61 protein-coding genes (2 of these 61 cut by a window edge) are annotated in these 57,671 nt (G+C 38.4%); 26 read left to right on the plus strand and 35 right to left on the minus strand.

The window, feature by feature from the left end; translation table 11 throughout:
- The 6 genes from BK581_RS04880 to rpsU form a co-directional block, all read right to left on the minus strand.
- Positions 1-375, minus strand: partial view of a hypothetical protein gene (locus BK581_RS04880; protein ID WP_078577109.1) — the 5' portion only. It extends 183 nt beyond the left edge of the window; the window shows 375 of its 558 coding nt (coding positions 1-375); the start codon lies at positions 373-375; its stop codon lies off the left edge, out of view.
- Between the two features lie 33 nt (positions 376-408).
- Complete coding sequence (gene floA, locus BK581_RS04885; protein WP_078577110.1) at positions 409-1,422, minus strand: flotillin-like protein FloA; 1,014 nt, start codon at positions 1,420-1,422, stop codon at positions 409-411.
- Positions 1,419-2,783: an NfeD family protein gene (locus tag BK581_RS04890; protein ID WP_078577111.1), complete on the minus strand. Its 1,365-nt coding sequence runs from the start codon at positions 2,781-2,783 to the stop codon at positions 1,419-1,421. The genes floA and BK581_RS04890 overlap by 4 nt, the downstream gene beginning before the upstream one ends.
- Before the next feature lie 354 nt (positions 2,784-3,137).
- A complete protein-coding gene (locus tag BK581_RS04895; RefSeq protein ID WP_078577112.1) occupies positions 3,138-3,446 on the minus strand; it encodes a hypothetical protein in 309 nt (102 codons plus the stop codon).
- Between the two features lie 259 nt (positions 3,447-3,705).
- Positions 3,706-4,149, minus strand: a complete 444-nt coding sequence (locus tag BK581_RS04900; protein ID WP_078577113.1) for a GatB/YqeY domain-containing protein — start codon at positions 4,147-4,149, stop codon at positions 3,706-3,708.
- A gap of 19 nt (positions 4,150-4,168) precedes the next feature.
- Positions 4,169-4,342: a 30S ribosomal protein S21 gene (gene rpsU, locus BK581_RS04905; protein WP_078577114.1), complete on the minus strand. Its 174-nt coding sequence runs from the start codon at positions 4,340-4,342 to the stop codon at positions 4,169-4,171.
- Positions 4,343-4,634: 292 nt separating this feature from the next.
- Between rpsU and BK581_RS04910 the strand changes: the two genes are divergently transcribed.
- Positions 4,635-5,555, plus strand: coding sequence for a Na/Pi symporter (locus BK581_RS04910; RefSeq protein WP_078577115.1), 921 nt, complete (start codon positions 4,635-4,637; stop codon positions 5,553-5,555).
- Between the two features lie 108 nt (positions 5,556-5,663).
- Here the strand turns inward: BK581_RS04910 and mtaB are convergent, their stop codons facing one another.
- From mtaB to gpr, 12 genes are all read right to left on the minus strand, one after another.
- Positions 5,664-7,007 (minus strand): tRNA (N(6)-L-threonylcarbamoyladenosine(37)-C(2))-methylthiotransferase MtaB, encoded by a 1,344-nt coding sequence (gene mtaB, locus BK581_RS04915; RefSeq protein ID WP_078577116.1) that lies wholly within the window; start codon positions 7,005-7,007, stop codon positions 5,664-5,666.
- Between the two features lie 5 nt (positions 7,008-7,012).
- A complete protein-coding gene (locus tag BK581_RS04920) occupies positions 7,013-7,765 on the minus strand; it encodes a 16S rRNA (uracil(1498)-N(3))-methyltransferase (RefSeq protein WP_078577117.1) in 753 nt (250 codons plus the stop codon).
- 4 nt (positions 7,766-7,769) lie between these two features.
- A complete protein-coding gene (gene prmA, locus BK581_RS04925; RefSeq protein WP_078577118.1) occupies positions 7,770-8,714 on the minus strand; it encodes a 50S ribosomal protein L11 methyltransferase in 945 nt (314 codons plus the stop codon).
- Between the two features lie 27 nt (positions 8,715-8,741).
- Complete coding sequence (gene dnaJ, locus BK581_RS04930) at positions 8,742-9,863, minus strand: molecular chaperone DnaJ (RefSeq protein ID WP_078577119.1); 1,122 nt, start codon at positions 9,861-9,863, stop codon at positions 8,742-8,744.
- Between the two features lie 181 nt (positions 9,864-10,044).
- Complete coding sequence (gene dnaK / locus BK581_RS04935) at positions 10,045-11,889, minus strand: molecular chaperone DnaK (protein ID WP_078577120.1); 1,845 nt, start codon at positions 11,887-11,889, stop codon at positions 10,045-10,047.
- A 31-nt stretch (positions 11,890-11,920) separates the two neighbouring features.
- On the minus strand, positions 11,921-12,535 hold the full coding sequence (grpE, locus tag BK581_RS04940) for a nucleotide exchange factor GrpE (RefSeq protein WP_078577121.1): 615 nt from the start codon (positions 12,533-12,535) through the stop codon (positions 11,921-11,923).
- Positions 12,536-12,607: 72 nt separating this feature from the next.
- Positions 12,608-13,642 (minus strand): heat-inducible transcriptional repressor HrcA, encoded by a 1,035-nt coding sequence (gene hrcA, locus BK581_RS04945; protein WP_078577122.1) that lies wholly within the window; start codon positions 13,640-13,642, stop codon positions 12,608-12,610.
- Positions 13,643-13,796: 154 nt separating this feature from the next.
- Complete coding sequence (hemW, locus tag BK581_RS04950) at positions 13,797-14,939, minus strand: radical SAM family heme chaperone HemW (protein ID WP_078577123.1); 1,143 nt, start codon at positions 14,937-14,939, stop codon at positions 13,797-13,799.
- A 100-nt stretch (positions 14,940-15,039) separates the two neighbouring features.
- Positions 15,040-16,866 carry a translation elongation factor 4 gene (lepA, locus tag BK581_RS04955; RefSeq protein WP_078577124.1) on the minus strand — a complete coding sequence of 609 codons (1,827 nt, stop codon included), beginning with the start codon at positions 16,864-16,866 and terminating at the stop codon, positions 15,040-15,042.
- 465 nt (positions 16,867-17,331) lie between these two features.
- Positions 17,332-17,733, minus strand: a complete 402-nt coding sequence (locus BK581_RS04960) for a hypothetical protein (RefSeq protein WP_078577125.1) — start codon at positions 17,731-17,733, stop codon at positions 17,332-17,334.
- Positions 17,734-17,754: 21 nt separating this feature from the next.
- A complete protein-coding gene (gene spoIIP, locus BK581_RS04965; protein ID WP_078577126.1) occupies positions 17,755-18,933 on the minus strand; it encodes a stage II sporulation protein P in 1,179 nt (392 codons plus the stop codon).
- A gap of 69 nt (positions 18,934-19,002) precedes the next feature.
- The gene (gene gpr / locus BK581_RS04970) at positions 19,003-20,142 is read right to left on the minus strand and encodes a GPR endopeptidase (protein WP_078577127.1); all 1,140 of its coding nucleotides are present in this window, start codon (positions 20,140-20,142) and stop codon (positions 19,003-19,005) included.
- A 119-nt stretch (positions 20,143-20,261) separates the two neighbouring features.
- Between gpr and rpsT the strand changes: the two genes are divergently transcribed.
- Positions 20,262-20,528 carry a 30S ribosomal protein S20 gene (gene rpsT / locus BK581_RS04975; protein ID WP_078577128.1) on the plus strand — a complete coding sequence of 89 codons (267 nt, stop codon included), beginning with the start codon at positions 20,262-20,264 and terminating at the stop codon, positions 20,526-20,528.
- A 146-nt stretch (positions 20,529-20,674) separates the two neighbouring features.
- Here rpsT and holA read toward each other — a convergent pair whose 3' ends face one another.
- On the minus strand, positions 20,675-21,709 hold the full coding sequence (gene holA / locus BK581_RS04980) for a DNA polymerase III subunit delta (RefSeq protein WP_078577129.1): 1,035 nt from the start codon (positions 21,707-21,709) through the stop codon (positions 20,675-20,677).
- A gap of 418 nt (positions 21,710-22,127) precedes the next feature.
- On the opposite strand from holA, the gene BK581_RS04985 reads away from it, so the two are divergent.
- Positions 22,128-22,259, plus strand: a complete 132-nt coding sequence (locus BK581_RS04985; protein ID WP_078577130.1) for a YqzM family protein — start codon at positions 22,128-22,130, stop codon at positions 22,257-22,259.
- Between the two features lie 70 nt (positions 22,260-22,329).
- Here BK581_RS04985 and BK581_RS04990 read toward each other — a convergent pair whose 3' ends face one another.
- From BK581_RS04990 to BK581_RS05000, 3 genes are all read right to left on the minus strand, one after another.
- The gene (locus BK581_RS04990) at positions 22,330-24,639 is read right to left on the minus strand and encodes a DNA internalization-related competence protein ComEC/Rec2 (protein WP_169837546.1); all 2,310 of its coding nucleotides are present in this window, start codon (positions 24,637-24,639) and stop codon (positions 22,330-22,332) included.
- Positions 24,640-24,816: 177 nt separating this feature from the next.
- Positions 24,817-25,386: a ComE operon protein 2 gene (locus BK581_RS04995; RefSeq protein ID WP_078577132.1), complete on the minus strand. Its 570-nt coding sequence runs from the start codon at positions 25,384-25,386 to the stop codon at positions 24,817-24,819.
- A gap of 138 nt (positions 25,387-25,524) precedes the next feature.
- On the minus strand, positions 25,525-26,154 hold the full coding sequence (locus BK581_RS05000; RefSeq protein ID WP_078577133.1) for a helix-hairpin-helix domain-containing protein: 630 nt from the start codon (positions 26,152-26,154) through the stop codon (positions 25,525-25,527).
- An 82-nt stretch (positions 26,155-26,236) separates the two neighbouring features.
- On the opposite strand from BK581_RS05000, the gene comER reads away from it, so the two are divergent.
- Entirely contained in the window at positions 26,237-27,067 is an 831-nt protein-coding gene (gene comER, locus BK581_RS05005) for a late competence protein ComER (protein ID WP_169837547.1), read from the plus strand.
- A 53-nt stretch (positions 27,068-27,120) separates the two neighbouring features.
- Here the strand turns inward: comER and BK581_RS05010 are convergent, their stop codons facing one another.
- Genes BK581_RS05010 through BK581_RS05045 form a run of 8 tightly spaced genes read right to left on the minus strand, consistent with a single transcriptional unit; the run spans position 27,121 to position 32,184 of the window.
- The gene (locus BK581_RS05010; RefSeq protein WP_078577135.1) at positions 27,121-27,849 is read right to left on the minus strand and encodes a class I SAM-dependent DNA methyltransferase; all 729 of its coding nucleotides are present in this window, start codon (positions 27,847-27,849) and stop codon (positions 27,121-27,123) included.
- Positions 27,850-27,878: 29 nt separating this feature from the next.
- Positions 27,879-28,235, minus strand: a complete 357-nt coding sequence (gene rsfS, locus BK581_RS05015; RefSeq protein ID WP_078577136.1) for a ribosome silencing factor — start codon at positions 28,233-28,235, stop codon at positions 27,879-27,881.
- 1 nt (position 28,236) lies between these two features.
- The gene (gene yqeK, locus BK581_RS05020) at positions 28,237-28,821 is read right to left on the minus strand and encodes a bis(5'-nucleosyl)-tetraphosphatase (symmetrical) YqeK (RefSeq protein WP_078577137.1); all 585 of its coding nucleotides are present in this window, start codon (positions 28,819-28,821) and stop codon (positions 28,237-28,239) included.
- Positions 28,814-29,389: a nicotinate-nucleotide adenylyltransferase gene (nadD, locus tag BK581_RS05025; RefSeq protein WP_078577138.1), complete on the minus strand. Its 576-nt coding sequence runs from the start codon at positions 29,387-29,389 to the stop codon at positions 28,814-28,816. The genes yqeK and nadD overlap by 8 nt, the downstream gene beginning before the upstream one ends.
- A 16-nt stretch (positions 29,390-29,405) precedes the next feature.
- Entirely contained in the window at positions 29,406-29,696 is a 291-nt protein-coding gene (gene yhbY, locus BK581_RS05030; protein ID WP_078577139.1) for a ribosome assembly RNA-binding protein YhbY, read from the minus strand.
- Positions 29,690-30,532: a shikimate dehydrogenase gene (aroE, locus tag BK581_RS05035; RefSeq protein WP_078577140.1), complete on the minus strand. Its 843-nt coding sequence runs from the start codon at positions 30,530-30,532 to the stop codon at positions 29,690-29,692. The genes yhbY and aroE overlap by 7 nt, the downstream gene beginning before the upstream one ends.
- A gap of 30 nt (positions 30,533-30,562) precedes the next feature.
- Positions 30,563-31,681, minus strand: coding sequence for a ribosome biogenesis GTPase YqeH (gene yqeH / locus BK581_RS05040; RefSeq protein ID WP_078577141.1), 1,119 nt, complete (start codon positions 31,679-31,681; stop codon positions 30,563-30,565).
- Entirely contained in the window at positions 31,654-32,184 is a 531-nt protein-coding gene (locus tag BK581_RS05045; RefSeq protein WP_078577142.1) for a YqeG family HAD IIIA-type phosphatase, read from the minus strand. The genes yqeH and BK581_RS05045 overlap by 28 nt, the downstream gene beginning before the upstream one ends.
- Before the next feature lie 497 nt (positions 32,185-32,681).
- On the opposite strand from BK581_RS05045, the gene BK581_RS05050 reads away from it, so the two are divergent.
- On the plus strand, positions 32,682-32,837 hold the full coding sequence (locus tag BK581_RS05050; protein WP_078577143.1) for a sporulation histidine kinase inhibitor Sda: 156 nt from the start codon (positions 32,682-32,684) through the stop codon (positions 32,835-32,837).
- Between the two features lie 11 nt (positions 32,838-32,848).
- On the opposite strand, the gene BK581_RS05055 is transcribed toward BK581_RS05050, so the two are convergent.
- Complete coding sequence (locus BK581_RS05055) at positions 32,849-33,064, minus strand: hypothetical protein (RefSeq protein WP_078577144.1); 216 nt, start codon at positions 33,062-33,064, stop codon at positions 32,849-32,851.
- A gap of 384 nt (positions 33,065-33,448) precedes the next feature.
- On the opposite strand from BK581_RS05055, the gene BK581_RS05060 reads away from it, so the two are divergent.
- From BK581_RS05060 to mnhG, 7 genes are read left to right on the plus strand one after another with little or no spacing between them, the layout of a single operon-like run.
- A complete protein-coding gene (locus BK581_RS05060) occupies positions 33,449-35,872 on the plus strand; it encodes a Na+/H+ antiporter subunit A (RefSeq protein WP_078577145.1) in 2,424 nt (807 codons plus the stop codon).
- On the plus strand, positions 35,872-36,297 hold the full coding sequence (locus BK581_RS05065) for a Na(+)/H(+) antiporter subunit B (RefSeq protein WP_078577146.1): 426 nt from the start codon (positions 35,872-35,874) through the stop codon (positions 36,295-36,297). The genes BK581_RS05060 and BK581_RS05065 overlap by 1 nt, the downstream gene beginning before the upstream one ends.
- Positions 36,297-36,635 carry a Na(+)/H(+) antiporter subunit C gene (locus tag BK581_RS05070; protein ID WP_078577147.1) on the plus strand — a complete coding sequence of 113 codons (339 nt, stop codon included), beginning with the start codon at positions 36,297-36,299 and terminating at the stop codon, positions 36,633-36,635. The genes BK581_RS05065 and BK581_RS05070 overlap by 1 nt, the downstream gene beginning before the upstream one ends.
- The gene (locus BK581_RS05075) at positions 36,628-38,109 is read left to right on the plus strand and encodes a Na+/H+ antiporter subunit D (protein WP_078577148.1); all 1,482 of its coding nucleotides are present in this window, start codon (positions 36,628-36,630) and stop codon (positions 38,107-38,109) included. The genes BK581_RS05070 and BK581_RS05075 overlap by 8 nt, the downstream gene beginning before the upstream one ends.
- A 5-nt stretch (positions 38,110-38,114) precedes the next feature.
- A complete protein-coding gene (locus BK581_RS05080; protein ID WP_078577149.1) occupies positions 38,115-38,591 on the plus strand; it encodes a Na+/H+ antiporter subunit E in 477 nt (158 codons plus the stop codon).
- Positions 38,591-38,872, plus strand: a complete 282-nt coding sequence (locus BK581_RS05085) for a Na(+)/H(+) antiporter subunit F1 (RefSeq protein ID WP_078577150.1) — start codon at positions 38,591-38,593, stop codon at positions 38,870-38,872. Before BK581_RS05080 ends, BK581_RS05085 begins: the two co-directional genes overlap by 1 nt.
- Positions 38,853-39,209, plus strand: coding sequence for a monovalent cation/H(+) antiporter subunit G (gene mnhG, locus BK581_RS05090; protein ID WP_078577151.1), 357 nt, complete (start codon positions 38,853-38,855; stop codon positions 39,207-39,209). The genes BK581_RS05085 and mnhG overlap by 20 nt, the downstream gene beginning before the upstream one ends.
- Positions 39,210-39,306: 97 nt before the next feature.
- On the opposite strand, the gene BK581_RS05095 is transcribed toward mnhG, so the two are convergent.
- Positions 39,307-40,110, minus strand: a complete 804-nt coding sequence (locus BK581_RS05095; protein ID WP_078577152.1) for a phosphatidylserine decarboxylase — start codon at positions 40,108-40,110, stop codon at positions 39,307-39,309.
- 116 nt (positions 40,111-40,226) lie between these two features.
- Between BK581_RS05095 and pssA the strand changes: the two genes are divergently transcribed.
- From pssA to BK581_RS05115, 4 genes are all read left to right on the plus strand, one after another.
- On the plus strand, positions 40,227-40,769 hold the full coding sequence (pssA, locus tag BK581_RS05100; protein WP_078577153.1) for a CDP-diacylglycerol--serine O-phosphatidyltransferase: 543 nt from the start codon (positions 40,227-40,229) through the stop codon (positions 40,767-40,769).
- A gap of 164 nt (positions 40,770-40,933) precedes the next feature.
- Positions 40,934-43,537 carry a CBS domain-containing protein gene (locus tag BK581_RS05105; protein WP_078577154.1) on the plus strand — a complete coding sequence of 868 codons (2,604 nt, stop codon included), beginning with the start codon at positions 40,934-40,936 and terminating at the stop codon, positions 43,535-43,537.
- Between the two features lie 185 nt (positions 43,538-43,722).
- Positions 43,723-44,268, plus strand: coding sequence for a peroxiredoxin (locus BK581_RS05110; RefSeq protein WP_078577155.1), 546 nt, complete (start codon positions 43,723-43,725; stop codon positions 44,266-44,268).
- A 63-nt stretch (positions 44,269-44,331) separates the two neighbouring features.
- Positions 44,332-44,781 (plus strand): TlpA family protein disulfide reductase, encoded by a 450-nt coding sequence (locus tag BK581_RS05115; RefSeq protein WP_078577156.1) that lies wholly within the window; start codon positions 44,332-44,334, stop codon positions 44,779-44,781.
- Between the two features lie 105 nt (positions 44,782-44,886).
- Here the strand turns inward: BK581_RS05115 and BK581_RS05120 are convergent, their stop codons facing one another.
- Positions 44,887-45,993: an HD-GYP domain-containing protein gene (locus tag BK581_RS05120; protein WP_078577157.1), complete on the minus strand. Its 1,107-nt coding sequence runs from the start codon at positions 45,991-45,993 to the stop codon at positions 44,887-44,889.
- A gap of 234 nt (positions 45,994-46,227) precedes the next feature.
- Between BK581_RS05120 and deoD the strand changes: the two genes are divergently transcribed.
- On the plus strand, positions 46,228-46,932 hold the full coding sequence (gene deoD, locus BK581_RS05125) for a purine-nucleoside phosphorylase (RefSeq protein ID WP_078577158.1): 705 nt from the start codon (positions 46,228-46,230) through the stop codon (positions 46,930-46,932).
- A gap of 80 nt (positions 46,933-47,012) precedes the next feature.
- Here deoD and BK581_RS05130 read toward each other — a convergent pair whose 3' ends face one another.
- Positions 47,013-47,999 carry a lipoate--protein ligase gene (locus BK581_RS05130; RefSeq protein ID WP_078577159.1) on the minus strand — a complete coding sequence of 329 codons (987 nt, stop codon included), beginning with the start codon at positions 47,997-47,999 and terminating at the stop codon, positions 47,013-47,015.
- 347 nt (positions 48,000-48,346) lie between these two features.
- On the opposite strand from BK581_RS05130, the gene BK581_RS05135 reads away from it, so the two are divergent.
- Entirely contained in the window at positions 48,347-49,804 is a 1,458-nt protein-coding gene (locus BK581_RS05135) for a spore germination protein (protein ID WP_078577160.1), read from the plus strand.
- A 122-nt stretch (positions 49,805-49,926) separates the two neighbouring features.
- Here BK581_RS05135 and sigK read toward each other — a convergent pair whose 3' ends face one another.
- The gene (gene sigK / locus BK581_RS05140) at positions 49,927-50,649 is read right to left on the minus strand and encodes an RNA polymerase sporulation sigma factor SigK (RefSeq protein WP_078577161.1); all 723 of its coding nucleotides are present in this window, start codon (positions 50,647-50,649) and stop codon (positions 49,927-49,929) included.
- Between the two features lie 315 nt (positions 50,650-50,964).
- On the opposite strand from sigK, the gene BK581_RS05145 reads away from it, so the two are divergent.
- The 8 genes from BK581_RS05145 to cobA form a co-directional block, all read left to right on the plus strand.
- Positions 50,965-51,789, plus strand: coding sequence for an aldo/keto reductase (locus BK581_RS05145; RefSeq protein ID WP_078577162.1), 825 nt, complete (start codon positions 50,965-50,967; stop codon positions 51,787-51,789).
- Between the two features lie 354 nt (positions 51,790-52,143).
- A complete protein-coding gene (locus tag BK581_RS05150) occupies positions 52,144-53,211 on the plus strand; it encodes an inorganic phosphate transporter (RefSeq protein ID WP_078577163.1) in 1,068 nt (355 codons plus the stop codon).
- A gap of 22 nt (positions 53,212-53,233) precedes the next feature.
- A complete protein-coding gene (locus BK581_RS05155) occupies positions 53,234-53,974 on the plus strand; it encodes a phosphoadenylyl-sulfate reductase (RefSeq protein ID WP_078577164.1) in 741 nt (246 codons plus the stop codon).
- A gap of 6 nt (positions 53,975-53,980) precedes the next feature.
- Positions 53,981-55,120, plus strand: coding sequence for a sulfate adenylyltransferase (gene sat / locus BK581_RS05160; RefSeq protein WP_078577165.1), 1,140 nt, complete (start codon positions 53,981-53,983; stop codon positions 55,118-55,120).
- On the plus strand, positions 55,117-55,725 hold the full coding sequence (gene cysC / locus BK581_RS05165; RefSeq protein WP_078577166.1) for an adenylyl-sulfate kinase: 609 nt from the start codon (positions 55,117-55,119) through the stop codon (positions 55,723-55,725). Before sat ends, cysC begins: the two co-directional genes overlap by 4 nt.
- A 48-nt stretch (positions 55,726-55,773) precedes the next feature.
- Entirely contained in the window at positions 55,774-57,390 is a 1,617-nt protein-coding gene (locus BK581_RS05170; protein ID WP_078577167.1) for a nitrite/sulfite reductase, read from the plus strand.
- 52 nt (positions 57,391-57,442) lie between these two features.
- Positions 57,443-57,646 (plus strand): DUF3906 family protein, encoded by a 204-nt coding sequence (locus tag BK581_RS05175; RefSeq protein ID WP_078577168.1) that lies wholly within the window; start codon positions 57,443-57,445, stop codon positions 57,644-57,646.
- A gap of 24 nt (positions 57,647-57,670) precedes the next feature.
- A protein-coding gene (gene cobA / locus BK581_RS05180; protein ID WP_078577169.1) for a uroporphyrinogen-III C-methyltransferase crosses the window boundary here: on the plus strand, position 57,671 shows a 1-nt sliver of it. It continues 794 nt past the right edge of the window; just 1 of its 795 coding nucleotides falls inside the window; the start codon is cut by the window's right edge — 1 of its three bases falls inside, at position 57,671; the stop codon falls past the right edge of the window.

Here is a 57,671-nt window from a genome sequence, read left to right on the forward strand (position 1 = left end):
TCGCTTTTTAATCCTTTCGTAACGTTCATGAAGCTCTCTATTCGTTTTACTCAGTTCATTCTCAGCCTCCTGAGGTAAAGAAGAAACTGTTGGTTCCGTAGATCGTTTATTCTCACTGTTTGTCCTATTAGACCGGCTTTCTGTAGGCTGTGGTTCAGTCGGTCGTTCTTCTTGCCGGAAAATATCACGCCAGTCCACTTCCTGCTCTTCTTCTGACTGGGAAGGGGTCCTTCTTTGTTGTTGATGTCCCTGTGGTCTTTGCCGTTTCGTTTGTTTTTCTTCTTGTTTATTCCCACGCAGGAAACTCATTATTGCAGCAATAATGATGAAGGTAAGGATCGGTGTTTCAAGAAGGAGATTAAATAAGCCTTCCATTTAAGCACACTCCTTTCTTAAAGAGGGTCACGCTTAGCGACGTGCTCCTGGTGGCGTTGTTCCCTCTTCATCTTCCCCATCACTCGTTGCTTTACCAATGGAGTCTCTCATATCTGTATCTGCTTTTACATTATTAAAGTTCATATAATCCATGACACCAAGATTCCCTGAACGCAGGGCTTCAGACATTGCCATTGGCACTTCAGCTTCAGCTTCTACAACTTTTGCACGCATTTCTTCAACACGAGCCTTCATCTCTTGTTCTTGTGCTACTGCCATTGCACGACGCTCTTCCGCTTTCGCTTGAGCAATTTTCTTATCTGCTTCAGCTTGGTCTGTTTGAAGGCCTGCCCCAATGTTTTTGCCGATGTCAATATCCGCAATATCGATGGACAAAATTTCAAATGCTGTTCCTGCATCTAATCCCTTTTTAAGTACCGTTTGGGAAATCATATCAGGGTTTTCTAAAACTTCTTTATGATTTTTAGCCGAACCGATTGTTGATACAATTCCTTCACCTACACGGGCGATAACTGTATCTTCTCCGGCCCCCCCTACAAGACGATCAATGTTTGCACGTACTGTAATTCTAGCTTTAGCCTTAACTTCAATACCATCCATTGCCACACCAGCAATGAAAGGTGTTTCAATCACTTTTGGATTAACGCTCATCTGTACAGCTTCAAGAACGTCACGCCCAGCTAAATCGATAGCGGCACATCTTTCAAAGCTTAAATCAATATTGGCTCGTTGTGCGGCAATCAATGCATTAACAACACGGTCAACGTTTCCTCCTGCAAGGTAATGACCTTCAAGTTTATTTGTGCTAATATCAAGACCTGCTTTTACCGCTTTAATAAGTGGATTTACAACTCTGTGTGGAATAACTCGACGAAGTCTCATCCCTACGAGTTGGAAAATACCAACTTTTACTCCTGCGGCCCACGCTGATATCCAGAGGGCTACTGGTACAAATGTAAATAAAACTGCAAATACTACGACGATAAGGGCTAGCCCTATCCAAATTCCAATTTCTTGTGTAATCATTTGTCTTCCTCCTCAGTCTTTGTTCTCTTTAGATCCTCACCAGCTACTTCCCGTACGACGATTCGGGAGCCAGTTGCAGATATCACCTTAACTTTTCTTCCTTGTTCAATATATCCTCCCTCAGAGACAACGTCAAGTCGTTCGTCATTTAATAACGCAGTTCCTGACGGGCGTAGGATCGTTAATGCCTCTCCAATTTCACCAATAATGTCATGACGATTTTTATTTGACACGTATCCTTGCTCCGTATTTGTCTGGTCAGTTAAAATCACCCGTCTAAACGGCCCCTTGTAGCTCGCATATTTAAAGAAAATAATCGAAGCAATTATTGTCACGATAACGGCAATTACGACAGATAAAAGGATATTCATTAGTGAAAAAGAACTAATGACAAGGCTTGCCAAAATAGCGCCAATCCCCAGCACTCCTAAAATACCAAAGCTTGGCGAGAAAACTTCTAGAACAATTAAAACAACTCCGATACCAAATAGAATGATCGCTTCCCACCCTGCAAAGCCTGCCACTAGATGCCCGAAAAAGTAGAGAAATAGCGCTGAAGCTCCCATAATTCCAGGTACGCCAAAACCAGGTGAATACAGCTCCAAGACAAGCCCAAGGCTACCAATAGATAACAGAATTGGGATAATAATCGGATTAGTAACAAAACGGGCAATTTGCTCAGCAAATGTTATTTCTGTCTCCCTCACTTCAGCTTGTTCCATGTTCAGGTAGTCCAAAAGTTCCTCCCGATTTTCAACAGTCGCTTCTGCATAGCCTACTTCCATAGCCTGACTAGGTGTTAACGTAAGTAAATTACCTTCTCCAGCTCCGTATTCACTTATATCGATTGTTTCATCTGCCATTGCCAAGGCATAGACAGGGTCACGGTCGTTCAACTCTGCCGCTTCACGCATACTCGCAAGCCATGCTGACTGGGCTTTATCTTCAGCCGCATTACCAGAGCCGTCAATAACCGCTGCAGATCCCATTCGTGTACCAGGTGCCATCACAATTTCATTGGCGTTTAAAGAAATATAAGCACCTGCTGATAGAGCATCACCAACAATAAAAGCAGTTGTTGGTACTTCGGTGTTTCTAACTAAAGACGCAATATTACCAGCTGCATCAACGAACCCCCCTGGTGTGTGGACCTCAAATACGATGTGGTCGGCACCTGCTTCTTCAGCTGTTTGAATAGAACGATTTAAAAAAGCTTCTAATCCCCGTTCAACTTCTTTTTCAACTGGAATAACATATACTAAATCGCCCTGTCCTCCACTCTCAGCTTTCGGTGGGGCAACCATTAATACAATAGCTAATAAAAATAACGACGAATAAAATAATAGCTTAAACACTTTCATAATTATTTAAATCCCCCCTTCCTTCCATAACAGTCAATTCTTATAGTTACGAATCATACGTTATAAAAGTTTCATACTTCAACTTCTTATGTAAATTATTTTACCTATTTTAGCGGAAAAATAAAAATAATATGAGTGGTCAATTTTTGAATCCTTTTATTTATATATTTTTATGGTACAATACTCCCTTATCTAACTTAATAAACTATTACTGAAAACTTGTTGTCATACTTGGGCAGAAGTTGTTTCCCTCATTGTATTTTATGTTTTTAATCACATTTTGAAACCTAACAGCATCCCAGTCAAAAATTCCTTAGTAAAAACAGACTACCTCATGAGCAGCCTGTTTTTAAATCATAACTCATCTAAATATCTTTTTGTTTTTTCAGTACCTAGTTTATAAATAACTTGGAAAAGGTCTTTCACGTCTTTTTTTAAAGCTAATTTATCCTTCTCATCTTCATCTTCATCAAAAGGCCTAACAAAGATATGCTCTTCCATCACATCTTTATTATTAATGGTCGTTATTAGCTTCTCCAAATGCTTTAATTCTTCGTCATCAGCTTCTACTTCGTATTGGACGGTTCTCTGGTCAACCTTAACTGGAAGGAGTTCAACATAGCTTCCCGTATGCCATGTAACATAGTATAAGTGCTTAGACATGGTAGCCTCCTTAAAAAACTGTAGTTATCGTTTCCTTACCCGTCTCATGAAGAAATTATGCATAGGATTTTTCGCGTCTCTTCCGCAGCCCATTCTAAAAATTTAGCAATAGACCCCAAGATTTCAGCAATAACTCTTTAAAATTTTTTGCAACGTGGTTAAAAAGAAGATAACTTTATAACCAATCACACTATACTTTTTAAGAAAAAAAACATACCTTAAAAACGTCCTGTCAAGCGACAGGACGTTTAGTATCATTTTATGTGAGTGATTGTTCCACATACTCTTTCACTTTAGAGCCGTCTGCTCGACCTTTAACTTTCGGCATGATAGCTCCCATCACTTTCCCCATGTCAGCCTTAGAAGAAGCACTTGTTTCAGAAACTGTGTCTTCTACAATTTGACGGAGTTCACTGTCAGACAGTTGTGATGGCATATATTCCGTTAATATTTGAATTTCAGCGTTAGTCTTATCAACTAAATCAGTGCGCGCTGCTTGTTCAAATTCGTGGAGGGATTCCTTACGTTGTTTCATTTCTCGAGTCAAAACAGTTAAAACTTCGTCTTCTGACAAGTTTTCGCCTTTGTTAATTACCTCATTTTGAATGGCGGATTTAACAGAGCGAATAACCATCAAACGTTGCTTTTCTTTGTTCCTCATCGCGTCTTTCATATCTTGATTCAACTTATCAAGAATATTCAAAGAACTAACACCCTCTCACTTAAAACTTACGCTTACGAGCTGCTTCAGACTTTTTCTTACGCTTAATGCTCGGTTTTTCATAATGCTTCCGCTTACGAACTTCTGCCATTGTACCTTCTTTAGACATCGTTTTTTTAAAGCGGCGAAGAGCAGCGTCGATAGATTCATTCTTACGTACACGAGTTTCTGCCATTCTGTATCCCTCCCTCCGAACAACCAATCGAACATGCGCTGAAAAAATAGGCTTACTAGGATATCTAATAAAGATAGCCTTTTTCCATACTTTAAGCTTAACATAAAAATAATAACTTAAAATATAAAAAAGCATGTCTTAGTTGATTATATACGAATGGGAAGTTATGGTCAACTTTTGATTTAATAAAATACCTATAAAAAATCCTAGTTACGTAAATGACACTTTAAAATGTTTTTTGTCATCCTTATCTTGCCTTGTCCATATAGTGTTGATGAGGGGGAAGGTAGTGATGAATGAATCAGTCACATTTTTTACAATTTATCTTGCACTCTTTTTATTTGGTATGATCGTTATGAGGCACGGTTTAATGTTAGGTTTTCAAAAAAAATTACCTGCTATTTTACACCGTTTTGCTGATAAGCCTTGGAAAGGTCTTTTGACAGGGGTACTAGCTGCAACAATCACACAAAGTAGCTCCGCTGTCATGGTTATAACAGTGGGATTAGTAGCAGTTAGAGCTATTCCGTTCCATTATTCTATCGGGATTATGCTTGGTGCAAATATCGGAACTGTCGCCACGTTAGAAATTCTTGCCTATGATTTGTCTTCTATTTCAGTACCTCTGTTACTAACCGGTAGTCTATTTTTATTTTCGAAACGTGAGAAGTTTTTTTCGATTGGGTGCGTCTTATTCGGCATAGCCATGATGTTTATTTCCATGCATGGCTTTGAAACACTAGCCTATCCTCTTACATCCATTCCGGCTATACATTATTGGTTTTTGGAGACAAGCCAACGTGTTCAGCTAGGTGTAGTTACAGGGTTACTAATGAGTAGCATCGTCCAATCAAGTTCAGCTGTCACTGCTATAGCCATGAGCTTTATGAATGAGCAGCTGTTAGAATTACCGTCTGCTGTTGCTATTATGCTTGGTGCAAACATTGGAACATGTATTACAGCATGGTTTGCCAGTTTAGGGGCGTCAAAAGAAGCGAAACTGACTGCTTATGCTCATATTTGGGTAAACATAATTGGGGTTATTCTGTGCCTACCGTTTTTAGAAAGTTTTTCTACTTTTATTTCTTTGTTAAGCTTGTCACCAGAACGTCAGTTGGCTCATGCGGCTTTTCTTTTCAATGTCGTGAGTTCACTTCTATTTTTACCTTTCTCTGAACAAATCGCTCGACTTCTCAAATGGGTGCACAAGTAAGCATTAACATTAACTTCGATTTGTCATAAGACATTATTTACAAAGGGAAAATCTCTGTTTTTATAAAAAAAGCTGAACCTTCTGTATAATCTAAGGTTCAGCCTAAAACTATTTTTCCATGACAACTTCTCGTTCCTCTTCTTTTACAACTTCGACAAAGGAACCTATATTGTATGGATAACCAGCCTGTTCAATTTTAACTTTCACAATCTCTCCTATTAGACGCTGATCAAGCGGGACTTTTACTTTCATATAATTATCAGTATACCCAATAAGTAAATCTGACTTATCTTTATCAGGTTCCTCTGGGATCATTTCTAGTATGTCTCCTTCATACATAGACGCATACTCTTTAGCCTGTTGATTAGATAATTCAATCAACTGGTGAACTCGTTTGTTTTTAATTTCATCATCAACTTGATTGTCCATACGTGCTGCTGGTGTCCCTGTTCGTTTTGAATATGGGAAAACGTGAAGTTCAGAAAAGCCAATTTCCCTTATAAAATCATAAGTTTCCTTAAATTCCTCTTCCGTTTCACCAGGGAAGCCCACGATGACATCGGATGTCACAGCCAAGCCGGGTAAAGCTTTTTTAAGACGATTAACCCTCTCTTTATAGAAGCCAGTTGAGTACTTTCTTCGCATCCGTTTTAGAACAGAATCAGCACCAGCCTGAAGAGGGACATGTAAATGACGGACGATTTTCTCAGATTGATCAATGACAGCTATCACTTCATCAGTTATTTGGCTTGCCTCAATCGATGAAATTCTAATCCTTTTAAGCCCAGGAACTTTTTCAAGCTCCGTTAATAAGTCTGCGAGACTGCAATCCTTCATATCTTCTCCGTAACCACCTGTATGGATACCAGTAAGCACAATTTCTTTATAGCCAGCTTCCACGAGCTGCTTAGCTTGTTGTAAAACATCCTCTGGTTTCCGTGAGCGTAATAGGCCTCTTGCCCACGGAATAATACAGAACGTACAGAAGTTATTGCACCCTTCCTGTATTTTTAGTGATGCCCTTGTCCGGTCGGTAAATGAAGGCACATCAAGTTCTTCATACTCACGGGCTTTCATAATATTCCCTACACCATTAATAGGTTCACGGCTCTCCCTGAATTCTTCAATATAACTGATAAGCTTATGACGATCTTGTGTCCCTACGACAATATCCACTCCTGGAATGGCCATGACCTCAGCTGGAGATGTTTGAGCATAACAACCTGTAACACATACAACCGCATCGGGATTCTTTCTGATCGCACGTCGAATAACTTGGCGACTTTTTTTATCACCTGTATTTGTGACTGTACACGTATTGATCACATAAACGTCCGACTTATTTTCGTAATCTGTTTTATTATAGCCTGCACTTTGAAACAGTTGCCAAATAGCTTCTGTTTCGTAATGATTCACTTTACAGCCCAACGTATGAAAAGCGACAGTTGGCATTGTATTCACCCCGATAATTCAAAATAAAATGATATGGCTGACAAACCATATAATGGTGCCGTTTCCGAACGTAAGATTCTAGGCCCTAAAGAACAACTTATAGCACCAGCATTTTGCATCATTGTCACTTCTTTATCTGTAAAGCCACCTTCAGGCCCCACTATGAAAAGAAGATTGTCTTCTGGCTTTAATAAAGAAAGTGATTGATGAAAGGCCTTATTTTTATGTTGTTTCGCGTCTTCTTCATAAGCTAGAATAACACTTGAATACGATGAAAATTGATCGATAAGCGCTGATATTGAGTGGACAGCCTCTATACGTGGCATCAGTTGGCGGTGTGATTGTTCACTTGCCTCTTTCGCTATTCTGCGCCATCGTTCAATTTTTTTTAATTCTTTCTTTTTATCCAATTTCACAACAGATCTTTCCGCTTGAAAAGGGATAAATCCGGACGCTCCAAGCTCTGTCGCTTTTTGAATAACAAGCTCCAGCTTATCCCCCTTAGGCAAACCGTGAGCAATCGTCACCTTTACAGGCAATTCTGTATTATCCGAGAGCTCTTTTGTTATCGTTGCCCTCACATCATCTGCTGACACTTTTTCTAACGTGCAATAGTGGCAAGCCCCTTCTCCGTCACAACATATTATATTATCACCAGGCGCCATTCTCATAACCTTGCTAATATGTCGTGCTGTTTCACCGTCAATTAAAACTTGCTTATCATGAAATTGCACTTTATTTAAAAAATATCGCTGCATACTACTACTCCGGCTTCTTGGCTACAAACGCAAGCCAATCTTCCATTTCAGTAATTTCTTTAATGACAAAACCAGCAGATTTTAAGGCGTTTTTTACCATATCACGTTTTGTTTGTATGATCCCTGATGTAATGAGTATTCCACCCGTTTTCAATGATTGAAACGCCTCATCGGTCATGTTAACAATCACTTCTGCAAGAATATTGGCTACAATTAAATCGGGCGTTTGCAAAGCTTGGTTATCTAATAAATTGTCTTGAGTCACATCTACCATCTCTTGAACTTTATTAAGCTTCACATTTAATTTGGCGGATTTCACAGCCACTTCATCTAAATCTAACGCATGAACCTTAGCAGCGCCTAACTTAGCTGCTGCAATACTTAAAACACCAGTTCCTGTACCTACATCCACCACTGAAGCGCCATCATACAGATGACGCTCCAATGCCTGGATACAGAGTACGGTCGTTGGATGTGTCCCCGTCCCAAATGCCATACCTGGGTCTAGTTCAATCACGACCTCCTCGTCACCGACAGGTTGATAGTCTTCCCATGTAGGGGTTATTGTGATATGGTCCGAGACTTTAACCGGTTTATAATATTTTTTCCATGCGGTGGACCATTCTTCTTCATTAACCTCACTTAATGTCACCTTATTATGACCGAGATCGATATCATAGAGAAGGAGTTGGTTAATGGCTTCTTTAATTTCCTCAACAGCTTCACCTAAGAAACTATTGACAGGGAGATAGGCTTTTAACATAACCCCCTCTTCAGGGTAGTCATCTGAGGATAATTCATACACTTCCCCAAAAACAGATTCCCGTTCTTTGAAAAGATCGTCCGGGTCTTCAATAACAACGCCACTTGCACCAGCTTCATGCAAGATGTTACTGACTGGTTCCACTGCCTCTTGAGTAGTGTGAATGCATATTTCAGACCACTTCATTTGTTTCCCACTCCCTCTACTATCCTTTTATCCAAAATTCTTAAAGGCCCTTTTTACTTTATCGAAGAAATTCTCACTTTGTTCATCAGGCATTTCATTGCCACTTATTTCTGAAAACTCTCGAAGAAGCTCTTTTTGTCGTTCTGTAAGCTTTTTAGGTGTAATGACTTTCATTTGAATATGTTGATCACCTTGACCTCTTCCATGAACGTTCGGAACTCCTTTGCCCCGGAGTCTGAAATGAGTGCCTGTTTGTGTACCTGCTGGAACTTTTAGTTTGACTTTCCCATTTAAAGTCGGAACTTCAATCTCATCACCTAAAGCCGCTTGTACGAAGGTCATCGGCATTTCGCAGAAAATATCATCACCATCTCGTTTAAAAAACTCATGACTCTTCACATTGAAAACAACAAATAGATCCCCTGGAGGCCCCCCGTTTGCTCCAGGTTCACCTTGCCCTGAAACGCGGATCTGTTGGCCACTATCCACACCCGCAGGAATTTTTACATGTATTTTTTTACGTTTTTTTACTTTTCCTTGGCCGCCACACGTGCGACATTTGTTTTTAATAAATTTTCCTGTACCTTCGCAATGATGACACACTCGGCGGTTAACGACACGTCCAAATGGCGTATTTTGTTCCACATTTAATTGACCACTGCCACCGCAATGTTGACACGTCTCTGGTTTTGTTCCTGGCTTAGCCCCGGAACCAAGACATGTGTCACATTCTTCTTCCCGCGGTATCTCAATATCTGTTTCTTTTCCAAACACAGCCTCTTTAAAATCTAAGGTCATTGTATATTGCATATCGGCACCTTGTCTTGGTGCATTAGGGTCTCGTCTACCGCCACCCCCACCAAAGAACATATCAAAGATATCACTGAAACCACCAAAGTCGCCACCGGCTCCTCCACCAAAACCTTGATTCGGATCAGTATGACCGAACTGGTCATAATGCGCACGTTTTTGTGAATCGCTTAACGTATCATAAGCATCCTTTACTTCTTTAAATTTATCCTCCGCATCCGCCTCTTTATTGACGTCCGGGTGGTATTGTCGAGCTAGCTTTCGGTAGGCTTTCTTAATTTCAGCTTCAGAAGCCCCTTTGTCTACACCTAAAACTTCGTAATAATCACGCTTGCTCATCCGTCTCACTCCCGATTTTAATCCATAACGAATATCTTAACATTCACCGTTAAAACAGGCAAGGTTCAACTTGTGCTGCCACCTCACGTTGTCGTGAAAAAAGTCAAAGTCAAGGAGTGCCTGACTTTGACTTTTCACTAATTCGCTACAATTTTTAAGCTTAAATGGTTATTTCATTCATTTATTGCTTCTTGTCTTCATCATTTACTTCTTCGAATTCTGCATCCACAACGTCATCCTCGGATTTCCCTTCTTGACCTTCACTTTGGTCACCTTGCGCCTGTTGTGCTTGTTGTGCTGCTTGTTCGTAAAGCTTAGTAGTGAGTTGTGTGACTACTTCTTGAAGCTCGTCTTTAGCAGAGCGAATCGCTTCAATGTCTTCCCCTTCAAGCGCTTTTTTCACTTTTTCTTTTGCTTCTTCAGCTTTTTCTTTATCTGCCGCATCAACGTTCTCTTCGCCAAGATCTTTTAACGTTTTTTCAGTAGTAAAGACGAGTTGGTCAGCTTCATTACGAAGATCTATTTCTTCACGGCGCTTTTTATCTTCTTCTGCATTCGCTTCCGCATCTTTTACCATCTGTTCAACTTCTTCGTCAGATAAACCAGATGACGATGTAATTGTAATGGATTGTTCTTTATTTGTACCTAAATCTTTCGCACGAACATTCACGATTCCGTTAGCATCAATATCAAACGATACTTCGATTTGTGGAACACCTCGAGGTGCTGGTGGAATGTCTGTTAGTTGGAATCGTCCTAATGTTTTGTTATCAGCGGCCATTTCACGCTCACCTTGAAGAACGTGAATATCCACAGATGGCTGATTATCTGCCGCCGTTGAGAAGACTTGGGACTTACTTGTAGGAATCGTCGTATTCCGTTCAATTAGCTTCGTCATGACAGCACCCATTGTTTCAATTCCTAATGAAAGTGGTGTTACGTCAAGTAAAACAACGTCTTTCACATCACCCGTTAAGACACCAGCTTGAACAGCTGCCCCAAGTGCTACAACTTCATCAGGGTTAACCCCTTTATGAGGGTCTTTTCCAGCCACTTTTTTAATAGCTTCCTGAACCGCTGGAATACGAGTAGAACCACCCACAAGGACAACTTTATCAACTTCTCCAGCTGATAGACCTGCATCTTTCAATGCACGGCGTGTTGGCTCCATTGTTTTTTCAACAAGGTGAGAAGACAAGTCTTCAAATTTTGCACGTGATAAAGAAAGTTCAAGGTGTTTTGGTCCTGATTGATCCGCTGTAATAAATGGCAAACTAATTTGTGTTTGAGCTACACCAGATAAATCTTTTTTAGCTTTTTCAGCAGCATCTTTTAAACGTTGTAACGCCATTTTATCTTGAGATAAGTCAATGCCATTATCCTTTTTAAATTCTTCAACAAGGTAATCAATGATAACTTGGTCAAAGTCATCCCCACCAAGTTTATTATCACCTGATGTTGCTTTTACTTCAAAGAATCCATCCCCTAGTTCTAGGATCGAGACGTCAAATGTACCGCCACCTAAGTCATATACGAGAATCGTTTGATCTTCTTCTTTATCTAAACCATAAGCTAAAGCAGCAGCAGTTGGTTCGTTAACGATTCGTTCAACTTCTAAACCTGCAATTTTCCCAGCATCTTTAGTTGCTTGTCTTTGAGAATCGTTGAAATAAGCTGGAACCGTAATAACAGCTTTTGTTACTGTTTCACCTAAATAAGCTTCTGCATCAGCTTTTAATTTTTGTAAAATAATTGCCGAAATTTCTTGAGGTGTATAGTTTTTCCCCTCAGCTTCCACCTTATAATCTGTTCCCATATGACGTTTAATTGACGTGATCGTATTAGGGTTAGTAATCATTTGACGTTTTGCTACTTCCCCTACTTGTCGCTCTCCATCTTTAAATGAGACAACAGAAGGCGTTGTTCTTGCACCTTCAGCATTAGCAATAACGGTAGGCTCGCCACCTTCCATGACAGCTACACAAGAGTTCGTTGTTCCTAAATCAATTCCAATTACTTTACTCATATTTAACTCCTCCTATTCTTTACATATGTAGTTAGGCGTTAACTTTAACCATTGCCGGTCTAATCACTTTATCTTTTAGTTGGTATCCTTTTTGCATTTCTTCAACCACGACATTTGATTCAAATTCATCAGTTTCAACTTGCATGACAGCCTGATGGTAATGAGGGTCAAATGGCTTCCCCACTGTTTCAATCGGCTCAATACCTTCTTCAGCCAATGCGTCTTTTAGCTGGCGATAGACCATTTCCATACCTTGTAACAAGCTTTTCGTTTCTTCTTCTTGTGGCGTAATCATCATACCTCGCTCGAAATTATCTAGCGCTGGCAACAACTTTTCGGCCAAACTTTGAGATCTATATTTAGCTGCCGATTCCTTTTCTTGCTTAGTTCGGCGTCTGAAATTATCATAATCAGCTTGAATTCGCAGCATACGATTTGTGGCATCTGCAAGCTTTCGTTCTAACTCTTGCATATCATCAGACTCGTCATTTTCACTTTTCTCTTCCTCATCTGACTGTATATCTTCATCAATGTTGTCTGATTCAGTAAATGCCATGTCCTTTTCATGTGAGGACGGTTGTTCTGATGAGTCTGTATTCTCTTCTGACAGAATGTCTTCATGGTTTCTTTTTGCATCGTTTTCCATGTCTTTCACCTCCTTATAAAATTACCATCATGACCTCCTGCTCATTTTACAAGCAGGAGATGAAATAGGCAGTTATCCTTTGTCTTTATACCAAGCTGTTAATAATTTCGTCATGTCTTTAGATAAATAGTCCATAATGCTAACCACTCGCGAGTATTCCATTCGCGTCGGACCTAGCAACCCAACAGTCCCCATATACTTCCCATCAAGCGAATACGTAGCTGTGATAATCGTACAGTCAGCAAACGGAGCAAATCGATTTTCCTCACCAATTTTGATGGTAAGGCCATGGGCTTCTGATCGGAACAACTTGGAAACAAGGGCATCCTCTTCAAAGATATTAAGAATATCTCTCACTCGCTCAACATCATGAAATTCAGGCTGAGCTAAAATGTTTGTTTTCCCTCCGTAGAAGACTTTCTCATTTTGATGATTTTTAAACACATCGTGTAACATAGCGACCATTTCTTCATATTGCTTAACATATTGTTTGAGCAAGCTGGCTATTTCATTGTTAAGCTTTCTTTTCAATTCTACTAAAGGAACCCCACGAAGTCGTTTATTTAATATGTTAACCACTTTCTCTAGCTCATTTCCTTCGAGCTTTCCTGGGAAATGGACAGTCTGATTTTCCACATGACCAGTATCCGTTACGATAATGGCTACTGCTTGATTGTCAGAGATAGGAATAAGCTGAATTTGCTTTAGTGTCGATTCAAACACTTCTGGACCGAGGACAATGGATGTGTAACTCGTCAAATTAGACAATACCTTCGCAGCTTGATCCACAACTTGTTCAAACTCGCTAAATTTATTTGCCAACATACCTTGAATATTTGTGACATCACTTTTCTTAAGCTTGGAGGGCGATAATAAATGATCCACATAATATCGATAACCTTTTTGTGAAGGAATTCTCCCCGCTGAACTGTGTGGCTTCTCTAAAAAACCTAAGTCTTCTAAGTCTGACATTTCATTTCTAATTGTGGCAGGACTATAGTTTATGTCATCCCGTTTTGATACACTTCTCGATCCCACAGGTTCAGCATTTGTAATATAATCATTTACAATCGCTTTAAGGATCATTAACTGACGTTCTGTCAACATAGTAAATCCCCCCTGTTAGCACTCTCCAAGTGCGAGTGCTAAATCTATATTATAAGTTACCAAAGAAGGATTCCAGTTGTCAACGGACATTATTCATCTTATGAAAAAAATTATTCAATTCACTAAAGTTTGTGCGTTTTAACGCTATTAACTCTTAATCAGTCAGTAAAAATTGCTCAAACACTTCATTTCCAAGAAGAAGACCGTCTTTTGACAGTTTTAAATGTGTTTTTGTATCCATGAGTAATCCCCTGTTAATTAAGTCTGTCACTGCTTCTGGAAAAACCTCATAGAGATCTTTTCCAAAGCGCTCCTTAAAAGTATCAAATGAAACACCGGTTAATTTACGAAGGCCCATGAACATTTGTTCTTCCATTTGTTCTTTCAGAGACACATGATTTTCTTCAAAGTAGGGTAATTTCTTTTCTTTAATCGCCTTCATATATTTCGGCAATGGGCCATGATTAGCTCGTCTTACCCCTTTCAAATAGCTATGGGCACCTGCTCCAACCCCATAGTATTCGTGATTATTCCAATAAGTCAGGTTATGGTTACTGTAATAAGATGACTTAGCAAAATTACTTATCTCATAATGATTGAATCCATTTCGATCAAGCATGTCCAGCATATACTCGTACATGTTTGCTTGTATTTCTTCGCCAGGCAAAGACAATTTACCCTTTCTCATTAACTGATAAAACACTGTTTTTTCTTCAATCTTTAATGAATATGCACTAATATGTGTAATAGGCAGCTGGCATACCTCTTCTAACGATTCCTGCCATTGATCGAACGATTGACCGGGTAATCCAAACATCATATCAATCGATAAATTGGTAATGCCAACCTTCTTACTTAATGCTACAGTTTTAGCTACCTCCGACGGTTCGTGATCCCGATTGATCGCTTTTAATAGATGAGGATCGAATGTTTGAGCACCAATACTTAGTCTATTTACACCTAACTCATACATCATTGACAACTTTTCTTCATCGGCACTTCCTGGATTGACTTCCACTGTCCATTCAACCTTTTCACTAATAGAAAAGTGTCTTTTAATTGCCGTAAGTAAATAGCTTAATTGAGTAGTCGTAAGAGCCGTAGGGGTGCCACCACCAATATAGATGGTGGACAATTCCTTCTCAGGAGGAAAAGCTTCAACTGTTTGCAAAATTTCACGCTCACACAGCTCAAGGTATTCTTCAATGGGTTGATTTTTTAAAAAGAATTTATTGAAGTCACAATAATGACAGATTTGTTCGCAAAAAGGAACATGAACATAAAGTGATTGCGGCATGTTCCACACCTCTCTTCGATAGTTTAGCCTCACAATTTTCCTAATCTTATAACGGTTAATGGGAAAAGACCGCAGCATTTCTGCGGTCTGTCACTATACATCACTTATTGTCGTCCATACTTAGTACAGACATAAAGGCTTCTTGCGGTACTTCTACGTTTCCTACGTTTTTCATTCGTTTTTTACCTTCTTTTTGTTTCTCAAGAAGTTTTCGTTTACGTGAAATATCTCCACCGTAACATTTAGCTAAAACATTTTTCCTCATCGCCTTAATGGTTGATCTCGAAATGATTTTTTGACCAATACTCGCTTGAACTGGTACTTCAAATTGCTGACGAGGAATTAGTTCCTTTAGCTTTTCAACGATGCTTTTTCCTCGTTCATAAGCTGAATCACGGTGAACGATGACAGATAAGGCATCAATTTTTTCACTATTAAGAAGAATATCCATCTTAACAAGATTACTTTCTTGATAGCCGATAAGCTCATAATCAAAAGACGCATAGCCTTTTGTACTTGATTTTAACGTGTCGAAGAAATCGTAAACGATTTCTGAAAGTGGCAGTTGATAAACGATGTTCACCCTATTTTCATCCAAATATTTCATATCTACGTAGTCGCCTCGTTTTTTCTGACAAAGCTCCATTACTGCCCCAACATAATCATTCGGCACCATCACTTCGGCTTTGACGTAAGGCTCTTGAACGTGTTCTACTTTTTGAGCCTCAGGCATGTCAGCAGGGTTATCAATTCTCAAGGATGTTCCATCCGTTAATAGCACTTCATAGACAACACTTGGGGCCGTCGTAATAAGGTCAATATTAAATTCTCTTTCAATCCGTTCTTGAATAATTTCCATATGAAGCAGCCCTAAAAACCCGCACCGAAAGCCAAATCCTAAGGCTTGCGACGTCTCCGCCTCAAACTGCAATGAGGCATCGTTTAGTTCCAATTTTTCAAGAGCTTCTCGCAGAGCATTATAATCTGTTGTATCTACTGGATATAAACCACAAAAAACCATCGGATTAAGCTTTCGATATCCTGGCAATGCTTCCGCAGTTGGTCTTTCTGCATGTGTTACTGTGTCCCCCACTCGGCTATCACTGACATTTTTAATCGAGGCAATCATAAATCCAACATCACCCACTGTCAGTTCTTCTTGAGCCACTGGCTTAGGTGTAAAGACGCCAATTTCTTGTACTTCAAATTCCTTACCTGTGGCCATCATTTTCACTTTTTCTCCCGGCTTAACCGTTCCCTCCGTGACTCGTATATATACGATTACACCACGATATGGATCATACAGAGAGTCAAAGATCATCGCCTTTAGTGGTGCTTCAGGATCGCCAGATGGTGCAGGCACATTTTTAACAATGGATTCTAAAATGTCATCAATTCCAATCCCATTTTTAGCAGAGGCTAACAAACAGTCATCCATCGGCAAACCAATCACATCTTCTACTTCTTGCTTAACTCGTTCAGGTTCTGCACTCGGTAAGTCAATCTTGTTAATCACAGGGAGAATTTCCAAGTCGTTATCAAGGGCTAAATACACATTAGCCAGCGTTTGAGCCTCGATACCTTGAGCCGCATCCACAATCAGTAGGGCGCCTTCACAAGCTGCCAGACTTCGAGATACTTCATACGCAAAATCCACGTGTCCCGGCGTATCAATTAAATGAAAAATATACTCTACACCGTCATTCGCTTTATAAGTTAATTGCACAGCATTTAATTTAATTGTAATCCCTCGTTCACGTTCAAGATCCATTGCATCAAGCATTTGATCTTTCATTTCCCGCTGTGTTAGGGCACTCGTTTTCTCTAAAATACGATCGGCCAATGTTGATTTTCCATGGTCGATATGTGCAATTATAGAAAAATTACGGATCTTATCCCGTCTTTTAATACGTTCTTCAGGCTTCATGTCACTATCACTCCCACAATACTCCGTCAAATACACCATTTTATATTATAGCAAGAATAATACGCTGCGTTCAAATATTACTTTCAATATCACTTTATTAGTTAATAACAGATAAAGCAATTACTATATTATGTTCTATAGCAAAAAAATAATTATTTTGAAAGCGAAGCCTTGAAAGACATAAGTGTTTCTAAATCATTTATAACGAGTAAAGCTCTTTATTAATCAATGAGGTATGCATCAAATTTAGCTCAAGCTTAAGAAAATCAATAAATGTTCCAAACTGTCATTAGAGCGAATGCCCTAACGATACTTATGTATTGTCACTAATGGCTTTATTCACGCACTACCAATCAAAGAACGTATCCCCCTGATTGAAGGGTCGTTTTGTTCATTTAATGCAAAAATAAGGCTGTTGAGAAAAAACTTCTTCAACAACCTAGCAACAATGATCTATATCGTTCTTTATTGACCATCAAAGACGGCCAGCATACGACTAAACGCCTGTTCCAAAGCATCAGCTGTTTTTACGCCTAATTCTGTAAATAAAGGAGCCGGCTGATCTTCTTGGAATGTTAGCACCTCATTTTCTTTTAAGGTATAGGTACCACTCTCAGGAAGACTTCCATGTAAATCTTTATCACCTCCATGATAAATGACAAGTCCCTCATCATCTTCCATTCGGATGAAATTGTTATCAGTTTCTTTAAGTCGATAACGAATGTTAGACTCTTCCTCTTCTATTTCCCCCGTATGAAAACGAAGATCCCCTACAGACACACCATTATCTGAATACAAAATGCCTAATATAAATCCAAACATTAGAACAGAAACTAGTAACCCCGCTCTAAAAGTCACGTGCGCCATTGTCTTCCTCACCTCCCATCGTCATTCCTTATCTTGCTGCTCCCAATAAAAGTCACTAAACACTTCAGCAAACACTTCAACAGTACGATAAACTTCCTCAAGAGAATTTTCTATTCCACCAAACTCTACGAGTAGCGCATTTTCTGACAAATCCTGATTGTATACCCCATTTCGACTACCTTCACTAACAGGAGGTGCAAAAATCCCACGGCTTAAACCATAATAGTCTTCCTGAAGCCTTTCATGTAATTTATTCGCAAGCGCTTTATTTTTTTCGTAGTCAGGGTTATTTTCCCCAATGACGAATAAAGCTTGGGCATACGTTTCTCCATTTAGTTCCACAGTGGTATTCTCCCTTGGTTGAGAATCTCGATGAAGATCAAAATAAAATTGGATCTCCTCATTTTCCTGCTTCGCTTCTTCCATAATTTCTCTAGATACTTCGTATGATTGACTGAACCTCCAACTGCGCTCATTTAGCTCTGCCCCGATATCCGTCGTATCAACCTCTGCTCTGATTCCATGTTTAGCTAATTCAATTCCAAGCCGTTCACCCGCTAGTGTAATATTTACACTTTCATGAAAGGGATCCGATGTATTTTGTAATTCCGGTAAATAAGATTCTCTGTTATGCGTATGAATGATATGAACCGTCACTGGTAAATCATCTAAGTTATCAGTTTCAGCGACAGATTCTTTTAAATCGGCTATTTCTTCTAACCGTTCAGTAGACGCCTCTCTCTCTGCCAACAACACTTCCATAGGAGGAGCAGATTCAATAGGCATGGATGTATAATCAACACCTTCCCCTGCAGTTAGAATTCGACCGTCAAATAAAGAGAACCCAGGCAGCTCTCTTCCTAGCAAACTTCGTGGATCTTCAGTATTAATGTTTGTCGTTAATTGCAGCATAAGTGGTGTTAATGAAAATGGTTCGTTCCCTTCTGGTAATGACTGTTTAAAATAACGATTTTCGTTGCCTAAAACATAGACAAGCGTTTCAACTGATAAGTTATTGCTTATATTATTAACAGAGGCTGATGTTAAATGGTAACCAGCCCCGAATGATGTTAAAGTTGCTGCAACAAAAAATATGATAAATGTCCCAGTTAAAGCCACTAACATGAGTTTCTTTGTGCTTATGCTTGTCCTATTTCGGTAAATAGGACGGGATCTTTTTATATATGTATGTTTTTTCATAAAATTCACCCTCTCTTTCAGCTTGTCCATAAGTTATTCTTATGCTGAAAAAGAGGGTTTAGAACTAATCTAATGTGTATATGCTCCTGAGTTTTCATCAGTTACATCAGAATGCAAAGCCGTGTTTATTCCTTGGGCTAACAGATTAGCCATATCTTCAATAAATTCATCTACTTCTTTAGGAGTAACCATTAAGTTGTGGCCGAGTGGTGATAGCACTTCGTGAATTAGTTGGCGTTTTTCATCCTCATCAAGCCCCCCGACGACTCCTAAATACATGCTTCGTTCTTTATCACTTGGCATATCTTCTTCGGTCAGTTTCTTTTTCTCACCGAACGTCATACCGGCTGGGGCTAAAGCACGTTTTGGAGATTGTCCCTCTATGGTTTCTCTGCCAAAGTGTTTTAAAAGATAATCTATCGTATCACTTGTAATTGAAACAGCATCTACTACCGTAGGCACACCAATGGCGATTACCGGTATGCCTAATACCTCTTTTGAGATTTCTTTTCGTTTATTCCCTACCCCTGATCCAGGATGAATACCTGTATCAGATATTTGTATCGTCGTATTCACCCGATCGATAGACCTGGCAGCCAAAGCATCTACAGCAATGATGAAATCAGGCTTTACTTTTTCTACAACACCAAAAATGATGTCACTTGTTTCAATTCCTGTAAGGCCCATTACACCAGGTGAAATAGCACTTACAGCTCTGAATCCATCTTGGACATTTTCTGGTTGAAGTTCAAATAAATGCTTCGTAATAAGAAGGTTCTCCGTCACCAAGGGTCCTAAAGCATCTGGTGTAACATTCCAATTTCCTAAACCTACTACCAAACAAGTGGCTTCGCGATCAATTCCAACAGACGAAAGAAAACGATCGAATTCTTTAGCAAACACTTTTTCTGCTTGTGCTTGTAATGCCGTATCTTTTTGTCTGATTCCATCAATTTGTAATGTTAAATAATGTCCTGCCTTTTTCCCTAACCTTTCCGCTGCCTTGTCATCGATCGTTACATGGGTAATCGCTATCCCGTCATGATCTCTTTCGTCTAAATTGACACCATCCACAACGGAACCGGCCCTTTTCTGCTGGTCTGCTTCTTCCCTTTCACGTGCAAGTGAATGCGCTTCAACTGCTAAATCTGTTCTTACTTGATAATCTGATAAATCAATTTTATCCATCCTACCGCCTCCATTTTTCATTTAATAAAGTATGTCCTACTTGGAAAATGTTATTGCATTTTAAATGGTGTTTTGGTACAATCCTTAGTGTTGCACGCAAAAGGAAAGGTTATTACGATTGCATTGGGGAGGTGAAACAGATGGCAAACATTAAATCTGCTATCAAACGCGGACGGACGAATGAAAAGCGCCGTGCCCAGAATGCTGCATTTAAATCAGATCTACGTAGATCAATCAAAGTCTTTAATGCAAAAGCTGAAGAAAAAGACGTTGAGGGTGCTAAAGAAGCATTCCTTGTTGCTACAAAGAAGCTTGATAAAGCAGCGAATAGAGGTCTTTTCCATAAAAACGCAGCTAACCGTCAAAAATCACGGTTACAACAACGTTTAAACGAAATTTCTGCATAACAAAAAGAGGCATTCACTCATTTTAGTGATATGCCTTTTTATTTTACAAATTTTCAAGGGCATTAACCTACTGACTAATAGTCTGGGGATGCTCCGTATAATATAAAACTCACCTGAATACATGATGAAATATTTTAAAATAAACATTATACGGATAGGTTATGCGGTTGTCTTTTTAGTAAAAAGAGTTCTACTCCTAATTCATCATGCACTTGCCCTGTTTTAATTTGATAATCCAGTTCAGCGAGTTGGTCAATGAGCATGAGTAATTGACTATCGTCAAATTTCTTCACTTGTCTCCCAGCTAATTTAACAACGTACGGGTGTAATTTCAATTGAGAAGCAATCATTTTTTCTCCATACCCTTGACTCACAAGCTGTTTAACTTGATATAAAATACGGAATTGTCGCACCATAAGTGCTACTATTTTTAAAGGGGCTTCCTTTTGTTTTAATAAGTCTTTATATATTTTAAGAGCGCGTGGCACATTAGATTTTACGACACTATCAACAAGTGCAAAAATGTCTTGTTCAAGAGATCTTGCCACAAGACCTTCCACATGATGTTGTTTCACGATCGCCCCTTCCCCCACGTGAAGCGCTAATTTTTTAATTTCCGATGCCATAATCATTAAATTGGCACTTGTTAATGCAAGAAGCGCTCCTTGAGCCTCTGCATCGAAGGTCACGCCAAACTCTTCCCCTCTATTTCCGATCCATTGACGAAGGTCCTTTTCTTCTAAAGGCTTCCCCTCCATAATCACCCCTTGCTTCTTAAGCAATTTGACAAGCTTTTTTCTTTCGTCTAACTTTTCATAAGGGGCTAAAAGAATAAAAATTGTTTCCAACGCTGGGTTATCAATGTACGATTGTAATGCCTTAATATCATGCTCAATTTTTTCTTTCGTTTGTTGTGCTGACAGAAAGTAAGCATTTTTGACAATCACAACACGTTTCCCACCCATAAACGGATACGTATAGGCTTCTTCTATAGCTATTTCTACTGCATGTTCCTGCATATCAAATTTAGATAAATTAAACTCCTGTTCCTCACGCGAGAGGGTGGCAGAAATTATCCGTTGCAAAATATCTTCAATGAGATAGGTTTCAGAACCGTATAATAAATAAAGCGGGGAAAGATTTCCTTTGCTAATTTCTTTTAATACATCCACATATGACATGGTCCAACTCCTTCCCTTATTGTCATGTGTATTTTACCATAAGGGCTTGTAAAGAAAAAAGGAGAATAGTGTGTTAATACAACTATCCTCCATTTATGATAAACGCCGCCAGTCAGCACCTAGGATACTGACTAGCAACGATAATCATATCTAATCCTTATTGAATTGTATTGATATCTTATCCTATGCTCACACATTATATAGGTGACAACTATTAGAAAAAGCAGTTTGCATTTATCAAACAAGCATAAATTAGCTTTTGAGCTCACTTTGAAATAACTAGGAATTGCTAACGATTAAACTTAGTCTACCCTTTGTTAAGAAAGGTTTACAATTATCATTTAACGTAAGTGTTATTCAACTATGGATTTTTTTTAGTAATTGGCCTATACTAGAGAAGTGACAGGAGGGATAGAAAATGAATGAATTTGAAAAAGAAGTTCAATCAAAGCGAAACGATGCAATAGACAGTGGTATTGGTTTTGTGGTAGGGTTTGGCTTTTTCGCCTTAATTTTCATTATTGCCCAAGTGATTGATTTAGCACTTTAATATGATTGTTCAGCTACATAATATACTTGTCTATGAGCACGCCCTCAATTTAGGTGCGTGTTTTTTCAATTCATCTTAGATAATGATCAATAGTAAAAGAAGAGTTATCCTCAAATTCCATTGTAATAGCTCCGTGAATATCTGTACGAAAAACGGTGACCTGGTGACTTTCAAGACGTGTTAATACATCAGGATGGGGATGACCAAAAGTATTATTTTCCCCTACAGAAATCACCCCTATTTTAGGCTTCAACTGTTCTAGTAGTTCTTCTCTGGTGGATGTGCCACTACCGTGATGACCAACTTTTAAAATATCAGCTTTCAAGTCGGGATATTCGGTTAATAAACGTTTTTCTCCCCCTTCTTCTAGATCACCTGTAAACAAAAAAGATATGCCACTCAAATTAGCGAATAGAACGATTGAACGGTCATTCTCATCAATTTCATCCCCGTGAGGGTGCATGATGAAAAAAGAATCGTCATCAACATTCCAGGACACCCCCTTTTCAACTTGAATAATGGGGATATTTTTCTCGTGGAGACACATCAACTGATTTTTCGCTTCTTGCGGTACAGACTCAGCTATTGGATAAAAAGCATCACCGATCGTTAACACCTCTGTCAAATAACATGTTTCACCAACATGATCTAAATGACCGTGAGTGAGAATAAGCCGATCTATATGGCTGATCCCTTTTGCTTTTAAAAAAGGTTCAATGACATTTTTCCCTGGTCCTCCTGCAATCGTTTTCTCTTTAACCTCATTCACATCATCTTCCCAACGAATAACACCGCCTGTATCTATTAAATAAACACCATTTCTATAAGGTAATTCAATTACAATAGCATCTCCTTGGCCAACATCAAGTATCGTAACCGTCGTTTTCCCATTGAAATAAGGTAAGATAATTGGCAAAGTAACTAACAATAAACTGCAGCATCCAACAACAGCAAGCCATTTCTTTTTTTGCACCTCCCATAAAACTAAGCACAAAATAATTGAGACAATCATAGCTAAAAGCAAAGCTTCAGAGGGCTGTCCTATAACTATTTGCGGCCATGTCCATTTAGCTATAATATCAACTAGCATATAGACAGGTTTTAGCGACTGGCTAAGCAGCGTATAGGTGAAGCTAGCAGCGGGTGGTGATAATAACTGCAGGAACATTGTAATAAAGGAAATCGGTAAAACCCACAGAGAGACGAAAGGAATAAACAACATATTGATAAGTAATGACAACAGTGATATCTCAAAAAAATGATAGAGCATTAACGGTAAGGAGATGAGCTGAGCTACCCCGGTTACTTTAAGCAAACTGAAAAATGGCGAGGAGTTAAGAAAAATACGCTTTGATAATAGAAGGGAAAAGCTTGTTAAAAATGACAATTGAAAGCCGAGATGATAGAGATAAAAAGGGTTAATGATCAGGAGAGTGATACATACGATCGAGAGGATATCTAAAAGGCTGAACCTCCATTTAAATTGAACAGATAGTATGACAAACATACAGGTTAGTGAGGCGCGAACAACAGACGGGGCTCCCCCTGCTATTAAGGCATAAACAGGTAAGATAGCCAGAACCGAATAGGCAGCCTTTTCCCTCGTCATACCAATTCTGTACAATAGATAATAAAGTACCGCTGTGACAAGGCCGATGTGCAAACCAGATACCGCTAGCAAATGTATAATACCAAGCTGCCTAAATTGATTCAGGCGTTGTTCACTGAATAAAGACCTGTCCCCAAACACTAGGGCAGCAATCAATGCTGAGGCTTCTTCATCTTTTTCATACGTAAGTTGATAAACAGCATGACTACGCCATTTTTTTAGTGTATGCAGCCAATTGTTATTTCCTTCTTTACATACAAGGGTGTTAGGGTTAATAGTTACTGTCCAATATATATTTTGTTCACGTAAGAAGCTACTATAATTAAAGCTATATGGATTTCTAGCCGTTTTTGGAGGGGATAATTTGCCTTTGAATTTACATTCATCATTTAAAGCTGGCTTCAATGTCTTCTCCTCATATGGTAAAAAAACATGTATCTTCTCACCTTGTTTTAGTTTTGCTTGAAAAGACAAGCTTCGTCCAGATGACGTCTTTCTCGGTTCTGTTAATGGACGAGCACTAAAATTTGTTTCCTCTCCATTTAAATAAGATATATTACTTTCCAGGATATAATGGCCGTATATATAACATATCCCCATTAACATCACATAAAGAAAAAGGCTCCCCCATGCTCTTAAATAGTTTAGATATTTCAGATGTGGCAATGAAGCAACAATGAGAAAGGTAATTGACCAAAATTGCCACCCATACAAACTAGCAGATAAACCGCTAATAACTGAAAAAGCTAGGCAGTAATACGTGGGTTTCATGGCTCCCCCTTTTATTATACTTTTCGCTAGACTATTGGTTAAATGGTCAGTACTAAAAAACTCAACTGGATTACATAGAAATGGGCACATAATATAGTAGTGTAGAGAGTGGAGATAGGGGGGAGATCCCCCTTCAGAAAGTGAGGGAGTGGTAAGGTGCTGTTAACATTCCTTTCTTTAGCTAGAGGAGGTATATAGCTTATTAGCTTCATCTCTGAATTTTTCAATCATCTCTTTATCAGCCCCTTTAGCTTCTAGCTGACGTAAAAGTTCTGCTGTAAACAATAACTTTTCTTTGTTTTTAGTGTCTAGAATCATTTCCTCAAGCTCAACCTGCTCAACAGTTACGCCAGCTTGATGAAACATCTCAATAGCAAATTCATGATTTTTATAATCTTGAGCATAATAAACCTTTTTAATACCTGCTTGTATTAACGCTTTACTGCAATTTAAGCAAGGGAAATGCGTCACATAAATTTCTGCTCCTTCAGTAGGAACACCGAATTTAGCACATTGCAAAAGGGCATTTATTTCAGCATGAACGGTTCTTACACAATGATTATCTATTAGATAACAACCGTCATCTATACAGTGCTTACCACCAGATATAGAGCCATTGTATCCTCCAGCAATGATTCGTTTATCCCTAACAATTGTAGCTCCTACCATCAATCTAGTACATGTACTTCTTAAAGCTAGCAAGTGGCTTTGTGCCATGAAGTATTGGTGCCATGAAATGCGTTCCATTTCACTCCCCGCCTTTCTCCATTTATCTATTTCTATTCTTCATCAAGTTTAGACAAAATTCTCAATTTAATCAATGGAGAGATGTGGGCCTACAAAGAATTAATAGTGCTAAATAATGATGAGGTTGATAAGGTCGTGTTACTTTATAATTAAGTAGTCTTCTAATGTTTCAAGTGTTTTTTCTCCTATTCCAGGCACATTTAAAATGTCCTCCTTCGATTGAAATAAACCATGCTCTTCTCGATAGGAGATGATGGCTTCTGCTTTTGCTGGTCCAATCCCAGGTAAGGAGGTCAACTCGTCCATTGTTGCCTCGTTGAGAAAAACACCTCCTTCATCCTCACCACTATTTCCAGTTAAATGAGAGAACTCCCCCTCTTCAACATCTGTATACGATGGGACAACTATCACCATCTCATCATAGCATCTTTCAGCAAGATTAATAACATCTACATTCGCTTCACTGGTGAATCCCCCTGCCTTTGTAATCACATTATTCACTCTCTCATCTGGCTCCATTTTATAAATGCCCGGTTTGGCCACTTCTCCTTTAATATCCACGATAATATCTTGAGTGATCTCCTCCAATTTCTCATTTACCTTTTCTCCATTTTCCTCTTCCCAAAAGGCTGTCAACTCGTTAACCTGTTCCTTTTCAGTAGGTCTAGTGGTGACAAAAAGAATGATAAGGATAGTTGAGATAGCTATTATTGCCCCAACTAGATAAATAGGGTGGCTCAGTAGTCGATTGTGAATAAACCGTTTCATAAAATTCTCCTTTTTGACATGAATTTGTAAAGCGATACATAAGATTTTAAGAACGAGTCATTCGAGAGGTGTGATGTTAAGCATGCAACAACTGGGTTTTATCGGAACGGGAAGTATGGGAAGTATTTTACTTGAATCTTTTATTAAAGCGGGAATTCCTGAAGAAATGATCCATGTGACCAATCGAAGCGTCGAGAAAGTGAAAAACATAAAGACCAAATTTAAACACGTATCAGATCATAGTAGTAGTCGTTCGTTAGCAGATAGTGCTGAGTGGATTTTTGTCTGTACTAAACCTGCTGATATGGTCGGGGTTTTAAAAGATATGTCAACTTACTTAAAATCTCATCACGTCATTATTACTATCACGAGCCCACTTCAAGTTGAAGAAGCTGAAGAATTATTATATAAGACTAAAACACCGGTTGTGAGATTTATCCCAAGCATTGTTAATTTGTCTCTACAAGGACCCTCATTAGTGACTTTCGGGAACAGGTGCTCAAACAGATTACAAAATGAACTCAATCAACTTTTTAATCTTATATCTTCTCCTATTTCTATTACAGCAGACATGACGAGAGCCGCTTCTGATCTTGCTAGCTGTGGACCTGCTTTTATTAGTTTTTTAGTGAGGCAAATGATAAAAGGGGCCGTGGAAGAGACTGGCATCAAAGAAGGAACAGCGTTAAAAATTACAGAGTCAATGTTAGTTGCTTACGGTGAATTACTTAGAGGGAAACAATTTGATTTAGCTACATTACAAAAAAGAGTTACTGTTCCGGGGGGCGTGACAGGGGTAGGATTAGACGTTCTAGAAAAAAACACAAAAAACACTTTCCATGACATGTTTAAAGCCACACATAAGAAGTATGCTTATGATCGCGATCATATTAGAGAGTTACTCAACAAATAAGGAAGCTGCGCGCAGCTTCCTTCATTATACAAGTAATAGCACTATTTGACTAGTTATTTTTTTGCTTTTATAAAAACCCGCTCATCATCTGTTCTCAATGGTCGAGTACCGAAGTCACCACTTACTTCTATATGTGAATATCCAGCTTCTTCTAGCCAAGATACGTATGATGCAACAGGATAGGTTCGCTGAAAGTGTTCCTCTTCTTTCCTCTCATACAGTCCATTGTTTGTTTTCACAAAGAATGTGAGAGAATGCCTTACTGAAAGAGGCTCTTCTTCCCTGTCACAAAACCACATATATGACACATGTTCATCATCAACCCCATAGAGCTGATTGTTAAAGTAGTGTTCAAATTTGAATGGTGTATGTGCGTCAAACAACAAAACACCATCCTGTTTCAGCACGTTATAAATTGTATTAAATGTTCGTTTCACTTCTTCTTCATTATGAAGATAATTAATGCCATCACAAAATAAAGTCACACCATCCATTTCTGAAAAGCCTTCTAAAGAACGCATATCTTGTAAAAAGAACGGCGCAGCAACGTGACTTTTTCGAGATTTTTCTTCTGCTATAGCCAGCATTTCTCCTGAAATATCTGTTCCACTGACTCGAAACCCTTTTTGTGCCAACATGAGCGTAAATGTGCCAGTGCCACAGGCAACATCAAGAATTGTCCCCTCTGCAGTCAGATGATTTTCCGCATATGAAATCCATTTAGCATACGGAGCATCTTCCATTAAGCGATCATATAATGATGCAAAATGAGCGTATGTCATAGTTAAAGCGTCCCTTTCTTATCTATGCACTAAGCTTGAATAATACTCTCCAATTCAATTGTTTGTGCATCTCCCCAAAGTTTTTCTAAATTATAATACGTTCGTTCATCTTTGTGGAACACATGAACGATCACATCATTTAAATCAATTAAAACCCATCTCGCTTCTTCTAGTCCTTCTAAACGTTTCACATCTAGGCCTGCTATATTAGCTCTATCCTTCACTTCTCTTGAAATGGCTTCAACTTGGACTTCTGAATTACCGTGGCAAATAACAAAATAGTCGGCAACAAGCGATACCCCTCTCATATCAAGCGCTGTAATGGCATACGCTTTTTTATCATCTACTGCTTTTACCGCTAGGTCCAACTTATCTTTAGATTGCATATTATCTTTCACCCTCCATACTACTTATTTTAAGCGCAAAATCATTGTACGCTTTAAATGTCTCTGGATAAACAGGAACGCCTTTATTTGTCAAATAACAGATTGTATGGATTAAACATTCTAAACAAGCTTTATCCAAATCTTGCGCCGCTGTTATTCTTACTTTTTCAGCTGCCTCAAACGTTCTTCCTGGCTCTATAAAATCAGCTAGGAAAACGATTTTATCCTCAATAGTCATGTTTTCTCTTCCAGTAGTATGCCAACATATAGCTGACAATACCGCCTCGTCCTTTACCCCTAATTCTTCTTTAACGTAATGAGCGCCAACAAACGCATGCAATAGTTCATCTCCGTAAAGTAACACATCATCAGGAATAGTGCCGTTAGCTTGCACACTATTCTTCATCTCTTCTAATGGACGATGCTTAGCGTAGTCATGCAAAATAGCAGCTAATCTAATGACATCTTTGTCTCCACCATATTTATCTGCCAATTGTGTGGCCGTTTCAACAACCCTTTCAGTGTGTGAAAATCTTTGTGGCTTTAACGCTCGCTTTACTACTACTAAAGCATCTGCTTCATTCATATAAACGATACTCCCTTATATAATCATAAACGGCATCTGTTAACAAAAAGCGATTTAATGCCCCAATTTTAATTTTGTGCCTAATTTCTGTTGATGACACGTCCAACTTAATATTGTTTATAATGGTAAGCTCTCGAAATGATGTTGGATGAGTGGGCCGATAACCAGGCCTGGCCACTACAATAAATGGCAGTAATTCACTTAATTCCTCATACTTATACCACTTATGGAAATTCTCTAAACTGTCGCCACCCATTATAAAAGAAAACTGAATAGTTGGCATCTCTTCCATCAAAGCTTTCACCGTATCTGTTGTATAAGATGGGCAAGGGCGTTCCATTTCAAATGTACATAGACGAAAGGAAGGATGGCAATCTACCATTTTTTTCACAAGATCAAGTCGATTTTCTTCTGAAGTAGCTGAGTTAATCTCTTTGTGGGGTGGAAAAGGGTTAGGCATCCACCAGATTTCGTCTAGGGATTTTTCTAACCTTGCTTCTTCGGCCATCACTAAGTGTCCTATATGAGGCGGATCGAACGTTCCTCCTAATAAGCCTACTTTTTTCACAGTCATCCCCCGTTACTTAAGGCAGAATAATTGTTTTATTCTCACTAGATTCTTTATAAAAAACGAGTGTATTACCAATAATTTGAACGATTTCCGCTTGCGTCCCCTTGGATATAAAGTGGGCAACTTCCTCTTTATTTTCCACACAGTTTTGTAAAATGCTCACTTTTATAAGTTCCCTAGCTTCTAAGGCGTCATCCACCTGTTTAATTAGATTTTCATTGACTCCGCCTTTTCCAACTTGCAAAATCGGCTTAATATGATGAGCTTTACTGCGGAGATAACGCTTTTGTTTACCAGTTAGCATGAATTTCCTCCTAATTTTTCTAATACTTTTGCCTTCATAATTTCTTTTGGAGCAGATTTTCCCGTCCACTTTTCAAATGCAAGGGCACCTTGATTAACAAACATATCCAAACCGTTTTGAATAATGGCCCCTTTGTTTTCTGCCTCTTGTAACCACCGTGTTTTAGCTGGTGTATAAATAAGGTCACTCACAATCGCACCTTGAGATAATGTTTCCAATGATAAGGGCATACGATCTATATCAGGTGCCATTCCAATTGAGGTTGTATTGATAATTAAATCAAATCCTGGCAGCTCTGCTTGAGCACGTCCAAGTGACAAAACAGCCGCTTCTGTCAACCTGCTACAATCATCAGCTAAATGACGCCCTTTACTCTCAGTGCGATTCGTTATACACATTTCTCTTATCCCATATTTAGCTAAAGTGAGAGAGACGCCTCTTGCAGCGCCACCAGCACCTATGATCAATACCCTCATTTCGGCAAAATCTTTCGTTAATACAGGGAGCAAGCCATGAACATATCCTTCTCCGTCAGTATTGTAACCAATAAGTCTACCTTCGACATTCACCACAGTATTCACTGCGCCAATTTCCTCAGCTAATGGGTCAATCTCATCCAAGTAAGGAATAATCGACACTTTGTGAGGAATAGTAACATTTATTCCTCGTATCCCTAAAGCACGAATCCCATTAACAGCTTCTTTTAAATCTTTCTCTTCCACATGGAAAGCGTGATAGTCAGCGTTAATCGATAGTTCTTCATACGCCGCTTTATGCATAACAGGTGAAAGACTGTGGCTGACAGGACAGCCAATAACCCCATATAGTTGTTTCAATTAAGATTCCTCCTCTGCCCATCAGCTCACTTAAAAAATAGCCGGACGCATACTCACTGCAACCCCTTTAGGGGCATGCGTTCTAACACTACTACCACTCCCACTAATAGTTACCCAGCCTAGTCCTGAGAAAACGAGATCCATTTTACCATTAGGCACTTTCCAATCTTTCCCTACCAATGGTGGAAACTCTTCTTTATTTTTTTCAAAAGGTGGAGATAATAACTCACCTAAATGGTTCTCATAAAGACTGTCTGCTTTTTCAGTTTTTGTTCGATGAATTATTAACTCGTTTGATATGTAAACAATGAGCGATTGAGGTTCACCACTGACAAAGTCAACACGCCCCATTCCCCCAAAAAATAGCGTTTGTCCTGGATTAAGTTGAAAAACTTTCGGTTTAATTTCTTTACTAGGTGAAACCATTTTCAACTCATTTTTATCAAGCAAATGCGCTACTTGATGATGATTAATAATCCCAGGAGTGTCATACAAAAATGAACCATCATCTAAAGGAATATCAATCATATCTAACGTAGTGCCCGGAATATTAGAAGTTGTAATAAGCATCTCGTCTTCCGCACCAAATTCTTTTAATACTCTGTTAATGAAAGTTGACTTACCTGTATTGGTACATCCAACAATATAAACATCTTTCCCTTGACGTTCTTGGTCAATTAAATTTGCTACCTCCATAATAGCCTCACCTGTTTTCGCACTCATTAAATGGACATTAGCAGGTTTTAGCCCATACTCTTTTGCCGCTTTTTTCATCCACTGAATGACTTTAGAATGTTTCACTGATTTAGGTAACAAATCAGCTTTGTTACCGATGAGAAGGACTGGATTTTTACCGGAAAAGCGATGAAGTCCAGGTAGCCAACTTCCGTCAAAATCAAAGATATCTACTATCTTAACAATTAATGCTTCTTTTTGCCCTAGCTCTGTTAATATTTTTAGAAAATCGTCATCCGTTAACGGTACATCTTGCACGTCATTGTAGTGTTTCAAGCGGAAGCAGCGCTGACAAATAATCACATCTCTTTTCAATGCAGATGGCGGAGCATATCCTAGGCCTTCCTTATTATTTGTCTGTATCTTAACACCACAGCCTGAACAAATCAGTTCTTCTCGTCTGAATTCTCCCATTCGATCAACCCCCTTTTTTTCATTGTATGAAATACACGCCTTTCAATACGGCGATTAAATTTTGTTAGAAAGCCATCTGTTTGGGCCACAGGAACAACTAATATGGTTTGGAATCCTGCGCGATTCCCACCCAGAATATCAGTTAAAAGCTGATCTCCAATCACGACTGTCTCTTCTCTTTTTAAGTTCATTAATTTGCAAGCCGTTTTAAATGCTTTACTTAGAGGCTTTCGAGCACTGTGAATAAATGTAATCTTGTGTGGATCAGCAAAGTGTTTAACACGCTTTTCATTATTATTTGACACAATGACAATCTGAAAGCCTTGCGCTCTTAAAAGGTCAAACCACTCAATGAGCCTTTCTGTAGCATCAGCTCTGTCCCATTCCACTAATGTATTATCAAGATCAGTTATGATCCCTTTTACCCCTTGTTCCTTAAGCTGTTCAACAGAAATCTCGAACACCGATTTAACGTACTGGTCTGGAATAAATTGTTTTAACACTCATATGCCTCCTAGTTTATCGACAAATTAGCCATACAGTTGTTCTTGTCTATAATACCTGTATTCAAACGTTAATTTCAAACAGAATAAAAAAAACGAAAAATAATTTTCGACAATTCATAACACTCGTTCAAATCTGTGGATAAGTTTTTACACATTTTAACGCTTATAAGCATTAGTTAATTGATAGATATTAACATTCTATCCACAAAGATACCCACCGAAAGTGTGGATAATATGTTATTTGAGATACTTTACAATTCATGGTAACATCTATGCAACACACGCGTTAAAGTCGTTCCATAAAGGGACAACCCTTCTTAACTTCTTAAATCTAAACTATTGGGTTGCGTTATGATCTGCTACCTACAATAAGCTAAAACATCAAAAATAACCCTCGTATGTATCACTGATTATCTCAGCATTCTACGAGGCAAGGGATAGAGGATTATTTAGTTTTCGAATACACTGACATATGATGAAATAGGGGTGGGCACATGAAAAAGTATGGCGCATTAGCCGATCTATCGGATGAGCTTCTAATAGAAACGTACGAAAAAGCTAAAGACTTAAACTTGGCAGAGGACTTCATAAATTTAATAGCTGAAGAAATTGAACGACGTTCTAAATTTAATAAACAAATCCACTTATAAGAAACCCACGACTATCGTTCCTTAATAGGGATGACTTTAATATATTCTCTCGGAGAAAATCGTTGGTCATTCCTCAAAACGTCATTTAGAATAAAACCTTCATATCCTTCTTCATTTTCTTGCCTTTCAAGCATTTCTTTTGAAACGATACTTTGCCCAACTGCGCCTCCAAGGAAAATAAGTAGAAAGATACATATAGCTATAATAGCCTTCGTCTTTATTTTCATCCAAATCACTCCTCTTTATAAGGGTGGGACGGATGGTTTTTTTTTATACACTTTCAATGTAAACGTCTGCTCATACTGTCATTAATGTGATATAACTTTTATCATCTTACCCAATTATCACAATACGTCTATGGCAGCGTTCTCACTTTGATTTTTTACATTTAAAGAAAAAAAGTTTTTTTACCTATTTTTCTTAGTTTCTTCATATTTAAAAGAAAAAGTCTAATCCTTCTAAATAGAGAGTCTCAGGGATGCAACAAAAATTGTTTTATATTATAATTTTATTTGAATTTAATACATAGGACTGAATGAATATTTGTCTGTACACTCCCAAAAGCCTATATATCATATCAGCATATGAATAAAATTAAGGAGGTTTATCACTTGTCAACGCTTCATTTTGTTACTTTAGCACCATTTATTATGGCGATTTTTGTGCCGATTATTTACAAAAAATTCCGCCATCTTCATACAGGCTGGTTCATTTTACCGTTACCATTGATTTTATTTATTTACCTTTTTCAATATTTGCCATTAGATGGGTCACCTATGGAAACAGTCAGTTATTCTGTCGCTTGGGTTCCTTCTCTTGGCATCAATTTTACCGTCTACCTCGACGGTTTGAGCCTTCTTTTTGCTTTGTTAATTACCGGAATAGGAACGCTCGTCGTTCTTTATTCAATTTATTATATCGCCAACAAAAAAGAGGAGCCCCTTAACAACTTTTATGTTTATTTAATGATGTTTATGGGAGCTATGCTCGGCGTTGTGTTATCAGACAACTTGATTGTCTTATATGTATTTTGGGAAATTACCAGTCTTGCATCATCACTGCTTATCGCATACTGGTTCCACAAAGAGAAATCCCGTTATGGCGCTCAAAAGTCTATGTTAATTACCGTAACTGGTGGATTCTCAATGCTCGCTGGTTTTACTTTGATGTATTTAATGACAGACACATTCAGTATAAGAGGAATTATTGCTATGGCTGACGTTATTGTCACAAGCCCTTTATTTATTCCTGCTATGCTATTAATTTTATTAGGGGCCTTTACAAAATCAGCCCAATTTCCATTTCATATTTGGTTGCCTGATGCTATGGAAGCACCGACGCCTGTTAGTGCTTACTTACACTCAGCTACAATGGTTAAGGCTGGTATTTACTTAGTGGCTCGTATGACCCCGGTGTTTGGTGGTCAAGCTGAATGGTTTTGGATCATTTCTACCTTCGGCTTATTTACGTTACTATGGGGATCAGTGTCAGCTGTTAGGCAAAAAGATTTGAAAGGAATCCTTGCATTTTCCACTATAAGTCAACTAGGGTTAATTATGAGCTTATTAGGACTTGGATCTGCAGGCTATCATTATGAGATCATTGACGGCACTTCTTTACCGATAGTGGCTGTTCTTGCTGCAGTGTTCCACCTTATCAATCACGCTACCTTTAAAGGAAGTCTGTTCATGGTCGTGGGTATCATTGATCACGAAACAGGCACGAGGGATATTAGAAAACTCGGCGGCCTCATGACGATCATGCCAATTACATTTACCGTCTCTCTGATTGGAATTGCTTCAATGGCTGGATTGCCGCCTTTTAATGGATTCTTGAGTAAAGAAATGTTTTTTACTGGAACATTGAATAGTGCCACTCTCGACGTTTTTAACGTTGGTAATTTCGGGGTGATTTTTCCTGTCGTCGCATGGATTGCCAGTGTGTTCACATTTATTTATTGCATGATTATGCTATTCAAAACATTTACGGGAAAACATCAACCTGAAAAACTCGATAAAGCGGCTCATGAAGCTCCAATCGGTTTACTTATTTCGCCTATTATATTGGCATCATTAGTGATTGTTTTTGGATTGTTCCCTAATTTACTTTCCTATACCATTATTGAGCCTGTTATGCAGTCGATTATGCCTGGCCTTACAGCGCCTGGCGAACAATTTTATGTGAACATTTACCATTGGCACGGTTTTAATACTGAATTATTCATGACAATGGGTGTTGTTTTCTTTGGAGCGTTCATATTCTTAAACCAAAAAAAGTGGCAAGACACCACTTTCTACTTACGAGAGAGAGACCCTTTGAATTGGTTTTATGACAATGGTCTGACAGGGTTAATTAATGGTTCAACTGTAGTGAATAATGTACAAATGACAGGGCGTTTGCGCGATTACTTTTCATACATGTTTATTTTCTTAATTGCTATAGTCAGTTTCATGTTATGGCAGAGTAACGCTCTTGCAGTGGATTTTACAAACACGACTGAGATACCATCTTATATGTATTTTGTGTCCCTATCACTAATCTTGAGTACGATTGTTATTCCTTTTGTTTCAAAGCGTATTTCTGCTATTGTTTTAATGGGTGTAGTAGGCTTTCTCGTAGCCCTTCTTTTCGTGGTCTTCCGAGCACCTGATCTTGCGTTGACCCAACTGCTCGTAGAAACAGTCATGGTTGTTTTATTCTTGCTCGTGTTTTATCACTTGCCTGAATTGCGTAAAGAGACGTTTAAGCCTGTCTTCAGGTTATCTAATCTCATCATTTCAATCGGCGTTGGACTCGTAGTGACACTAACAGCCTTGAGTGTGCATGCGTATAGCTATGAGAACCCAATTAGCCCCATTTCTGATTTCTTTGTAGAGAATTCTTATGCGTTAGCAGGTGGGAATAACATTGTTAACGTCATATTAGTGGACTTCCGTGGCCTTGATACGTTGTTAGAAGTTCTCGTTTTAGGGATCGTTGCCTTAGGAGTCGTTGTCCTTATTAAATTTAAAGCGCGGAAAGGAGAAGATGTCTAATGAAAAATACTCCCATTCAATTACATGTTATTACAAGAATCGTGGCGTTTATCATCCTGGCATTTTCCATCTTTCTCTTTTTCGCTGGGCACAACAATCCTGGTGGTGGCTTTATCGGGGGCTTGATGACGGCATCAGCACTGGTGCTACTTTTCTTAAGCTTTGATATTAAGACCATTAAAAAAGTATTGCCGTTTAATTACGCAAAAATCATTGCTTCCGGGTTACTACTAGCTGTCTTGACCGGTATGGTCGGCATGTTTCTAGGTGACCCGTTCTTAAATCAGTTCTTTAGATATTATCAACTACCGATTTTAGGTAAAACGGAATTAACGACTGCCCTTCCTTTTGATTTAGGGATATATTTAGTAGTCGTTGGATTTACTTTACTCGTTATTTTAACTATTGCGGAGGATGATAGCTGATGGAAATATTAATGATTTTGACGATCGGCGTCCTCTTTACTGTAGCAACCTACTTGATTTTGTCTAAAAGTTTATTAAGGGTTATCATTGGCGTCGTTGTTATTTCACACGGTGCCCACTTACTACTTTTAACATTGTCAGGACTACAACAAGGAGCTCCTCCCCTCTTAGGGGAAGAGGCGTCAACATATTCTGATCCGCTGCCACAAGCGCTCATTTTAACTGCGATTGTTATCGGCTTCGGGATCACTGCCTTTATGCTCGTATTGGCCTATCGAACATATAAAGAACACAAAACAGATAATTTCGATGAATTAAGGGGAACTGAAGATGAATAACTTAGTCATTCTACCAATACTCATACCACTTCTTGTCGGTATTATTTTAATATTCTTCAAGAACTCCAAACGCATTCAGCGCGTGGCCAGTGTCATTGCCACGAGCGCGATGCTTATAGTGGCAAGTTACATGACATATATTGTATATACCGATGGCATTCAAACCATTGAATTGGGTGCATGGCCAGCACCTTTTGGTATTGTATTAGTAGCTGATTTACTATCCAGTTCACTCGTCACCCTCTCCGCCCTGCTTTCTATCGTCTGTCTATTGTTTGCTTTTCAGACGTTTTCTGCGGAGCGAGAAAAGAATTATTTCCATCCCTTTTTCCTCTTTTTAATGGTAGGGGTGAACGGTTCATTTTTAACTGGTGATCTATTTAACCTTTTTGTCTTTTTCGAGGTTATGCTCATTGCATCGTTTATACTCATATCAATGGGAAGTAAAAGGTACCAACTTCGTGAGTCTTTGAAATATGTCATCATAAACACTGTTTCATCTATGTTTTTCATTACAGCTGTGGCCTATCTTTACGGAGTCACTGGAACATTAAATATGGCAGATTTATCTCAAAAAGTAGCTGAATTAGAGCAGACTGGTGTTGTATCAGTTATTGCGGTAATCTTTCTATTTGTTTTCGGGACTAAAAGTGCGATTTTCCCATTGTACTACTGGCTTCCCCACTCTTACTTTGCTCCTCCTGCGGCCATCGCAGCGCTTTTTGGAGGATTGTTAACAAAAGTCGGCGTCTACACGCTCATGCGCACGTATACACTTATTTTTCCGCATGATCAGCTCGTGTTTCAAATCTTACTCATTATCGGTGGTTTAACAATGTTTATCGGGGTACTCGGTGCCGTATCTCAATTTGACTTTAAACGTATCCTTGCTGTTCATATCGTTAGTCAGGTAGGCTATATGATTATGGGAATCGGGATCTTCACACCATTGGCTATTGCGGGAACATTCTATTTTCTCGTCCATAACATTATCGTAAAATCAGCGTTGTTTCTATATGCAGGAATTGCTGAAAAAATCACAGGCACTTCCCATTTAAAACAGATGAGCGGTTTACTCAAAACACACCCGTACGTCGGCTGGCTTTTCTTCATTGCCGCCTTCTCACTAGCAGGTATCCCACCTTTAAGTGGATTTTTTGGGAAATTTGCTCTCGTTGTAGCTGGTTTAGAAGCGGGACATTACTTTATTATTGCAGTCAGTCTTATTACTGGGGTTTTAACATTGTTCTCCATGCTTAAGATTTTCATGACGTCCTTTTGGGGAGAAGTTAAAGCGCCTGATCCAGACGCAAAAAATAAAAAGGTTGGTAAACTATTAGTTACTACCCTACCATTAGTTGCTTTAACCATTATCTTAGGGGTAGCAGCTGAACCATTTATCCAATTTTCATTGGAACTTGCTGAGCAACTTATGGATCCTTCCGACTATATTAATTCTGTGCTTAAGGAGTAGTAGCCATGGCCTTTCAAATTTTATTAAATATAGGTTTAGCTTTAATATGGATGTTGTTAAGGACCGAGTATACTGTCGTAGAGTTTATGCTTGGTTATATCGTAGGTTTATTACTTTTATTTGTTCTAAGAAGGTTTTTACACTTCGATTTTTATTTCCGACGTGTTGTAGCAGTATTCAAGCTATTAGTGTTGTTTCTATATAAACTTATCTTGTCTAATATTGATATGACAAAAATCGTTTTAAGTCCGAATCCCGACATCCAACCAGGAATCATTGCTGTACCGACCAAACTTAAAACAGATTGGGAAGTAACACTTTTAGCTAATCTGATTTCTCTTACTCCTGGAACTTTAACGATGAATTTTTCGGAAGATGGGCGAACTTTATTTGTTCACTCCATTCACGTACCTGACAAAGAAAAGGCTATTGCTGAGATTCATGATTCATTTGAAAAAGCGATTATGGAGGTGACACATTAATGTTAACGACTGTTGCAATAATTGTACTAATATTAATGTCCCTTTCTATTTTTGCTTGTACTATTCGTGCTCTAATCGGCCCTAGCATGTCAGACCGACTAACAGCTTTGGATACAATCGGCATTAATCTCATTGGCTTCACTGCCATATTGCTATTAATTCAAGATACAATCGCTTATGCTGAAGTCGTCCTTGTTTTAGCTATCCTTGCTTTTATCGGCTCGGTAGCCATAGCTAAATTTATTGAGGGGGGTGTGGTTCTTGATAGAGATCATCATTAGTATCTTTCTTTTATTAGGAGGGCTTCTAAGTGTCTTAGGGTCTATAGGAATTCTTAGGTTACCTGATGTTTATGGACGCCTCCATGCTGCTACTAAAAGCGCCACACTCGGAGTTATCAGTGTGATCATTGGTGTCTTTCTGTATTTTCTTGCGATTCATGGCATGTTTGTTGGTAAACTGCTACTCACAATCATCTTTGTATTTATGACAGCGCCAGTAGCTGCGTTCATGATAGCTCGCTCAGCCTATAATGTTAACGTAAAAATGTCTGAAAAAAGCACGCAAGATGATTTAGCTGATGCGATTAATAAGCAAAAATCAGAAGCGGACCATTAACACAGAACATATTTCCATAAAGGAAATAATTTTTAAAACGAGACGGGGCTTTATCCCGCCTCGTTTTTCTATTTTTCCATTCTATGTGTCAGGACAATCATTCTTCTTGATTAACCCATGAGGCGATCGTTTCACCTTGTTTAACTGGCACATTGCTTTTATTAGTGTCAGCAATCCATCGCGCTAATTCAACCGTATTTTGTTGAAATAATAAAACGACCGTAGAACCAAACGAAAAATACCCTATTTCTTCACCCTTTTGACTATATGGCTCAGTATGTGACAAATGAATACTATTCACATTTAATGCGCCAATTTTTACGACAGCAAAACGATGTTTAGAGCTTTCAAACTCTGTAATCAGACGATAATTCGTGGCTAGTGGTTCTTGTCCGAAATAAAAGCCTAAGTGGTTGACCGGTTCTGAATACCTCCCTAGAGCCCAACGTCGTCTAACATGTCCCGAATAAGGAGCATGGATACGGTGGTAGTCTTTAGGTGATAGATAAAAGACGAAATATTTTCCTCCCAAATACGTATTCACAGCACCTGTAAGACCGAGCATCGTCTTTAAAGAATGGGGTTTCTGTTTAATATGCATAAGTGTTTTATCTGTAATATCTCCTACTTCCGATAGAACACCGTCAACCGGACTCACAATCTCATTGACAGCCTGACTAACCGGACGTGCACCCTCTTTTAATTCCCTACTAAAAAAATCATTCAAATGTTGAAACTCTGCTGCCTGACGAGCTACCTCATTAGTATTAATATTAAACGTCTTGGAGAAGGAAGGAATAGCTTTCCGACTCCAAGAGTGTGTAGCTGCCTTTTTTAGCATATAGTTATATAATGGATTATGAGTGAGTTCAAGCATAAGTCGATATAACCTTTTTTTCATACCTTATTAAACTTCCTTTCTCGGGTAACTAATTTTATAGTACCTCTCTACTTATTATGGTATAATTAACATTTATTATAGCTTAGTGTTCTCAAATTACATAGGAGTGATCTTAGATGGTCCTGTTGCAGCATTTTTTTGACAGTGCAGTTAAACGCTTACGTAGCCAGACGGCTAATGTGATTACAATTATGAATTTGGGCTTTGGAAGTCTTGCGCTCCTTTCTCTACTTCAAGGGCATACAGGTTTGACAGTGGCGTTTATTAGCACAGCCGCTATCCTTGACCTGCTTGATGGTAAAGTTGCTAGAAAAATGAATATTCAATCGGAATTAGGTAAGCAATTGGACTCATTATGTGACTTAATATCTTTTGGGGTAGCCCCTTCGCTTCTTCTCTTTAATTCAGTACTCTATCAATTTGGAGCAGCTGGTGCAATGGCTTCAATTTTTTTTATCATTTGCGGTGCCATACGCCTCGCCCAGTTTAACATTTCTAATTCATCCGGATATTTTATCGGTCTTCCCATTACTGGAGCAGGATGCCTTCTAACTATAAGCTTCCTGTTTAGCTATTCTTTTTCGCCTCCCCTTTTCATGTTTCTCATTTTATCACTTTCTATTTTAATGATCAGCCATTTCCGGTTTAAAAAATTATAATAGCTTTAAAGAAAAAGATTCATACTAGGATTTTCACGATAACTACATGTTTTAACCTTCATTTAATTGTCTATCCTTTAAAAACGCCTTCCTAATTAGGAAGGCTTTTCATTCAAAAATATGTTTAAATAGTAAACATACTATCACAAGCTGGAGGAGATGACATGCAAACGATATTTTCTCACAGCAATCTGGATTTTGATGGGCTCGCCTCTTTGATTGCTGCTAAAAAATTATATCCTGAAGCTGACATTATACTACCTGCCAAATTAGCCCCTGAAGTTAACCATTTTTTAGCTATTTATAAAGATACATTTACATTTAAACCATTGTCAGAGGTTCCATGGGCAAAAATTAACGTATTAATACTTGTTGATACTAACAGTATTAACAGGTTGGGTGACGTAGCTGATAAGCTACCTCCTGACGTGACATATCACGTATATGATCATCACCCTCAGACAGAAGAAACGGTGTCATACACTGAAGGAAAGGTCGATGATGTTGGGGCGACCATCACTCTTTTAACTGAGTTAATCCAACAACAAGAACTCTCTGTCTCTCCTTTAGAGGCCACTCTTTTTGGCTTAGGTGTTTATTCAGATACAGGGGCTTTCACCTATGAAAATACAACGTCACGAGACTTAGCTGCTGCTGCATTCCATTTAGAACAAGGGGCTAATTTGCGCGTCATTGAACAGTTCCGTGATGCGCCATTAACGGAGGAGCAACTTTCTCTTTTTCAACAATTAGTAGATCATAATGACCTGATTTCAATTGATGGAACTGATATAATTATTGCCTATCACAGTCAAAAATCATACACTGGCCACCTCTCTGTCATCACAAAGAAGTTGCTTCAAGTTACAGGGGCTGATGCTGTCTATTCCGTGGTCACAATGGGGAATAAAACATTCATAACGGCTAGAGCAGATAATGACAGAATCAACGTCCTTCCTGTTATTAGACACTTTAATGGTGGTGGACATGAAAAAGCTGCTTCCGCATCAATTAATGGAAAAGACCTTACGTCCATCATGACGGAGGTCAGAGCGCATCTTCCTGCTACCGTTGAAGATGCGATGACTGCTAAGCATATTATGTCATCACCTGTTCGCGTAGTCGCCCCAAATACAACTATTGAAACAGTGTCTAAAATGCTGTATCGCTATGGACATACAGGCTTTCCGGTCGTAGAAGATAAAAAGGTTATCGGTATCATTTCCCGAAGAGATGTTGACAAAGCTCTTCATCACGATTTAGGACATGCACCTGTAAAAGGTTATATGAGCCACTCTCCTATTACAATTGATCTTCATGAAAAAATCAGTACGATCAGGGAGTTTATGATTGAAGAACATGTTGGAAGATTGCCTGTTATTCATAAAGACCAGCTCATTGGCATCGTTTCAAGAACAGATATTATTCAAGCTATGCACGGAATTAATAAAAGTAGCGTACATGCTATTCAGCATACCTCTGTGCCTTTAAAAAGACAGCTGACACAGACGATGAAAAAACAATTGCCTTCTACTATTTATAATGTGTTACAACTGCTTGGAAAGGAAGCCGGAAGGCTATCTATGCGTGCTTATTTAATCGGGGGTACGGTAAGAGATCTACTTCTTAACCGTCGTAATGAAGATATGGACATTGTTGTTGAAGGCGATGGCATTGACTTTGCACTTCATATGCAGGAACACTACGGTGGTCACGTTAGAACCCACGAAACATTTCGCACAGCTACTTGGAAGCATCCTAATGGTTACAAAGTCGATTTAACAAGTGCACGAACAGAATACTACGATTTCCCAGCCGCTCTACCTAATGTCGAACTTTCTACTATTAAGGAAGACTTATATAGACGGGATTTTACAATTAACGCTATGGCTATTTGCCTTCACGAAGAAGCTTTCGGTGAATTATTAGACCACTTTAACGGTTTAAAGGACTTACAAAAGCAGCAATTGCTTGTTCTTTATAATTTAAGCTTTGTAGAAGATCCTACACGACTTTTGCGGGCCATTCGTTTTGAATCACGTTTTAACTTTCGCTTATCGAAAAATACCGAACGACTTGCCCATGAATCTGTGAGTCATATTCATTCTGTCTCAAAACCTCGTCTTGCAAGTGAACTCATACGTCTATTTAACGAAGAAGACCCGTTAATTTGTGTGATGCGTATGGATACCTTTTCATTATTAAATTATCTGTTCCAATCACCTTTAGACATCAACCTATCAGCAAAACATATTAAAACTCTTGCAGGCTGGCAGGCAGTTCTTCAAGACAAAAATGTGGCTGTTCACTCATCTATATGGATTTGTTATATGGCTTTACTAACCACTATGAATAAAGAGAGCTTTGCAGAGCTGTATGATTATTGCCTAAAAAAGGAAGACATTAAAACATTAGATACGTTCCAATCACTTACAAAACAAAAAGTTGATCTACATTATTTATTAAATTTGTCGTTAATGGACTTACATATGACATTTTCTCAAATTAATAAAGAGCCACTCATAGCATGGTTTTCAATTTTTACTGAAAAAAATACAACGAAGCTGTTCAATTATATTCTTAAGCGGGAAACCTTGAGACGAACAATAAATGGGGAAGATTTAAAACAGGCTGGGTATAAGCCGAGCCCCCTGTTCAAAGACATGCTGTTATATAGCGAAGGCCTTGAATTAACCTCCCCTCATATCTCTAAAGAAGAGTTACTTAAAGCTATTCATACTAAATACTCTGTAAATGAGAATCTGTAATCGCATTGAGAATTGGACCTTCATAGCTATATGAGCAAATTACTTGAAAACAACAGTTAGCTTTTTATATAATGGTTTTTAAGATTTAATAAGATAGTGAACCTTTTCACTTGACATGTAGATACGTGGATGTAAGAATAAAGTGCGTACAAAATAATAACTATTATTATTAAGGAGAGATAACGATGTCAGATAAGCGAATGGTAGCTAAACAGGCACCAAGATTTGAGATGGAAGCTGTCATGCCTAATAAGGAATTTAGTAAAGTGTCTTTAGAAGACTACATGAAAAAAGATCAATGGACGGTATTATTCTTTTATCCAATGGATTTTACCCATGTTTGTCCAACAGAAATAACATCATTAAGTGATCGATACGACGAATTTGAAGATTTAGATGCTGAAGTTATTGGTGTTTCAACTGACACCGTTCATACACATTTAGCATGGATCAACACCCACCGTGATAATAATGGTCTAGGCGACCTAAATTATCCACTGGCTGCTGATACTAACCATACTATTTCCCGTGAATATGGGGTTCTTATTGAGGACGAAGGTGTGGCACTACGGGGACTTTTCATCATCAGTCCTGAAGGCGAGCTGATGTATTCTGTTGTCAATCACAATAACATCGGCCGAGACGTAGATGAAACCTTACGTGTCCTTCAAGCGCTTCAAACTGGTGGGCTTTGTCCTGCAAATTGGAAGCCTGGACAAGCTACTTTATAATAAAAGGAACCTATAATCAGTGAGTAATAAGTAGACGATTTTTAATTATGAGGAGTGTTTTGAATGAAGCTACGTGAACCAATGCCAGAATTAGAAGGTGCAACCACTTGGTTAAATGGTGAAAAATCAAAATCAGAGCTATTAGGTGACAAACCAACTCTTATTCATTTTTGGTCTGTAAGCTGCGGACTTTGTAAAGATGCCATGCCTGATGTAAATACTTTTCGTGATGAGTACAAAGATGAGTTGAATGTGATCGCTGTCCATATGCCTCGTTCTGAAAAGGATCTTGATTTAAGTACTATCGAAGCGACTGCCAAAGAACATGACATTAGCCAACCGATATACGTTGACAGTGAACATAAATTGACTGATGCGTTTGAAAATCAGTACGTGCCGGCCTATTACGTGTTTGATAAAGACGGTCAACTACGCCACTTTCAAGCGGGCGGCGGTGGTATGAAGATGCTTCGTAAACGCGTAAATCGAGTTCTCGGTGTGGAACAAAAATAATTTTTCATTAACCTAAGTCCTCTCGTTATTCAGGACTTAGGTTTTCCTTCATCCATCCTGACAAAGAAAAAAACCCTGGCATGCCAAGGTTTTAAAATAAGAGATTTATAGGTCTTCTTTATTAGAGTTAAATGCAAAATTTTTATCTGGAATATAAACATCTTTTATATGAAGTTTTCGCTCTGTTTTTAAATCAATAAAATCGTCTCCTATTTTAACAAGAGGACGGTTAATTTCTTCCATAAATAGTTGAACAATTTCCCCTTTACTACCATCACTCAATTCCACTTCTTTTCCAATATAACCATTGAGAATGTGAGAGACAAATGGGAAAACGATTTCTCCATTAAGCTTATCCTTGTATACTTCCTGTACTAACTCATCAAGCGCTTCAAAAGGTGTAAATTTATCACGATAAATTCTATCAGAAGAAATAGCGTCATACACGTCGGCTACTGCAATAATTTGCGCTAAAAATGGAATCTCCTCTTTCTTAATTCCAAAAGGATAGCCTGAACCGTTCATTCTTTCATGATGATAAAGAGCACCATTAATAATATCTTCACTAGTTCCGTACATTTCTTTCAAGATGTCCCGGCCATAAATCGTGTGATTTTGAATTTCTTTAAACTCTTCCTCTGTGAGGGGATCTTCTTTATTCAGTATTTGCAACGACACCTTCATTTTACCAATATCATGTAAAAATCCCATTGTCCCTAACTTTACTGTCTCACTATGCGAATAACGTAGAATTTTTCCAATAGTAGCCGAGAGGAGACCCACATTTAGACAATGGCGAAATGTATACTCATCATGCCCTTTTATATGTCGCAGCTCTAAAAAAATGTCTGGGCCTTTTAGTACAGTTTCCATTAAAGGTGTAAAAGGCACCATAAATTCCTGTAACGAAGGTACCTGTTTAGATATAGCATCCTGAAAAAGTCTTTTAATCTCTTTGATGTTTTCATAATAATGAGTAGACAGTGGTTCTTTATGTTTAAAAACTTGTTTTAATTCTAAATTAACAGGTGGTTCTGTCTGTTCTTTTAGACGTATCTCTTCAATACTATGATTTTTTAAAATATTAAGATGCCAATGGGTTAAAACAGTCCCTCTTCTCAATAAAAAATGGCCTGACTGAGAAACGACATCATCAGCAAGTACTCGGCCAATAATGGTGTCTTCCCAATTTAAACTATTGATTACTTCCATCTTTCCACCTCATTCGATCGTATCATATACGACTAATATACCATACCAAATAGGGAAATCCGCTTATTTTAGAGAGTTTATCAATAAGTCCTATGTCTCATTTTCTTTCCATAGGAAAAGCTACATCATGTTTGCAACGTTATATGAGCTATTTAGCTATTTATTTTGCTTTTTTCTGTATTTCTATGGTACGTTTAAAGTTGATCATGAACTATGAGAAGGAGGCTACATGAGATGAGTGTACATATTGGAGCAAAACAAGGTGACATAGCAGAGTCTATCTTATTACCAGGGGACCCTCTTCGCGCACAATATATCGCAGAAAACTTTCTGACTGATGTGACGTGCTATAATGAAGTAAGAGGAATGCTTGGGTTTACAGGAACATATAAAGGTGAACGAATTTCTGTGCAAGGGACAGGCATGGGTGTCCCTTCAATTTCAATTTATGTCCATGAATTAATTAACAGCTACGGGGTTAAAAACCTCATTCGAGTAGGGACGTGTGGCGCAATTCAAAAGGATGTAAAAGTACGAGACGTTATCATTGCCATGAGTGCTACTTCCAATTCAGGCGTGAACCGCCATCATTTTAAAGGAATTGATTTTGCACCAACCGCTAACTTTGATTTACTTAAAAAAGCTTATGATGGCGCAACTGCTCATGAGCTAAATGTTAAAGTTGGCAGTGTTTTTACGAGCGATGTTTTTTATAATGAGGACAAAGATCTAATCCCGCTTCTTGCTAATCACCAAGTATTAGCAGTAGAAATGGAAACGTCTGCCCTTTACACCATTGCATCGCGCTTTGATGTCAATGCCTTGTCTGTACTGACAGTTAGTGATCATATTTTAACTGGTGAAGAAACAAGTTCTGAAGAACGCCAAAGCACGTTTAATGACATGGTAGACGTGGCACTTACCGCTGCTATTAAGTAAAAATGGGTTTAATACTCGTATAAACGACTTTAAAAGGCGCGATCTTCAAAGAATGAGATTTGAAGACAGCGCCTTTTTAACTAATATATGAGTTCTATTAATCCTTCACGTGGAGCCTTCCCGAAGTAATAACTCATATCAACATCTGCCAAAGCCTCGTGAAGGGCATTTTTTTCATATTTAACACCTATCAGTAATTCTTCCACATCACTTACTTCTCCTACACCAAAAAAGTCACCAAATATTTTACAATCAGTAATCTCCCCTTTGGACACGTTTAGGCGAACATCAATCGTGCCACCTTCAAATCGTTTAGAGCGATGCAAATCAAATTTAGGGGACTTGCCATAATTCCAATCCCAGTTACCATATCTTTCATTTGATATTTGGTTAATCCCTTTCCAATCATTTTCCGTGAGTTTATATGTTTCCACATCGCCACCAGCAAAGATATCGTCTAATAGAACTTTCTTCAATTCATCTACTGTTAATTTATCTTCTAAAAACTCATTAATATTAGCTACTCGACTTCTAATGGATTTAATACCTTTAGAACGAATTTTCTCAGCGTTTACTTTTAATGCATCTACTACTTTTTCAATTTCAGAATCAAGTAATAACGTACCGTGACTAAACATTCGTCCTTTTGTCGTATACTGAGCGTTCCCCGAAATTTTCTTTTCACCCACTTGAATGTCGTTACGCCCACTTAATTGCGCATTAACACCTAGCTTTTGAAGCGCATTAATAACAGGAGAAGTGAATTTCTGAAAGTTAGAAAAACTTTTTCCATCATCCCTCGTCAAAAAGCTGAAATTTAAATTCCCTAAATCATGATACACCGCCCCGCCACCGGAAAGACGTCGAACGACATGAATATGATTTTTTTCCACATACTCTTTATTTATTTCTTCAATGGTATTTTGGTTTTTGCCTACGATGATTGACGGCTCATTAACGTAAAAAAGTAAATACGTATCATCAATTGGTAGATGCCTTAAAGCGTATTCTTCAATTGCTAAATTAATTCTTGGATCGGTTACACCTTCATTATCAATAAATTTCATCGTTTAGCCTCCTGTTTCTACATCTTCCGTCATTATCTTATCATATTTTCTACGCGAATATTAACTAAGAGGTATCACGCCCAATATAAGACGAACCTACAATTAAGATATTAGCATCCTTTATCCCGCTTAAATAGTTTTTTCTAATTATTAGTATTTGAGTCAATCAGGACATTAGCGAACGATAGTAACCACCACACACAAATACTCCTCTCTATTTGAGCAGGGAGCTTTAAGGACGGTTATCTGTGATAAATGAATAATTTTCATTTAATACAGGCACACTGAGTATATAAAAGTCTTTTCATATCATTTAAGTACCCCGACTTTATCCAAAGGAGAAAACCATGAAACTCTTTAGCTGGTTTCATAAAAATGAGGAAGTAAAAAGCAACAATTTTAGAATGACAACGGACACACAGCCCTCATTTATCGTCACAACGTCCGCTAAAAAGAACAGCCTTTATGTAAAGGAAGCACTTAACGAGACAAATGAGTTGAGCATTAAGCACTACCATATCGTTTCTTATGAAAGTTGTGAAGTGATATATTTGGATTCTTTAGTATCTCAGAAGGACCAATTTGATTTAAATACTTACCTTGCCCAAATAACATCCCGCCTGACGATGCTTCAGTTATTTAACCAACTCGGTGCCAAAAGATTTTATGAAGCATCCGACATTATACAAGAAATACTTGCAGGGAATACGATCATTTTCGTCGATAGTCTCCCTTTATGTTTTTGTATCAAAACATCACACTTTAAACAAGATAACCACCATCAAAGTCCAGTAGAGCATTTCGTAAGAGAAAAGAAAGAAAATATTTTTCAGCTAAGAAAGCACGTTTCACAGGCACAATTAGTGATCCAGCACATGAATAGCGACAAAAATGGTAGTCTCACCTTGGTATATAGAAAGGGTGCTGCTGATACTCAAGTTCTTCAAGAAGTGAAGAGACGTCTTAGTACATTGACTAGTACGAAAGCACTCACTACTGGAATGGTAGAGGAGCATTTAGAAGACTTTCCTTTCTCTCCCTTTCCTCAATTTATGAAAACCGATCGGCTTAACCCATGTATTTCTCATTTATTAAAAGGGCGAGTCGTTCTTTTAATCGAGGGAGATTCACAAGCGCTTATTTTACCGATGACATTTTTGGCTTTTTATGAAACTCATAAAACGGCCATCAACCATTGTAATAAAAAGAAAATGCTACTCCCGCCATTACGACTTATTAGCTTCATTACTTCTGTGACATTACCAAGCTTTTATATTGCACTAGTCAGTTTCCATTTTAATCTTTTTCCTTATATACTCTCTTCTATCGTAAAAGAAGCTCTTTTCTTCGTCACATACAGTCCATTTCTTGAAACGTTTATAGTTGAGCTTTTAATAGACGCCATTCAAGAAATAGGTGTTCTATTTCCAACTCCTATAGGTAAAATCATCGTCCTTGCTGGAGGATTAGTTATCGGTGACCTCGTGATTAGTACTGATTTAATTTCACGTATCATGTTATTTGTCGTAGCATTGACAGCTTGTGCTTCTTTTATTGTACCTAATAAAGAAATGACTATGGCTATAAGACTTCTACGTTTTCCAATGATGATTATGGCGACCTTATTCGGATTTGCTGGTATCATCATATGCTTAAGCATTTATTGGCTTCATCTTAGTCAGCTAACTAGTATGGGCAAACCTTATTTTTCATTTAATACATCTGTGAAACTGATACATTTCTTCAAGAAATCTACGCGTAGCCTTTATGCCAGCCGAGAGGATGTTAAGAAGGTGAAAAAATAATGATTAAACATCCACTTAATTTTATACCTTTATGTAAATTTGTCTAAAGTTACTTTTATTAAAAAACGCCTCCATGTGACAACTTTAGTCGATGAAGGCGTTTAACGTCGCTCTCTTATAAATTATTCCTTTCCTTTTCGAAGACCTTTTTTATGATCACGATAGAACTCATGGAACAACTTCATAAGTGCTCTTTTTTCAATACGAGATACATAACTTCTTGAAATCCCCAATTCTTTTGAAATTTCTCGCTGAGTTTTTTCCTTCTTCATATCTAAACCAAAACGACCAACAATCACTTCTTTTTCCCGACTATCAAGGACGTGAATGTATTTATATATTTGCTTTTTTTCCATATTCAACTGAATTTGATCCACAAGATCCTCGGTTTCTGCTTGAAGAACATCAATGAGGCTAATTTCATTTCCTTCTTTATCTTGACCTATCGGATCATGCAACGACACATCTTTTCTTACTTTCTTTAATGCCCGTAAATGCATTAAAATTTCATTTTCAATACAGCGGGCCGCATACGTTGCAAGCTTTGTCCCTTTACCAGATGAATAGCTTTCAATCGCCTTAATAAGTCCAATTGTACCGATGGAAATAAGATCTTCTGTGTCTTCACGGGTATTCTCAAATTTCTTCACGATATGAGCCACTAAGCGCAGGTTATGTTCAATGAGTAAATTGCGGGCGTGTTCGTCTCCTTCCTTCATTAATTCAATGTATTTTTTTTCATCCTGCTGGCTTAATGGCTGTGGAAAGGCATTGTTCTTTACAAATGACACAAAGACTAGCAGCTCTTTCACCACGTGAGTGATAGCTGCCAAAATGGTGGACATGTGTAAACACTCCCTCCTTTAACTCGTTTTCTATTTATATGCCCACCATCATGTTAGAGTGTCTGTCTTACACCAATTTAGCAAAGTTCAGTTGCATACCCCGAATAATGACATGTCAGTTAGTTCAGCTCCCACCTACTTTAGCCCCTCACATATCACGGAAAACATTGTTTTTTCAATTGCGTAATTAAAATTACATACTTATGACATTTGATCATATTTGTTTAAAGAACTTAATTCATGGTGTTAAAGACTTTATCCTTACTAATTTATGCTATACTTTTGGGTGTAATATAATCTATAAGGAGTGGTTAGATGAGGAATGTAACGTTAAATAATGGATTGTCTATGCCGCAATTAGGCTTCGGTGTTTGGCAAGTTAATAATGATGAAGCAGCATCTGTCGTTTTGAAAGCGATTGAAACTGGCTACCGCTCCATTGACACAGCCATGATTTACAAGAACGAAATAGGTGTCGGGCAAGGCATTAAGGATAGTCTTATTCCCCGAGAAGACCTGTTTATTACGACCAAAGTATGGAACGCTGATCAAGGTTATGAAACGACTTTAAAAGCATTTGATGCTAGTCTTGAACGATTAAATCTTGACTACATCGACCTTTATCTTATTCATTGGCCAACACCACAATTTGATCAGTACGTCGATACTTACAAAGCTCTTGAAAAGCTTTATCATGAAGGGCGGGCTAAAGCGATAGGTGTTTGTAATTTTGATAGTGAGCATTTACAACGGCTTCTGGATGAATGTGACCTCCCTCCAGCTGTTAACCAAGTGGAATGTCACCCATTTCTAGCCCAAAATGAATTAAAAACATTTTGCAAGAAGCATAATATTTACATCGAATCCTGGAGCCCACTTATGCAAGGAGGAGAAGTTCTAAATCATCCCGTCGTTCAAGGTATCGCTCGAGATCATCAAAAGACAGGCGCACAAGTTATTATACGGTGGCATCTACAAAATGACTCTATCGTCATTCCTAAATCAGTCACGCCATCTCGTATAGAAGAGAATTTTAATGTGTTCGATTTTGAGTTAACAGATGATGAAATTGAATTAATAAATAATTTAGACCGTGGTGTACGGAAAGGACCAAAGCCTTCGGAAATGAATAGGAGATAAGGACATTAATATGGAAGGCGCTCCAAATGAGCTATTTCTGGGCGCTTTCCTCTTAGCCTTCATCTTTCTTAAAGAGAATACACTCTCCCCTAAATGAACAAGCTAGTTCTTTTCCCTCCAACTATTCCCCGTTTTCCAAATAATTCAGACTAATTCCATTTTTTATATTGACGCCTCTTCTAATGTTCGTTATAATCCAACTAACTTTAATAACACACTTGCAAATCTTCTTTTTAAATCATTAATTCCGATTAAACTACTTTGTATTATAAGAATAATTGAATTAGCCTATTTTTGAGGAATATTGTCGATTAAAGCTTTGACTAAATCCGTAAAGGGCCAGGAGTGACTAAGATGATCTTAACTTATTTAGCATTTATTCTTGCCATGTTTTTCGCTATGAATATTGGAGCAAGCGGGGCTGCTGCAACGATGGGGCCGGCCTATGGCAGTCAGGCGATTAAACGTAAGCAAGTAGCTCTTGTAATCGCAGGTATCGGTGCTTTTCTCGGAGCAACTCTTGGCGGCGGGCAGGTAGTCAAAACTGTAGGTGAAGGCATCATCCCTACTCATATATTTAGCGTAGAAGTGGCCATTGTAATCCTTTTATCAGCTACACTCACCCTTTTTTTAGCCAATGTGATCGGAATCCCTCTTTCAACAAGTGAAGTGACAATCGGAGCTGTTGTAGGAGTAGGAATGGCTTTTCAAGTATTATTCGTAAATAACGTTCTATATATCATCTCTTTTTGGGTCATCGTTCCAGTCGTTGCCTTTATAGCATGTTTTATTTTCGGAAAACTCATTCAATTTAGCGACCATCGGTTTCCTCAACTCAAAGGTGAAGGAAAGTGGAAAAAATGGTTGTCTCTCCTCCTGATTATAACGGGCTTCACAGAAGCGTTTGCAGCTGGGATGAATAATGTGGCCAATGCCATCGGGCCCCTTGTTGGGGCACAACTTATCGATGGCACATCAGGGATTATCATGGGGGCTTTCTTCGTTTTTCTAGGTGCCTGCTTTCTCGGAGGAAAAGTGCTTGAAACAAACGGTAAAAAAATCACTTCTTTTAGTCTTCTTCAAGGAACAGCTGTCTCAGGAACTGGTGGTGGACTCGTCATCATTGCATCTATTTTCGGAATCCCTGTTCCATTAACTCAAGCGACTACTGCTGGCATCGTAGGTGTAGGCTGTGCCGAAAATGGTTTTCAATTATGGCAGAAGGATGTGATAAAGAAGATTATTAAAGTTTGGCTCGTTTCGCCTGTGTTGTCCCTCGTCATGTCTTACACATTAATTCATTTATTTTTACTGCCTAATCCCTATATCGTCGCAGTGATGATATTCATGATCATTTCAACGATTGGAACAATCAGTTTATACCGATCTGTGAAGATTGAAAAAGAAACACTCGATCATTAATCTCACGTCAGGAGGTCAAACAATGAATGAGAAAGAAAGGTATTCCTACCACACACTATCACAGCAAGATTATCGTAGCTTTAATGAACACTTAGCTGAAGGAAAGGCCCTTGATATTATTCGTTGGGCATATGACACTTTTTCTCACCAGCTCGTGTATGCCTGTAGCTTCGGCGCCGAAGGAATCGTTCTTATTGATTTAATCTCGCGCGCCAAACAGGATGCAACAATTATTTTCCTCGATACTCACGTCCATTTTAAAGAAACGTATGAATTAATTGAAGACATGCAGGCTCGTTATCCATCTATCCAACTAAAGATGATCGAGCCTGAGCTCACGTTGGCAGACCAGGCAGCCAAGCATGGAGAAAAGCTTTGGGAAACGAATCCGGACTTGTGTTGCTATATAAGAAAAAACAAACCGTTGAAGCAAGCGCTTGAAGGGTACACTGCATGGCTTTCCGGTTTAAGAAGAGCTCAATCACCAACGAGAGCAAAAACTGAGTTTGTTAATAAAGATGATAAATTTCAAATGATTAAAATATGTCCCCTGATCCATTGGAGTTGGGACGATGTTTGGCAGTATATTAAAGATCACAATTTACCTTATAACCCGCTCCACGATCAAGACTATCCGAGTATCGGCTGTGAACCATGTACAAAGCCCGTGAAAGAAGGTGATGATTTACGAGCTGGCAGATGGACAGGATTGCAAAAAACCGAATGTGGTTTACACATTAATACACCTATTTCTAAGGAGTGACTTAAGATGACGGTAAGCATCCCTCATGGAGGAACATTAATTAATTTAGTAGATGAAACCATCACATCACAAGACATCACACAGGAAGTAGCACTAGATTTAACGAGTTTATCAGATTTAGAATTAATAGCGAATGGGGCATATAGTCCATTAACAGGTTTTCTCGGCCAGACTGACTACGAGCACGTTGTCAATAACATGCGTTTAGCTGATGGAACCGTCTGGAGCTTACCTATTACTCTTCCGGTTTCAGAAAAAGTTGCCTCAGAACTCACACTAAATCAATTAGTAAAATTAAATTACGACGGGGTCACCTATGGCATTCTTTCGCTTAAAGAAATATTTACCCCAGACCAAACGAGAGAAGCCTTGTCTGTTTATAAAACAAGTGATATCGCTCATCCGGGAGTTAAACGTTTATACGAACGAGGAAATACGTATTTAGCTGGGGATGTGACCTTAATCAGAAAGCCGAAAAAATTACAATTTTCTTCATACTATTTAGCGCCATCTGAAACACGTCAACTGTTCAAAGAAAAGAATTGGAAAACAGTTGTGGGTTTTCAAACAAGAAATCCAGTTCACCGTGCCCATGAATATATTCAAAAGTCGGCGTTAGAAATCGTTGACGGTCTCTTTTTAAATCCATTAGTGGGCGAAACCAAAGCTGATGACATCCCTGCTGATGTCAGGATGAAAAGTTATCATGTGTTATTAGACCATTACTATCCGAAGGAACGTGTTTCATTAGCTGTTTTTCCCGCTGCAATGCGTTATGCTGGGCCTCGAGAAGCTATTTTTCATGCGTTAGTAAGGAAAAACTTCGGTTGTACGCACTTTATCGTTGGAAGAGACCATGCAGGAGTAGGCGATTACTATGGAACATATGAGGCACAAGATATTTTCAAACAATTTACTGAAGAAGAATTAGGAATCACTCCCCTCTTTTTTGAGCATAGCTTTTACTGCAATAAATGTGAGAATATGGCCTCAACTAAAACATGTCCTCACGACAAGGATGACAGAGTGATTCTTTCAGGGACAAAGGTGAGAGAGCTCCTACGAAATGGTGACACACCCCCACCAGAATTCAGCCGCCCTGAAGTGGTCAAAGTATTAATTGAAGGGATGAACGTAAACGTATGACACAATCTGTACCCAACAATGTCCATTGGCATGATACAACGATAACTAAGGAACAACGTCAACGCCTAACAGGCCATAAAAGTTTTACACTTTGGTTCACCGGCTTATCAGGTTCCGGGAAATCAACACTGGCTAACAGGCTTGATCAACGCCTCTATGAATCTAATATTAAAAGCTATGTTCTTGACGGAGACAACATTCGACACGGATTAAACAAAGATCTTGGCTTTAGCCCCGATGATCGACAGGAGAATATTCGTCGTATTGGAGAAGTGGCTAATCTGTTTGTAGACAGTGGTACCGTCGTTCTAACCGCCTTCGTCTCTCCTTATCAATCGGACAGACAATTGGCTAGAGAGTTATTATCGCACGATGAATTCATTGAAATTTACGTTAAATGTGCTTTAGAGGAATGTGAGAAACGCGACCCGAAGGGCCTATATGAAAAAGCTAGAGAAGGCAAAATTCCTGAATTCACAGGAATAAGTGCACCTTATGAAGCACCTGAAAACCCTGAGCTAATCGTTTCAACAGATGAATTATCTATCCCGGAAGCGGTGGATAAAATCTTCAATTATTTAAAAAATCGCAATCTGATTTCATAGAAGTGTCAATAGCTATTCTCTCTAAAACATTGGAAAGGAGATATCATAATGACTTACAAAAAAGTTTGGGCTAATAATGAAAAGTTAACAAAAGAAGAAACATTAAAACTCGAAAAAGATGGCCTAGATATATTGAATGATATTCCAACATACGCAAAAGAAGGTTTTGAGTCCATTCCTAAAGAGCATTGGTCACTTTTTAAATGGGCAGGCCTATACTTACAGAAGCCGAAGGAAGACGGCTACTTTATGATGAGAGTTAACGTCCCCTCCGGTATTTTAAATTATGATCAGGCGTTAACATTAGCCAACATATCCAAAGACTACGGACGGGACGTTGTAGATATTACAACACGTCAAGCGATACAATTTCACTGGCTTGAAATTGAAAACATCCCGGATATTTTTAAACGCTTAGAAAAAGTCGGACTTTCCTCTGTAGGGGCCTGTGGAGATATTTTAAGGACAATCGTCGGGAATCCCCTTACAGGTATTGACCCTAATGAGCTAATCGAGACGAAATCAATTGTCGATGATGTTTATTGGTTTTTCCAGCGTAACGAAAATTATTCGAACTTGCCCCGTAAATATAAACTCTCTATTTCAGCTAATGTAAACAACGCACAAAATGCTGAGATTAATTGTTTATCTTTTACTCCCGCTACGAAAGAAGTTAACGGTGAGGTCGTTAACGGATTTCATGTTTATGTAGGAGGAGGACTTGCCGCTAAACCTTATTTAGCTCAAGAATTGGATGTTTTCGTTAAGCCGGAACAAGTAAAAGAAGTCACTGAAGCCATCACAATTATTTTTAGAGATAATGGCTATCGAGATAAACGCCACCGTGCACGTTTAAAATTCCTTATGGCTGACTGGGGACCAGATAAATTTAAAGAAAAACTTCTCGAATTTATCGACTTACCTTCAAAAGGTGAAAATAAATTTGGTACTTGGAATGCCGGCTACTTTTATGGTGTCCATCCTCAAAAGCAAAAGGGCTATCAGTATGTGGGGCTGAATATTCCTGTTGGCCGACTTCATTCAAGCGAATTAATTGAATTAGCCAACCTCTCAAAAAAATATGGAAATGGCGAAATTAGAACTTGTAATTCACAAAATATTGTCATTCCCTATATTAAAGACGAGGATGTTGACTCTTTTCTTAAGGAAAACATTTTGCAGCGACTTAACATCGAACCGAAAGCCTTTATCGGTTACTCTGTCTCTTGTACAGGAATTGAATATTGCAATTTAGCATTAGTTGAAACAAAAGAACGTATGAGACATATTGCAGAATATTTAGACGAAAATATAACCATTGATGTGCCAGTGCGTATTCATATGGTCGGTTGTCCAAATGCCTGTGGTCAGCGGCAAATAGCTGATATTGGACTTCAAGGAATCAAAATGAAAAATAAAGATAAAAAGTTAGTTGAAGCCTTTGAAATATACGTCGGAGGGACATTAAATGATGTGCCTGAATTTAATAAAAAGTTAAAAGGGAAAATTGAAGCAAATGACTTAAATGAAGTCCTATTAAAATTCATTGAAGCCTTTAAAGTGGAAAAAGAACAAGGGGAAAACTTCCATGACTATTATGAACGGAAAGGGACAGACCATTTACAAGCGATCCTCACCGACATATTACAAAGTCAAGCTTCTTAAAGCCTAAGATGCATTTTTCCATACTAAAAAGCTAAAGGAGGCGTGACTACTTTTGAAATTATATCGATTTGAAGCTCTTATTAATTCCAGTGAAAATGTTTCCATCATTGTAGTTGCCTCAGACGAACTGAGTGCCTTTGAGGCAGCAGAACTAGAGTTGGAAAAAACTTATCTGAAGTTACCTATTATAGAAGAACTGTCATTAATAGATACACGGGCTATTAGAAAAAAAGCTGGATTTGTCATCAATTCTTAAGAATAGCGGAGAGGGGTAGCACGTA

This window comes from Salipaludibacillus agaradhaerens (genome assembly GCF_002019735.1).
GTDB classification, from domain to species: Bacteria; Bacillota; Bacilli; order Bacillales; family Salisediminibacteriaceae; genus Salipaludibacillus; species Salipaludibacillus agaradhaerens.

Coding starts and splice junctions, on each gene's coding strand:
- BK581_RS05150 (WP_078577163.1), top strand. CDS start 52,144: ATGATCTTAACTTATTTAGCATTTATTCTTGCCATGTTTTTCGCTATG.
- hrcA (WP_078577122.1), bottom strand. CDS start 13,642: ATGTTGACAGAACGTCAGTTAATGATCCTTAAAGCGATTGTAAATGAT.
- yhbY (WP_078577139.1), bottom strand. CDS start 29,696: ATGCTAACTGGTAAACAAAAGCGTTATCTCCGCAGTAAAGCTCATCAT.
- yqeK (WP_078577137.1), bottom strand. CDS start 28,821: ATGAATGAAGCAGATGCTTTAGTAGTAGTAAAGCGAGCGTTAAAGCCA.
- pssA (WP_078577153.1), top strand. CDS start 40,227: ATGGTCCTGTTGCAGCATTTTTTTGACAGTGCAGTTAAACGCTTACGT.
- floA (WP_078577110.1), bottom strand. CDS start 1,422: ATGATTACACAAGAAATTGGAATTTGGATAGGGCTAGCCCTTATCGTC.
- gpr (WP_078577127.1), bottom strand. CDS start 20,142: ATGAAAAATGGAGGCGGTAGGATGGATAAAATTGATTTATCAGATTAT.
- BK581_RS04895 (WP_078577112.1), bottom strand. CDS start 3,446: ATGTCTAAGCACTTATACTATGTTACATGGCATACGGGAAGCTATGTT.
- sigK (WP_078577161.1), bottom strand. CDS start 50,649: ATGTCCACCATTTTGGCAGCTATCACTCACGTGGTGAAAGAGCTGCTA.
- BK581_RS05010 (WP_078577135.1), bottom strand. CDS start 27,849: ATGACATACGCTCATTTTGCATCATTATATGATCGCTTAATGGAAGAT.
- BK581_RS05130 (WP_078577159.1), bottom strand. CDS start 47,999: ATGAAATTTATTGATAATGAAGGTGTAACCGATCCAAGAATTAATTTA.
- BK581_RS05095 (WP_078577152.1), bottom strand. CDS start 40,110: ATGAAAAAAAGGTTATATCGACTTATGCTTGAACTCACTCATAATCCA.
- BK581_RS04990 (WP_169837546.1), bottom strand. CDS start 24,639: ATGAAACCCACGTATTACTGCCTAGCTTTTTCAGTTATTAGCGGTTTA.
- rsfS (WP_078577136.1), bottom strand. CDS start 28,235: ATGCAATCTAAAGATAAGTTGGACCTAGCGGTAAAAGCAGTAGATGAT.
- sat (WP_078577165.1), top strand. CDS start 53,981: ATGACGGTAAGCATCCCTCATGGAGGAACATTAATTAATTTAGTAGAT.
- dnaK (WP_078577120.1), bottom strand. CDS start 11,889: ATGAGTAAAGTAATTGGAATTGATTTAGGAACAACGAACTCTTGTGTA.
- prmA (WP_078577118.1), bottom strand. CDS start 8,714: ATGAAGTGGTCTGAAATATGCATTCACACTACTCAAGAGGCAGTGGAA.
- mtaB (WP_078577116.1), bottom strand. CDS start 7,007: ATGCCAACTGTCGCTTTTCATACGTTGGGCTGTAAAGTGAATCATTAC.
- BK581_RS04960 (WP_078577125.1), bottom strand. CDS start 17,733: ATGGCGCACGTGACTTTTAGAGCGGGGTTACTAGTTTCTGTTCTAATG.
- deoD (WP_078577158.1), top strand. CDS start 46,228: ATGAGTGTACATATTGGAGCAAAACAAGGTGACATAGCAGAGTCTATC.
- BK581_RS05115 (WP_078577156.1), top strand. CDS start 44,332: ATGAAGCTACGTGAACCAATGCCAGAATTAGAAGGTGCAACCACTTGG.
- BK581_RS05155 (WP_078577164.1), top strand. CDS start 53,234: ATGAATGAGAAAGAAAGGTATTCCTACCACACACTATCACAGCAAGAT.
- BK581_RS05070 (WP_078577147.1), top strand. CDS start 36,297: ATGGAAATATTAATGATTTTGACGATCGGCGTCCTCTTTACTGTAGCA.
- dnaJ (WP_078577119.1), bottom strand. CDS start 9,863: ATGAGCAAGCGTGATTATTACGAAGTTTTAGGTGTAGACAAAGGGGCT.
- spoIIP (WP_078577126.1), bottom strand. CDS start 18,933: ATGAAAAAACATACATATATAAAAAGATCCCGTCCTATTTACCGAAAT.
- BK581_RS05050 (WP_078577143.1), top strand. CDS start 32,682: ATGAAAAAGTATGGCGCATTAGCCGATCTATCGGATGAGCTTCTAATA.
- BK581_RS05085 (WP_078577150.1), top strand. CDS start 38,591: ATGTTAACGACTGTTGCAATAATTGTACTAATATTAATGTCCCTTTCT.
- holA (WP_078577129.1), bottom strand. CDS start 21,709: ATGTCATATGTGGATGTATTAAAAGAAATTAGCAAAGGAAATCTTTCC.
- BK581_RS05075 (WP_078577148.1), top strand. CDS start 36,628: ATGAATAACTTAGTCATTCTACCAATACTCATACCACTTCTTGTCGGT.
- BK581_RS05170 (WP_078577167.1), top strand. CDS start 55,774: ATGACTTACAAAAAAGTTTGGGCTAATAATGAAAAGTTAACAAAAGAA.
- BK581_RS04985 (WP_078577130.1), top strand. CDS start 22,128: ATGAATGAATTTGAAAAAGAAGTTCAATCAAAGCGAAACGATGCAATA.
- rpsT (WP_078577128.1), top strand. CDS start 20,262: ATGGCAAACATTAAATCTGCTATCAAACGCGGACGGACGAATGAAAAG.
- rpsU (WP_078577114.1), bottom strand. CDS start 4,342: ATGGCAGAAACTCGTGTACGTAAGAATGAATCTATCGACGCTGCTCTT.
- BK581_RS04910 (WP_078577115.1), top strand. CDS start 4,635: ATGAATGAATCAGTCACATTTTTTACAATTTATCTTGCACTCTTTTTA.
- BK581_RS05135 (WP_078577160.1), top strand. CDS start 48,347: ATGAAACTCTTTAGCTGGTTTCATAAAAATGAGGAAGTAAAAAGCAAC.
- BK581_RS05120 (WP_078577157.1), bottom strand. CDS start 45,993: ATGGAAGTAATCAATAGTTTAAATTGGGAAGACACCATTATTGGCCGA.
- grpE (WP_078577121.1), bottom strand. CDS start 12,535: ATGGAAAACGATGCAAAAAGAAACCATGAAGACATTCTGTCAGAAGAG.
- BK581_RS05065 (WP_078577146.1), top strand. CDS start 35,872: ATGAAAAATACTCCCATTCAATTACATGTTATTACAAGAATCGTGGCG.
- comER (WP_169837547.1), top strand. CDS start 26,237: ATGCAACAACTGGGTTTTATCGGAACGGGAAGTATGGGAAGTATTTTA.
- BK581_RS05105 (WP_078577154.1), top strand. CDS start 40,934: ATGCAAACGATATTTTCTCACAGCAATCTGGATTTTGATGGGCTCGCC.
- BK581_RS04920 (WP_078577117.1), bottom strand. CDS start 7,765: ATGCAGCGATATTTTTTAAATAAAGTGCAATTTCATGATAAGCAAGTT.
- lepA (WP_078577124.1), bottom strand. CDS start 16,866: ATGAAGCCTGAAGAACGTATTAAAAGACGGGATAAGATCCGTAATTTT.
- hemW (WP_078577123.1), bottom strand. CDS start 14,939: ATGCCGCAATCACTTTATGTTCATGTTCCTTTTTGCGAACAAATCTGT.
- BK581_RS05145 (WP_078577162.1), top strand. CDS start 50,965: ATGAGGAATGTAACGTTAAATAATGGATTGTCTATGCCGCAATTAGGC.
- yqeH (WP_078577141.1), bottom strand. CDS start 31,681: ATGGGAGAATTCAGACGAGAAGAACTGATTTGTTCAGGCTGTGGTGTT.
- BK581_RS04890 (WP_078577111.1), bottom strand. CDS start 2,783: ATGAAAGTGTTTAAGCTATTATTTTATTCGTCGTTATTTTTATTAGCT.
- BK581_RS05055 (WP_078577144.1), bottom strand. CDS start 33,064: ATGAAAATAAAGACGAAGGCTATTATAGCTATATGTATCTTTCTACTT.
- BK581_RS05080 (WP_078577149.1), top strand. CDS start 38,115: ATGGCCTTTCAAATTTTATTAAATATAGGTTTAGCTTTAATATGGATG.
- BK581_RS05000 (WP_078577133.1), bottom strand. CDS start 26,154: ATGAAACGGTTTATTCACAATCGACTACTGAGCCACCCTATTTATCTA.
- cysC (WP_078577166.1), top strand. CDS start 55,117: ATGACACAATCTGTACCCAACAATGTCCATTGGCATGATACAACGATA.
- BK581_RS04995 (WP_078577132.1), bottom strand. CDS start 25,386: ATGGAACGCATTTCATGGCACCAATACTTCATGGCACAAAGCCACTTG.
- BK581_RS05110 (WP_078577155.1), top strand. CDS start 43,723: ATGTCAGATAAGCGAATGGTAGCTAAACAGGCACCAAGATTTGAGATG.